Origin of the sequence: Arthrobacter sp. TMP15, assembly GCF_039529835.1 — a bacterium.
Taxonomy (GTDB): domain Bacteria; phylum Actinomycetota; class Actinomycetes; order Actinomycetales; family Micrococcaceae; genus Specibacter.
Genome location: NZ_CP154262.1, coordinates 402,339 through 460,009, shown reverse-complemented (window position 1 = coordinate 460,009; position 57,671 = coordinate 402,339). Strand labels below are relative to the sequence as shown.

Annotated in this window: 48 protein-coding genes and 3 tRNA genes (1 of these 51 only partly in view); 23 read left to right on the top strand and 28 right to left on the bottom strand. The window is 58.5% G+C overall.

Annotation, left to right across the window (positions count from 1 at the left end):
• Window positions 1–110: 110 nt before the first annotated feature.
• Together AAFM46_RS02055 and AAFM46_RS02050 are read right to left on the bottom strand one after the other, a co-directional pair.
• A complete protein-coding gene (locus tag AAFM46_RS02055) occupies window positions 111–791 on the bottom strand; it encodes a response regulator transcription factor (protein ID WP_283531421.1) in 681 nt (226 codons plus the stop codon).
• Between the two features lie 15 nt (window positions 792–806).
• Window positions 807–2,090 carry an ATP-binding protein gene (locus AAFM46_RS02050; RefSeq protein ID WP_343320325.1) on the bottom strand — a complete coding sequence of 428 codons (1,284 nt, stop codon included), beginning with the start codon at window positions 2,088–2,090 and terminating at the stop codon, window positions 807–809.
• 172 nt (window positions 2,091–2,262) lie between these two features.
• On the opposite strand from AAFM46_RS02050, the gene phoU reads away from it, so the two are divergent.
• The gene (phoU, locus tag AAFM46_RS02045) at window positions 2,263–2,925 is read left to right on the top strand and encodes a phosphate signaling complex protein PhoU (RefSeq protein ID WP_283531420.1); all 663 of its coding nucleotides are present in this window, start codon (window positions 2,263–2,265) and stop codon (window positions 2,923–2,925) included.
• Between the two features lie 217 nt (window positions 2,926–3,142).
• Here the strand turns inward: phoU and AAFM46_RS02040 are convergent, their stop codons facing one another.
• Window positions 3,143–3,889, bottom strand: coding sequence for a phosphoglyceromutase (locus tag AAFM46_RS02040; protein ID WP_283531419.1), 747 nt, complete (start codon window positions 3,887–3,889; stop codon window positions 3,143–3,145).
• 201 nt (window positions 3,890–4,090) lie between these two features.
• Here AAFM46_RS02040 and AAFM46_RS02035 point away from each other — a divergent pair, with 201 nt between their 5' ends.
• Window positions 4,091–4,936, top strand: coding sequence for a class I SAM-dependent methyltransferase (locus AAFM46_RS02035; RefSeq protein ID WP_283531418.1), 846 nt, complete (start codon window positions 4,091–4,093; stop codon window positions 4,934–4,936).
• A gap of 28 nt (window positions 4,937–4,964) precedes the next feature.
• On the opposite strand, the gene AAFM46_RS02030 is transcribed toward AAFM46_RS02035, so the two are convergent.
• The gene (locus tag AAFM46_RS02030; RefSeq protein ID WP_283531417.1) at window positions 4,965–5,324 is read right to left on the bottom strand and encodes a DUF2516 family protein; all 360 of its coding nucleotides are present in this window, start codon (window positions 5,322–5,324) and stop codon (window positions 4,965–4,967) included.
• Between the two features lie 9 nt (window positions 5,325–5,333).
• Complete coding sequence (locus AAFM46_RS02025; RefSeq protein WP_343319243.1) at window positions 5,334–6,533, bottom strand: PLP-dependent transferase; 1,200 nt, start codon at window positions 6,531–6,533, stop codon at window positions 5,334–5,336.
• A 125-nt stretch (window positions 6,534–6,658) separates the two neighbouring features.
• Here AAFM46_RS02025 and aztD point away from each other — a divergent pair, with 125 nt between their 5' ends.
• Window positions 6,659–7,984 carry a zinc metallochaperone AztD gene (aztD, locus tag AAFM46_RS02020; protein ID WP_343319242.1) on the top strand — a complete coding sequence of 442 codons (1,326 nt, stop codon included), beginning with the start codon at window positions 6,659–6,661 and terminating at the stop codon, window positions 7,982–7,984.
• Window positions 7,985–8,042: 58 nt separating this feature from the next.
• Here aztD and aztA read toward each other — a convergent pair whose 3' ends face one another.
• Window positions 8,043–8,756, bottom strand: a complete 714-nt coding sequence (aztA, locus tag AAFM46_RS02015) for a zinc ABC transporter ATP-binding protein AztA (RefSeq protein WP_343319240.1) — start codon at window positions 8,754–8,756, stop codon at window positions 8,043–8,045.
• Window positions 8,757–8,773: 17 nt separating this feature from the next.
• Between aztA and aztB the strand changes: the two genes are divergently transcribed.
• The 7 genes from aztB (at window position 8,774) to AAFM46_RS01980 (ending at window position 15,565) form a co-directional block, all read left to right on the top strand.
• Complete coding sequence (gene aztB / locus AAFM46_RS02010; RefSeq protein ID WP_343319238.1) at window positions 8,774–9,664, top strand: zinc ABC transporter permease AztB; 891 nt, start codon at window positions 8,774–8,776, stop codon at window positions 9,662–9,664.
• Window positions 9,661–10,911: a hypothetical protein gene (locus tag AAFM46_RS02005; RefSeq protein WP_343319237.1), complete on the top strand. Its 1,251-nt coding sequence runs from the start codon at window positions 9,661–9,663 to the stop codon at window positions 10,909–10,911. The genes aztB and AAFM46_RS02005 overlap by 4 nt, the downstream gene beginning before the upstream one ends.
• Window positions 10,908–11,864, top strand: coding sequence for a zinc ABC transporter substrate-binding protein AztC (gene aztC / locus AAFM46_RS02000; RefSeq protein ID WP_343319235.1), 957 nt, complete (start codon window positions 10,908–10,910; stop codon window positions 11,862–11,864). Before AAFM46_RS02005 ends, aztC begins: the two co-directional genes overlap by 4 nt.
• Before the next feature lie 61 nt (window positions 11,865–11,925).
• Window positions 11,926–12,645, top strand: a complete 720-nt coding sequence (tmk, locus tag AAFM46_RS01995; RefSeq protein ID WP_283531409.1) for a dTMP kinase — start codon at window positions 11,926–11,928, stop codon at window positions 12,643–12,645.
• Complete coding sequence (locus tag AAFM46_RS01990) at window positions 12,642–13,811, top strand: DNA polymerase III subunit delta' (RefSeq protein ID WP_283531408.1); 1,170 nt, start codon at window positions 12,642–12,644, stop codon at window positions 13,809–13,811. The genes tmk and AAFM46_RS01990 overlap by 4 nt, the downstream gene beginning before the upstream one ends.
• Before the next feature lie 18 nt (window positions 13,812–13,829).
• Window positions 13,830–15,374, top strand: a complete 1,545-nt coding sequence (locus AAFM46_RS01985) for an alpha/beta hydrolase (RefSeq protein ID WP_343319233.1) — start codon at window positions 13,830–13,832, stop codon at window positions 15,372–15,374.
• A gap of 115 nt (window positions 15,375–15,489) precedes the next feature.
• Window positions 15,490–15,565: transfer RNA gene (locus AAFM46_RS01980), tRNA-Thr, on the top strand.
• A 184-nt stretch (window positions 15,566–15,749) separates the two neighbouring features.
• Here AAFM46_RS01980 and AAFM46_RS01975 read toward each other — a convergent pair.
• From AAFM46_RS01975 to AAFM46_RS01925, 11 genes are all read right to left on the bottom strand, one after another.
• A complete protein-coding gene (locus AAFM46_RS01975) occupies window positions 15,750–16,904 on the bottom strand; it encodes an IS1249 family transposase (RefSeq protein WP_343320324.1) in 1,155 nt (384 codons plus the stop codon).
• Between the two features lie 107 nt (window positions 16,905–17,011).
• Window positions 17,012–18,109: an ABC transporter ATP-binding protein gene (locus AAFM46_RS01970; protein WP_283531448.1), complete on the bottom strand. Its 1,098-nt coding sequence runs from the start codon at window positions 18,107–18,109 to the stop codon at window positions 17,012–17,014.
• 89 nt (window positions 18,110–18,198) lie between these two features.
• Window positions 18,199–19,797, bottom strand: a complete 1,599-nt coding sequence (locus tag AAFM46_RS01965) for an iron ABC transporter permease (RefSeq protein ID WP_343319231.1) — start codon at window positions 19,795–19,797, stop codon at window positions 18,199–18,201.
• Between the two features lie 5 nt (window positions 19,798–19,802).
• Window positions 19,803–20,876: an iron ABC transporter substrate-binding protein gene (locus AAFM46_RS01960; RefSeq protein WP_343319230.1), complete on the bottom strand. Its 1,074-nt coding sequence runs from the start codon at window positions 20,874–20,876 to the stop codon at window positions 19,803–19,805.
• Between the two features lie 122 nt (window positions 20,877–20,998).
• Window positions 20,999–21,499, bottom strand: coding sequence for a hypothetical protein (locus tag AAFM46_RS01955; protein ID WP_343319228.1), 501 nt, complete (start codon window positions 21,497–21,499; stop codon window positions 20,999–21,001).
• Window positions 21,500–21,504: 5 nt separating this feature from the next.
• Window positions 21,505–22,158 carry a bacterial proteasome activator family protein gene (locus tag AAFM46_RS01950; protein ID WP_283531403.1) on the bottom strand — a complete coding sequence of 218 codons (654 nt, stop codon included), beginning with the start codon at window positions 22,156–22,158 and terminating at the stop codon, window positions 21,505–21,507.
• 55 nt (window positions 22,159–22,213) lie between these two features.
• Window positions 22,214–22,375, bottom strand: a complete 162-nt coding sequence (locus AAFM46_RS01945; protein ID WP_343319226.1) for a YbdD/YjiX family protein — start codon at window positions 22,373–22,375, stop codon at window positions 22,214–22,216.
• Window positions 22,376–22,416: 41 nt separating this feature from the next.
• Window positions 22,417–24,684 carry a carbon starvation CstA family protein gene (locus AAFM46_RS01940; RefSeq protein WP_343319225.1) on the bottom strand — a complete coding sequence of 756 codons (2,268 nt, stop codon included), beginning with the start codon at window positions 24,682–24,684 and terminating at the stop codon, window positions 22,417–22,419.
• Between the two features lie 489 nt (window positions 24,685–25,173).
• Window positions 25,174–25,509: a hypothetical protein gene (locus AAFM46_RS01935; RefSeq protein ID WP_343319224.1), complete on the bottom strand. Its 336-nt coding sequence runs from the start codon at window positions 25,507–25,509 to the stop codon at window positions 25,174–25,176.
• 410 nt (window positions 25,510–25,919) lie between these two features.
• The gene (locus AAFM46_RS01930; RefSeq protein ID WP_343319223.1) at window positions 25,920–27,104 is read right to left on the bottom strand and encodes a metallophosphoesterase family protein; all 1,185 of its coding nucleotides are present in this window, start codon (window positions 27,102–27,104) and stop codon (window positions 25,920–25,922) included.
• Between the two features lie 517 nt (window positions 27,105–27,621).
• Window positions 27,622–28,605, bottom strand: coding sequence for an NAD(P)H-quinone oxidoreductase (locus AAFM46_RS01925; protein ID WP_343319221.1), 984 nt, complete (start codon window positions 28,603–28,605; stop codon window positions 27,622–27,624).
• A gap of 95 nt (window positions 28,606–28,700) precedes the next feature.
• Between AAFM46_RS01925 and AAFM46_RS01920 the strand changes: the two genes are divergently transcribed.
• Together AAFM46_RS01920 and AAFM46_RS01915 are read left to right on the top strand one after the other, a co-directional pair.
• Window positions 28,701–28,788, top strand: a tRNA-Ser gene (locus AAFM46_RS01920).
• A 380-nt stretch (window positions 28,789–29,168) separates the two neighbouring features.
• Window positions 29,169–33,929: an ExeM/NucH family extracellular endonuclease gene (locus tag AAFM46_RS01915; protein WP_343319220.1), complete on the top strand. Its 4,761-nt coding sequence runs from the start codon at window positions 29,169–29,171 to the stop codon at window positions 33,927–33,929.
• Between the two features lie 97 nt (window positions 33,930–34,026).
• Here the strand turns inward: AAFM46_RS01915 and AAFM46_RS01910 are convergent, their stop codons facing one another.
• Window positions 34,027–35,970 (bottom strand): FAD/NAD(P)-binding protein, encoded by a 1,944-nt coding sequence (locus tag AAFM46_RS01910; protein ID WP_343319218.1) that lies wholly within the window; start codon window positions 35,968–35,970, stop codon window positions 34,027–34,029.
• Between the two features lie 98 nt (window positions 35,971–36,068).
• Here AAFM46_RS01910 and AAFM46_RS01905 point away from each other — a divergent pair, with 98 nt between their 5' ends.
• The 5 genes from AAFM46_RS01905 to AAFM46_RS01885 all read left to right on the top strand — a co-directional run bounded on the left by AAFM46_RS01905 (window position 36,069) and on the right by AAFM46_RS01885 (window position 40,435).
• Window positions 36,069–38,219: a prolyl oligopeptidase family serine peptidase gene (locus tag AAFM46_RS01905; RefSeq protein ID WP_343319217.1), complete on the top strand. Its 2,151-nt coding sequence runs from the start codon at window positions 36,069–36,071 to the stop codon at window positions 38,217–38,219.
• Between the two features lie 91 nt (window positions 38,220–38,310).
• A tRNA-Ser gene (locus AAFM46_RS01900) sits at window positions 38,311–38,399 on the top strand.
• Between the two features lie 193 nt (window positions 38,400–38,592).
• Window positions 38,593–39,264 carry a FadR/GntR family transcriptional regulator gene (locus AAFM46_RS01895; protein ID WP_283531394.1) on the top strand — a complete coding sequence of 224 codons (672 nt, stop codon included), beginning with the start codon at window positions 38,593–38,595 and terminating at the stop codon, window positions 39,262–39,264.
• A 71-nt stretch (window positions 39,265–39,335) separates the two neighbouring features.
• Window positions 39,336–39,698 (top strand): PadR family transcriptional regulator, encoded by a 363-nt coding sequence (locus AAFM46_RS01890; protein WP_343319215.1) that lies wholly within the window; start codon window positions 39,336–39,338, stop codon window positions 39,696–39,698.
• Between the two features lie 14 nt (window positions 39,699–39,712).
• Entirely contained in the window at window positions 39,713–40,435 is a 723-nt protein-coding gene (locus AAFM46_RS01885; protein WP_343319214.1) for a hypothetical protein, read from the top strand.
• Between the two features lie 71 nt (window positions 40,436–40,506).
• On the opposite strand, the gene AAFM46_RS01880 is transcribed toward AAFM46_RS01885, so the two are convergent.
• From AAFM46_RS01880 to AAFM46_RS01845, 8 genes are all read right to left on the bottom strand, one after another.
• Entirely contained in the window at window positions 40,507–41,490 is a 984-nt protein-coding gene (locus tag AAFM46_RS01880) for an ABC transporter substrate-binding protein (protein WP_283531391.1), read from the bottom strand.
• Between the two features lie 66 nt (window positions 41,491–41,556).
• Entirely contained in the window at window positions 41,557–42,579 is a 1,023-nt protein-coding gene (locus AAFM46_RS01875) for an ABC transporter permease (protein ID WP_283531390.1), read from the bottom strand.
• The gene (locus AAFM46_RS01870) at window positions 42,579–44,144 is read right to left on the bottom strand and encodes a sugar ABC transporter ATP-binding protein (protein ID WP_283531389.1); all 1,566 of its coding nucleotides are present in this window, start codon (window positions 44,142–44,144) and stop codon (window positions 42,579–42,581) included. The genes AAFM46_RS01875 and AAFM46_RS01870 overlap by 1 nt, the downstream gene beginning before the upstream one ends.
• A gap of 217 nt (window positions 44,145–44,361) precedes the next feature.
• Entirely contained in the window at window positions 44,362–45,276 is a 915-nt protein-coding gene (locus AAFM46_RS01865) for an amidohydrolase family protein (protein WP_343319212.1), read from the bottom strand.
• The gene (locus tag AAFM46_RS01860) at window positions 45,269–46,237 is read right to left on the bottom strand and encodes an aldo/keto reductase (protein ID WP_343319210.1); all 969 of its coding nucleotides are present in this window, start codon (window positions 46,235–46,237) and stop codon (window positions 45,269–45,271) included. Before AAFM46_RS01860 ends, AAFM46_RS01865 begins: the two co-directional genes overlap by 8 nt.
• Complete coding sequence (locus AAFM46_RS01855) at window positions 46,234–46,545, bottom strand: L-rhamnose mutarotase (protein ID WP_343319209.1); 312 nt, start codon at window positions 46,543–46,545, stop codon at window positions 46,234–46,236. Before AAFM46_RS01855 ends, AAFM46_RS01860 begins: the two co-directional genes overlap by 4 nt.
• Entirely contained in the window at window positions 46,545–47,891 is a 1,347-nt protein-coding gene (locus AAFM46_RS01850) for an alpha-L-fucosidase (RefSeq protein ID WP_343319208.1), read from the bottom strand. Before AAFM46_RS01850 ends, AAFM46_RS01855 begins: the two co-directional genes overlap by 1 nt.
• Window positions 47,892–47,894: 3 nt before the next feature.
• Complete coding sequence (locus AAFM46_RS01845) at window positions 47,895–49,250, bottom strand: enolase C-terminal domain-like protein (protein ID WP_343319206.1); 1,356 nt, start codon at window positions 49,248–49,250, stop codon at window positions 47,895–47,897.
• A 205-nt stretch (window positions 49,251–49,455) separates the two neighbouring features.
• On the opposite strand from AAFM46_RS01845, the gene AAFM46_RS01840 reads away from it, so the two are divergent.
• Together AAFM46_RS01840 and AAFM46_RS01835 are read left to right on the top strand one after the other, a co-directional pair.
• A complete protein-coding gene (locus AAFM46_RS01840) occupies window positions 49,456–50,340 on the top strand; it encodes a fumarylacetoacetate hydrolase family protein (protein ID WP_283531383.1) in 885 nt (294 codons plus the stop codon).
• Window positions 50,341–51,099 carry an SDR family oxidoreductase gene (locus tag AAFM46_RS01835; RefSeq protein WP_283531382.1) on the top strand — a complete coding sequence of 253 codons (759 nt, stop codon included), beginning with the start codon at window positions 50,341–50,343 and terminating at the stop codon, window positions 51,097–51,099.
• Between the two features lie 218 nt (window positions 51,100–51,317).
• Here the strand turns inward: AAFM46_RS01835 and AAFM46_RS01830 are convergent, their stop codons facing one another.
• Window positions 51,318–53,510, bottom strand: a complete 2,193-nt coding sequence (locus tag AAFM46_RS01830) for a RecQ family ATP-dependent DNA helicase (protein ID WP_343320323.1) — start codon at window positions 53,508–53,510, stop codon at window positions 51,318–51,320.
• Window positions 53,511–53,624: 114 nt separating this feature from the next.
• On the opposite strand from AAFM46_RS01830, the gene AAFM46_RS01825 reads away from it, so the two are divergent.
• From AAFM46_RS01825 to AAFM46_RS01810, 4 genes are all read left to right on the top strand, one after another.
• A complete protein-coding gene (locus AAFM46_RS01825; RefSeq protein ID WP_343319204.1) occupies window positions 53,625–55,055 on the top strand; it encodes a phosphomannomutase/phosphoglucomutase in 1,431 nt (476 codons plus the stop codon).
• A gap of 46 nt (window positions 55,056–55,101) precedes the next feature.
• A complete protein-coding gene (locus AAFM46_RS01820) occupies window positions 55,102–55,557 on the top strand; it encodes a hypothetical protein (protein ID WP_283531380.1) in 456 nt (151 codons plus the stop codon).
• 3 nt (window positions 55,558–55,560) lie between these two features.
• Complete coding sequence (locus tag AAFM46_RS01815; protein ID WP_283531379.1) at window positions 55,561–56,010, top strand: Rrf2 family transcriptional regulator; 450 nt, start codon at window positions 55,561–55,563, stop codon at window positions 56,008–56,010.
• Window positions 56,011–56,119: 109 nt separating this feature from the next.
• Entirely contained in the window at window positions 56,120–57,292 is a 1,173-nt protein-coding gene (locus tag AAFM46_RS01810; RefSeq protein WP_283531378.1) for a globin domain-containing protein, read from the top strand.
• A 103-nt stretch (window positions 57,293–57,395) separates the two neighbouring features.
• Here the strand turns inward: AAFM46_RS01810 and AAFM46_RS01805 are convergent, their stop codons facing one another.
• A protein-coding gene (locus AAFM46_RS01805; protein WP_343319203.1) for a phosphoenolpyruvate carboxykinase (GTP) crosses the window boundary here: on the bottom strand, window positions 57,396–57,671 show its final stretch. 1,554 nt of this gene lie beyond the right edge of the window; only the last 276 of its 1,830 coding nucleotides appear in the window; its start codon lies beyond the right edge, outside the window; it ends in the stop codon at window positions 57,396–57,398.

The following is a 57,671-nucleotide window of genomic DNA, read 5'->3' as shown; positions in this document are numbered from 1 at the left end:
CCATAATTCATGCACCAGACGCCACCGACGGAGTCGAGGAATGCGACGAGGCGTCATTAGCTCCAATCTCACGTTGGGTTCACCCCACGAAAAGTTGGCACCTCACGTGCTCAGGGCTCAAACTTATAGCCAAGTCCGCGCACAGTGACAAGGAACTTCGGGGCAGCGGGGTCCGGTTCAATCCTGCTGCGCAGACGTTTAATATGCACGTCAAGTGTTTTGGTGTCGCCCACATAGTCCGAGCCCCACACCCTGTCGATCAGCTGGCCGCGAGTGAGGACCTTGCCGGCATTGCGCAGCAACATTTCCAGCAGTTCAAATTCCTTCAAGGGAAATGAGACAGTATTCCCATGCACGCTAACTACGTGCCGTTCCACATCCATGCGCACGGGACCGGCATGGACAGTTGAATCCATCAGCTCCTCGGGTTCCCCGTTGCGGCGCAGCACGGCACGAATCCGAGCAATCAGTTCCCTGGAGGAATATGGTTTGGTCACGTAGTCGTCGGCCCCCAGTTCAAGGCCCACCACCTTATCAATCTCCGAGTCCTTGGCCGTGAGCATGATGATGGGGACGCCGGAGCGCTGGCGCAGGTGCTTGCACACTTCAGTGCCACTCATCCCCGGCAACTGGAGGTCTAGCAGCACCAGATCGGCACCGTTACGATCAAACTCAACCAAGGCGTCGAGACCGTTATCGGCCACCTGTACCTCGTAGCCTTCCTTCGACAACAGGAATGACAAAGGATCGCTAATTGAATCCTCGTCTTCGACAATCAAAATTCTGCTCACGCTTGTTGCGCTCCTTTAGATCAAGCCGGGGTGCCGGTCAGCGCGGTGGTGCTTAGCGCCGTCGGACGTTGGATTGGAAAGTTCGGGCAAGCGCACAGTGAAGGTGGAGCCCATTGTTGGCGCTGACCACAGTGTCACCTCGCCGCCGTGATTGCTGGTGATGTGCTTGACGATGCTCAGACCCAGGCCTGTCCCGCCGGTGTGCCGGGATCGGGCGGTGTCAACGCGGTAAAAGCGCTCAAAAATTCTGTCCTGCTCCTGCGGGGAGAGCCCGTCACCCTGGTCCGAAATACTGACGGAAACCACGCCGTCATGCACCGAGAGGGCGATCCCTACCTGCGTGTTATCGGAGGAGTACCGCACGGCGTTGTCGATCAGGTTCCGCAGGGCCGTGACAAGTTGGGGCTGGTCGCCATAAACAACTGCGGGCAGGGGGGCACCCACTACCAGCGCTATATTTTTGCTCTGTGCAGGCAGGCGGGTCCTGTCAACGGCTTCGGCAACCACGGCGTTCATGTCCACTTCGGTGCCAGCACTTGCCACGTCTTTTCCCTGGAGGCGGGAAAGTTCAATGATGTCCTGGACAAGCGCAGCTAGCCGCGCGGACTCTTTCATCATCCGTGAAGCAAACCTGCGGACAGTTGCCTGGTCTTCAGGTGCGGACTCAAGGGCTTCTGCCAGGAGCGAGATGGCGCCCACCGGAGTCTTAAGCTCATGTGAAACATTGGCGACAAAGTCGTTGCGGACTGCCTCGGTACGCGCAATTTCTGTGCGGTCGTCGGCCAGCAAGAGAATGTATTCCTCGCCCAGCGGCGCTACCCTGACCTGAATAACCAACGTGCCCTGTCCCGGTGCGCCGTGGGCGCTCAATGAATCTGGGATGCTTCTGACAGGGGCCACGTTAGCGGGCGTTCCTGGGGCTGCGTGCATGCCGGGAGCACCTCCAGTTTGTATCGCGGCCGGCAGCACCACACGAGGGAGGATCAAATCGCGTTCCTCGATCACGCCGTCGCGCCGTACCCTGCGGGCCAGATCAAGCAACTCCTGGTGGACCACCGTGTGACCGCGGACCAGCCCAAAAGCATAGGCGCCGGGACTGGCACGCACCACGCCGTCAACAGTGTCAATAACTATGTAGGCCTTGCCCACAACCGAAAGGACCTCCGCTGCACCGTCGGGCAGCATTGGCTCGCCAATGTCGATGGTGAGCCCGCGGGAACGTTCGCTAACACTGAAGGCGAACATGCCAAAGGTGCCCAAGGCTAGGCCTATGAGCCCGGCTATCAGTCCAACTACCATGGGATCCACCTGATCAGCCTATGCGGTGCCGAGCCCCTTTTTAGCAAAACAGCCTCTTGGCAGCGCCCGTTCAACAAACGTTCACCTTGACGTGTCAACATGTTCACGTTCAAGTGCCATGCTGAAGCGTACTGAAGGGCCCCTGTTGCCCTGCCCATGAAAGGACACACGCGTGCGTAAAGTTTTCCAGGCCGAGCTTCACCAGATTGGCGAGGGACTCATCGAGATTTCCGCACTGGTTGGCGAGGCCATCACCAAAGCCTCCACAGCGTTTGCGGCAGCCGACCTTCAAACGGCCCAGGAAGTCATTGCAGCCGATGCCCGGATCGACTTCCTGCAAAATGATTTAGATGAGCGCGCCATCGATGTGTTGGCGTTGCAGGGACCAGTTGCCAGTGATCTGCGCATGATTGTTGGTTCGCTGCGGATGAGTGCCTCACTTGAGCGCATGGGCGATCTTGCCCGCCACATTGGTCAGCTGACGCGCTTGCGCTTCCCCAATCACGTCATCCCGGCTTCCCTGACGGAAACGTTTGCCGAGTTGGCGCGCCTTGATATTGTCATTGCCGAGAAAGTCACTGAGCTGCTGGAAAGCCGTGATTTGGAGCTCGTAGGCGATATCACCACAGCCAAAATGCAGATCAATACCATCCACAAGAGCGTTTTCACCACCATGGCCGCACCCGAATGGAACGAAACCGCTGCAACAACAGTGGATGTCACCTTGGCTAGCCGGTACTTTGAGCGGTTCGGCGATCACGGCGTTTCCGTTGCGCGCAAGGTTTCCTACTTGGTGACAGGGGAATGGCAGCCAGAGGACTTCTTGGCCAGCTAGATCCCTAAGCAGGAGCAGCAGTTGGAGAACGACGGCGGGAGGTCACCTTTTTGAAAAAAGGTGACCTCCCGCCGTCGTTCTTCTGGTTCCAGTGCCGACTCAGCCGCTAAAGCCCGCGCCACGGAGCACACACCCGTTGAGGTTGGAGGTCATGACACCCCGTTCGTTCCTCCGGGGTGTCATGACCTCCAACCTCAACGGGAAGGGGTGTGAATTGCTACTTCTTACCCTGGTTCGCTACTGCCTGAATGGCGGCCGCAGCAGCCTCCGGATCCAAGTACTTGCCCCCGGGGGTGATGGGGGCGAAGTTCTCATCGAGTTCATACAGCAACGGGATGCCGGTGGGGATGTTCAGTGCGGCGATGGCATCATCGGAGATGCCGTCCAGGTGCTTGACCATGGCACGCAGCGAGTTGCCATGGGCCGTGACAAGAACCGTCTTGCCGGCCTTGAGATCTTCCTTAATATCTGATTCCCAGTAGGGCAGCAGACGGTTCAGGACATCCTTGAGGCACTCGGTGCGTGGCAGGTCATCACCCAAATCCGCGTAACGGGGATCGTGCGCCTGAGAAAATTCGCTGTCATCAGAGAGCGCGGGCGGGGCGGTGTCGTAGCTGCGACGCCACTCCATGAACTGTGCCTCGCCGAACTCGGCCAGCGTCTGGGCTTTGTCCTTGCCCTGCAATGCACCGTAGTGGCGCTCGTTCAGGCGCCAGTCGCGCTTAACGTCAATCCAGCCGCGGTCAGCTTTTTCCAAGGCCAGGTTGGCCGTGTTGATGGCACGCTTCAGGCGCGAGGTGTACAGGACATCCGGTAGAAGGTTGTTCTCCACCAGCAGCTCACCGCCGCGAACGGCCTCCGTGCGGCCCTGATCATTCAAATCAACGTCCACCCAGCCGGTGAACAGGTTCTTGGCGTTCCACTCACTGTGGCCATGTCGAAGCAAAATCAGCGTATAAGTCATAGCCTCATTCTACCGGCCGGGAGCGGCGGACCCGAATTGCTACGCTGTCCGACCACTTGCACTCCTGCGCACCATCCCGTGGGCAGGTGCCGCCACCGTGAGCCCAGCGGCACCAGCGCATGAGACGGTGCGCCAGAATCAAAGACGTGAGTGTCACCACAGTTTTATAGCCATGCGGAGTTTGGCATTTACGCTTTATTGGTGGTTCAACGTGCGCAGAGGGTCAAAGGCTCTTCCACTGACCCCTCACAAGGCACCCCGCGCCAACGTAGCAAGCCCTTCGGCAACGTCACCCGCGGCACAACTAATCCCAACCGATTGCGCCGCGTTGACCGCTGGCTGGCCGGCCCCCAAGCATGGCGTTTGGCCTGTGAAACCGCACCCCTGGTTGTGGACCTTGGCTATGGCGGCTCCCCTGCCACAGCCGTTGAGCTGTATTCCCGCATCCACGCGATTTGCCCCAGCGCTCATGTCACGGGCATCGAGATTGAGCCTGAGCGCGTCCGCAATGCCAAAGGACTCGAGCACGACGGCCTAGATTTCTGCGTTGGCGGATTCGAAATCCCCGTCCCCGGCAAGGCAACTATGGTGCGCGCCTTCAACGTGTTGCGCCAATACGACGAGGCCGACGTCAGGCTGATCTGGGACACGGTTTGTTCGCGGCTGACCCCGCAGGGCATCTTTGTTGACGGCACCTGCGATGAGATTGGGCGGCGCAGCACATGGGTGGCGCTGGATACCAATGGTCCCCAGTCGCTGAGCATTTCCCTGCGATTCGGCGGTTTCGAGTTGCCCTCCGATATTGCCGAGCGACTGCCAAAAGCGCTGATCCATCACAATGTGCCGGGGGAGAAAATCCACAGCTTTTTGCAAGCTCTGGACAAGCATTGGCTCGCCGCTGCTCCCCTGGCCGCCTTTGGCAACAGGCAGCGGTGGCTGAATATGTGCACCCAAATGTACGACGACGGCTGGCCGGTTGTGCGTTCACCCTCCCGTTGGCGCTTGGGTGAGCTGACGGTGGCTTGGTCAGCCGTGGATCCGGGCTAGCACCAATTCGTCCGGTTTCAGTGATTTCTTACCAGGATGAGCCGCGGTTTTGCTGTCCGCGACCACGCCCGCGCGCGTCAACCAAAGCGGGCCGAACATCGGCCAAGTAGACCCCTGCCGCTGTGACTCCGCCGAGGCTAAGGATCAAACTCATGCCCAGCTGCGGAACCGTCAGGCTCAGCAATGGCGGCACCACGTAGATGATGCCAAAGAATAACGCTCCGGCCGTAAGTGCCGTCCAGAACGTTTTGGTCCGCTTGTATACGCGCTCAAAATCGTTGGCAGATGTGCGCAGGCAGTCTATAAACGCCCAGCCTTGAATGCCCACGGCCGTCAAACCTAAAGCCACGAGGATGAGAAACTGCATAAAGTTCACGAAAATGACCACGGCTCAAGCTTACAGGGCGTCGCGCGGGATGGAAGTCGCGGGCACCACCTGAGCAAGTGCCTGCTCAAGGTCACTCCAAAGGTCTTCAACGTTTTCAATGCCAACACTCAGCCGCAAGAGGTTTGCCGGAACTGTCTCGGGCTCGTTCGCGTGACGACGCCGGCGTTCGATCAATGACTCCACGCCACCAAGCGAAGTGGCTGGGGTCCACACCTGCAGGGCCTCAACCAGCGCGTTGGCCGCATCGGCACCACCAGCAACTTCGACGCACAGGATGGAACCAAAACCGCTCATCTGTGCCGTGGCCCGCTGGTGACCCGGGTCCGAAGGCAATCCGGGAAAGAGTACTTTTGTGACGCCGTCGTGCGCATCAAGACGTTCGGCAAGTACCGCTGCACTGGCCTGCGAGCGCTCAACACGCAGGGCCAGGGTGCGCAAACCACGCAGGGCAAGCCAGGCCTCGAAGGGGCCGGCGATGGCGCCGTGAATTGAGCGGTGATGCAGCAGCGCATGGCGCAGTTCGGGATTGGATGTGGCCAGGGCGCCGAGGATGACATCGGAGTGACCGGCCAAATATTTGGTCACTGAGTGCAGCACAATGTCAGCACCCAGCTCCAGCGGTTTCTGCACCAGCGGGGTGGAGAAGGTGTTGTCGGTGACCACGATGGCGCCAACGGCTTGTGCGGAACGGCAGAGGAGGCCGATGTCCGCCACCTCCAGCATGGGGTTGGTTGGACTCTCCAGCCAGAGCATGTCAGCGGCCTTCTCCCCGCTGCCGGTGAGAGCCAAAATAACCTCATCATTATTGGCAATATCCACTGTGCGCAGCGTGAACAAACCCTTTGCCGCTTGCTCCTGCGCCATAACCAACGCCCCCTGATACGAGTGCGTTGGCATAACGAGCACCCCTCCCGTGGGCACCAGCGAGAGAGCTGCGGAGGCCGCTGCCAGGCCCGAACTAAAGATCAGCGCAGGAAGGGTGGCACCCTCCAGCTGACCCAATGCGTCTTCCAACGGGTCCCACGTGGGGTTGGAGTAACGCCCATAGGCCCTGTCGCCATCAACAACTTCGCCGGTGCCCACATATGTGGAGGAGAGAACTATGGGCGGATTCACCGGCGCGTCATGCTCCCGGGCGGGCCGGCCCGCAGCAACAACAACTGTGTCGGGGCTCAGGTTCTTAGGGTGTTCGGCAGCGTTGTACGTCATAACTTCCAGCGTAGACCGCCGGTTCACGGCAGCGACAATTTGAGTCGTTGAACCTGGGGCAACATTTCCTGGTTTCACCAGTCCTTGTTTTGATAATGATTCTCATTAAGGTTAGCATCGGTGTCATGATCACTAAAGAAGAACTAAATCCACCTCTCACTACAGTCCCTCGAGCGCGCAGTTTCGCCGCCCCTACCCTGAGCGCCTTCGCCATTATTGCTGCGCTAACCCTGTCCGCGTGCGGCAGCCCGTCTTCCGCCTCCACCGACTCTCCTGCTGCTTCCGAGCACCCGCACGGTTCCCATGCCGCCCCTGCCGCCGAAGGCACGGAGGTCGATGCCGCCGCACCCAGGCTTGTCCTGACGCACGACGGCGGCATGAGCGTTCTGGATGCAGCCACCGGCAAGGTCACAGCCGATTTGCCTCTTGCCGGATTCAACAGGGTCAGCCCGGCTGGGGACGGACGCCACGTACTTGTCTCCACCACCGCCGGATTCCAGGTCCTGGACATGGGCAGTTGGTCGGAACCACACGGGGATCACCATCACCACTTCACAGCACCTCCGGAACTTCAGGAGCGATTGTTCTCCGCCACCAAACCCGGACAGGTGGTGGGCCACGCAGGAAAAACAGCCCTCTTTGACGACGGTACCGGCGAAGTTCAGGTGTTCACATCAAAGGACCTGGAAGCTGCCGAGCTGCCCACAACACAAAATTTCAAGACCAGCGCCGCTCACCACGGCGTGGCTGTTCAACTTGCCAAAGGTCAGCTGGTGGTCACGAACGGGACCAGCGAAGCCCGCACTGGTGCCACGTTGCTGGATAAACCTGGCGCCGACGGCGCCCGGGCCGTCTTGGCACAAAGCGATGAGTGCCCCGGAGTCCACGGAGAGGCCTCAGCTAAGGACGAGGCGGTGGTACTTGGCTGCGAGGATGGCACCTTGCTCATCAAGGACGGAATCATCACCAAGATTTCCTCCCCTGACGGTCACGGCAGAATTGGCACCCAGGCCGGCAGCGCCACCTCCTCCATAGTGCTGGGAGATTACAAAACAGATAAAGATGCTGAGCACGAACGCCCTGCAGCGTTCTCCTTGACGGACACGGCCACCGGAAAGCTCACCACCGTTGCCATTGACTACTCATACTCCTTCCGCTCCCTGGCCCGCGGCGCCAAGGGTGAGGCCCTCATCCTTGGTACGGACGGCAAACTTCATATCCACGACGCTCACTCCGGCAAAGAAACCGCCGCCATTGCCGCCGTCGCCCCCTGGGAAGAACCCACCCAATGGCAGCAACCCCGGCCGGCGCTCTTCTCAAACGGGAAAACAGCCTATGTAAGTGATCCGGCCAAGAAGTTACTTCAGGTCATTGACCTGTCTTCAGGCACAGTGAGCGCAACCCACCCGTTGCCGCACGTCCCCAATGAAATAACTGGTATCTCCGGATAAAACAGCTGCGGCCGGGCGGCCCCACTCCTTGATCGGGTGGGACCGCCCGGCCTTCTGCTTAATTGCCGCCCATCCACTCGCTAGCTGCCGCCGCGCAAAGCACCTGCGAATCCGCCACAATCTCTCCTTGTGCCATCACTAGCACCCGATCAGCTTCGGATGCATCCGTATGGCTGTGGGTCACCTCCACAACGGTGACTCCCCGGTGAACTTCAGTGGCGATAATCTGACGTATCTTCGCCCGCGACTGCTCATCGACGCCCGCCACGGGCTCATCCAATAGAAGCAGCCTTGATTGTTGGGCAATCCCTTGCGCTAGCAGGACCCGCTGGCGCTGGCCGCCGGAGAGCTCACCCAACTGACGGTGAGCCAGTGCCAGCAACCCAACACGCTCCAGGGAGTCAACCACCACGGCATGCTCGCCTCTGCCCAAGGGTTTGAGCCAACTGCGGTTTCCCCAACAACCCATGGCTACCGTCTGCCGAACCGTCAACGGAAGCGCATCCGAGACTTTACTGCGCTGCAACACCACAGCCGGGCGCTGCTGGCTGGCAAGTGAGACCACCCCGCGTGATGGGCGAAGCGTGCCCGCAATCAGGGCAAGAAGGGTGGATTTTCCTGATCCATTTACCCCTTTCACGGCCGTCAAAGTCCCAGCCTCCAGCGTGAGGAACAGGCCATCAATGACCTGGCGTGACCCATACGAAAATCCAACGTCCACAATAGTGACAGCATCCACGGCACATCTCCTGTAATTGATAATGATTCTCATTATAGTATGCTGAGTGTATGGATTGGCTTTTTGAACCCTTCAACGTTTCCTTCGTTCAGCGCGCCCTGCTGGGCGGAACGGTTGTGGCCCTCTCATGCGCCATTGTTGGCACGTGGGTGGTGCTGCGCGGCATGGCTTTTTTAGGCGATGCAATGTCCCATGGCATGCTCCCCGGGATTGCTGTGGCTTTGTTGCTGGGCTTGAATCCGGTACTAGGCGCTGCTGTCAGTGCAACAGTGATGGCACTTGGGGTCTCACTCATGTCCCGTCACCAGCGACTCTCGCACGACACCTCAATCGGGCTCCTCTTTGTGGGCATGCTGGCGGCCGGAGTGATTATCATTTCCCGGTCACGATCATTTGCCGTGGATCTGACGGGCATTCTCTTTGGCGACATTCTGGCCGTCAAGTTCTCGGATATCTGGTTGTTGTGCGCCATCCTGGCCGGCACAGCAATGGTGGCAGCCATCTTCCACCGCCCGTTTATGGCCCTGGTGTTTGACGGGCGTAAAGCGGCAACCTTGGGGCTTCATCCGGAGCTGGCGGCCATTGTGCTTTTGCTATTGGTGACGGCAGCCATGGCTGGATCGTTCCAAGTGGTGGGCACGCTCTTAGTATTTGGGCTGCTGATTGCGCCACCTGCCGCAGCTCTGCCATGGGCTCGATCCATTCCCGCCATCATGGGCATCGCAGCGGTTCTGGGATGCACAGCTGTGGCTGCCGGTCTGCTCATCTCGTGGCACGCGCGGACCGCAGCCGGGGCCACAATTGCTGCTTCGGCTGTGGCGTTGTTCTTTATTTCCAGTGCTGCGAGCGCTCTCCGTCCATTGATCCTCCGGCCGCACTCCGCGGCCACCACCGAGAACACCACCGAGAACGTCACCGCCCAGAAAGGCTCCCCTGCATGAGTTCTTCCAAAACCACCTCCGGACTAATCTGCGCATTTATCCTCACAGCACTCGTTGCCTGCGGTTCCCCCGCTGCAGCACCGGTCCCCCATGGGTTCGTTGCCGGTGCCACGGAGGCTGAGGAACCTCAAATGAGGCTCTCCTACCTGTCCACGGAGGCCGGCAGCATTTCCATAATTGACCCTCTATCTGGGAATGAGACGGACACTTTCACCCTCCCTGGTGCGGAATCGATGCAGCATGACGGCCGCTTCCTATTTCTTAGAACCACTGCCGGTGCCGGGCTTAATGTCATTGATACAGGTGTCTGGGCGGTGGACCACGGAGATCACAAGCACTTCTACCACTCCACGGCTCAGCAACTGCAGGCGAAGGCGCCCGTCCCGGCTGGCGCTGTGGCCAGTGATGGGCACTGGGTAGGAATCTTTGATGAGCAAACAGGAGACACCTCCGTGCTGAACCGCAAAACACTGGAAACAGGTGTCCTCACAGTGGAAACCACTTTGTCAGGGACTCCACACACGGGACTGGCTATTCCCTATAAAGGGCGCATGCTTGTCACAGGCTCCCCCGGAAAGGACAAACTACCCACAACTGTTGCAGCCTTTGACTTGTCCGCGGGCCAGAGTACCGGTACTGACACGCACGGAGCCGCACTAGAGGGAAACGCCTCGGGCTCGCTCCTACCCACAGCGTGTCCAGCGCTGCGGGGACATGCAAGCACCCGGCACGGAGTGGTTTTGGGCTGCAGTGATGGCATCTTGGTCATCGGCGAGGAGGAAGGATCACTGACATCCACCAAAATCCCCTATCCGGAAAACGAACCCGACGAGCCGGCAACCTCCTTTAACCACCGGCCCGGATCCAGTGAGCTGACTGCTCTTGCGGGCACAACGGGGTTATGGCACGTAGACGTGGCGACGCTAAAGCTCACTTTCATGCCAAGCCCCGAACCCATAGTTGTTGCCTCCACAGCTGGCAACGGATCCCCTGCACTGGCGATGGGTCAAAGCGGCACCTTGTACGCTTTGGACCCTCTGACCGGACTGGTAGAAAATCAGTCCGCGCTTCTAACGCAAATGAAGCCCGGGCCACCTCCCGCCCTGGTACTTGACGCTGGCCGCGCCTACCTCAGCGACCCAGCGTCCACACTGATCCACGAGATCGATTACAAGGACAATCTTCGGGTTGCCCGCACCTTCACCACCACGGAACCGCTCGCCCAACTCGTGGAGACGGGACTATGAGGTACCGGGGGTCCAAGCGGGCGGTGACATCACGCCGTCGCACTGCCTTACCACTAATGGCCACGCTGCTGGCTACTGCCGGAGTACTCGCAGCGTGCGCGGCGGCGCCGGCAAATGAGAAGGCAACCATCATTGTCACCACAAATATTTTAGGTGATATTACCCGCAATATAGTGGGCGATTCTGCCACTGTAGTGGTTCTCATGGAGGCCAACGCCGATCCCCACTCCTTTGGCATATCAGCCCATCAGGCCGGTGAAATGGAACAAGCTGATGTGATCATCTTCAATGGGCTGGGATTGGAAGAGGCCGTCCTTGGCCATGTCGAATCGGCCAGGGAACAGGGTGTGCCGGTGCTGGAAGTGGGCGCCGTGATCAACCCGATTACACTGCCGGGAACTGGAGAGGCAGGAGCACAGGACCCACACTTTTGGACCGATCCCCAGCGGATCTTGACGGCCGTGGGTGCCATCGAGAACGCCGTCGTAGAGCATGTCCGGCTGAGCAACCCTGCCCACATACACAGCAATGCGGCCACCTACAAAGCAAATATTGGCGAACTTGATCAGTGGATGTCCGCCAAATTTGCGGCCGTTCCTGCGCAGAAGCGCAAACTCGTCACCAACCATCACGTGTTTGGCTATCTGGCGCAGCGTTTCGAGTTGGAGGTGATTGGCGCCGTTATCCCCAGTGGAACCACGCTTGCGGCACCCAGTGCCTCCGACCTCAGCGATCTGGCCAGCACAATCCGCGAGGCAGGGGTTCCGGCTATTTTTGCCGACACCTCACAGCCGGACAAACTCGCCACGGTTCTGGCAGAAGAGGCGAAGGTCCGGGTGCAGATCGTGCCGCTATTCTCGGAGTCACTCAGCGCTGCTGGCCAAGGCGCACAAACCTATATCGAGATGATGAGGACCAACACCAACCGCATGACCGCTGCCCTATTGGACTAGGTTCGCAGCCACGATACCCCACGGCAAGGTGGCTTTCAGCTGGGGCCGGTAGGCTAATGACGTGACTCATTCCTTAGCCCCGGCGCCGGGCCTATTCATTGCTTTTGAGGGCGGCGACGGCGCTGGAAAATCAACCCAAGCCGCTTTGCTGACCGATGTCCTCTCCGACGCCGGACGCGAAGTCCGCCGGACCCGCGAGCCAGGCGGGACTCCCGTAGGAGAAAAGCTGCGCTCCCTTGTCCTTGAACACGGCCAAGGTGAAATTGATGCAAAAACCGAGGCGCTGATCTTTGCTGCCGCCAGGGCCGCGCACGCCGCACAGGTGATCGTCCCCGCCGTCGCACGCGGTGAAATTGTGATCAGCGACAGGTACGCTGACTCTTCCATCGCCTATCAGGGTGCCGGCCGCGGGCTGGGCACCCAGGCCATCGTGACGCTCAACGAATGGGCTACGGATGGTCTTTGGCCGGACCTGACGGTGTTGCTGGATGTGACTCCTGCCGACGGCCGCAACCGGCGCACCGCAGGCGATGCTACTGAGGACAGGATGGAATCCGAGCCTGATCACTTCCACGCCACTATTCGCGCCGCATTTCTAGAACTCGCTTCGGCGCACCCGCAGCGGTACCTAGTGTTGCCAGCCAAGGCCGACATTGCCGAGCTGGCGGCGGCAATCAAGGACCGCGTTCTGGCTCTACTTGCCGCAGAACCGGCTCCCGGGCCTGAAAGATCCGGCCCTGAGAGATCCGGCGTTCAGGGGCAGACGGCCGGCACAGCATGAGTGTATGGGTAGATCTTCAAGGCCAGGAGTCGGTGGTGGCGCAGCTTCGCCGTGCCGCCCAGTCTGCTGCGCCCACACACGCCTGGCTCTTGACGGGCCCCCCTGGTTCGGGGCGTTCAAACGCGGCCCTCGCCTTTGCTGCTGCACTGGTGTGTGACCGTCCTGAACTGGCGGCTCGAGGCTGCGGCGTGTGCAAGGCCTGCCACACCACCATGAGCGGCACCAATGCCGATGTCACGTTCATTGCGACCGAAAAAACCACCATCACCATCGAAGAAGCCCGCAATCTTGTGCGCAAAGCTCACGACAGCCCTTCTTCGGCCCGCTGGCGCGTCATCATTGTCGGCGATGCCGACCGCATGGCCGAGCGCACCACCAATGTGCTGCTTAAAGCCATCGAGGAGCCCCCGCCGCGGACCATCTGGATTCTGTGCGCCCCCAGCCCGGCAGATGTGCTTGTCACCATCCGGTCCCGCTGCCGCACTTTAACCCTTCGGCTGCCTCCGGTTGCTGATGTTGCGGCATTGCTGGCGCGTCGCGATGGCATTGAACCCGACCTGGCGCTCTATGCCGCCCGTGCCGCGCAAAGTCACATCGGCATCGCCCGCCGGCTGGCTACCGATGCTGGCGCCCGGGAACGACGCAACACCACAGTGTCCCTGCCGCTGAACCTGCGTGACGTAACCACAGCTGTCCTTGCCGCCGGGTCCCTGCTTGAGCTTGCTCAGGCTGAAGCGGCTTCCTCCAATGAAGAGCGCGACGCCGTTGAAAAGGCCACCCTACTGCGTAACTTGGGTGCCCCAGAGACCGGGACGCTGCCGCCTCCCATGCGCAGCCAGGTCCGCGCCCTTGAAGAGGACCAAAAGCGCCGCGCCAAGCGATCGGTGACCGACCATCTGGACCGGGCGCTAACTGATCTGTTGTCCTTCTACAGGGACGTGCTGGTACTGCAGTTGGACTCCCGCGCAGGATCCGGCGTCGAACAGGAGATCCTGGAGCTTGTCAATGAACCACTGCGCGGGGCGCTGACGGAATTCGCTGCCGGTTCCCGCCCAGAAGCCACTCTCGAACGCATGGACGCTATCAACGCTGTGCGACGCCGTCTTACCACCACCAATGTTGCCCCACTGCTGGCTCTTGAAGCCATGGCAGTTAGCCTGCTCTAACCCATAAAGGACTTCTGTATGACAGCTGGAAACGTACTCCGAGAACGCCGCCCCCACTTTTTTCTCGCCCTTGGCGCCGTGGTTGCGATGTTGCTGAGCTCGTGCTCGGTGCTGGCTCCTGATCAGCCGGTGAAAACCTCGGCGTCCGCAGATGTGGTGGGAGAGGTGCCCGCTGAGCTTCAGGATTTTTACACTCAGGCCGTCACCTGGACTTCCTGCAATGGGGGTTTCCAATGCGCCGAAGTTGAGGTGCCAATGGACTACAAGAACCCAAAGAAAAAGTCCATCAAGCTCTCGGCGATTCGGCTTCCGGCATCTGGTAATCGGCAGGGTGCAATGCTGATCAACCCCGGCGGACCAGGCGGTTCCGGCGTGGATATGGTCAAAGACGGGGCGCAGTCATATTTTTCGGCGAAACTGCGCGGCGCTTATGACGTTGTTGGCTTTGATCCTCGCGGGGTCAAACGCTCCACACCGGTAAAGTGCCTTGATGATGCGCAGATGGACGCAGCCCGGCAAAAAGAATTTGATATGTCCACCGAGGAAGGATATGCCGCGGCGGAGGCTGAAACTAAAACCGAGTCGGAGCTGTGCCAAAAGAACTCCGGTCCAGAACTGGCCTTCCTTGACACCGTTAGCTCCGCCCGTGACATGGATATTCTGCGAGCCGTGGTGGGAGACAAAGCGCTGAACTATATGGGCTTCTCCTACGGCACCAAACTGGGTGCCACCTACGCTGGGTTGTTCCCTGAGCGGGTTGGAAAGTTTTCCCTTGACGGCGCTATGGACCCCTCCCTTGATATAGATGAAGTCTCGATGGGCCAAGCGGTGGGCTTTGAAAATGCGATGCGGGCGTGGGTTGCCAATTGTTTGAGCGGCACTGATTGCCCTGTCTCTGGCACTGTAGACGCAGCCATGAAGCAAATACGCGAGCTCAACGAGGTGTACACAGCAACCCCGCAGCAAACTCCTGAGGGGCGGGTGGTCACCGGAACCGAATTCACCGGTGCTCTAGCCTTCGGCATGTACTCAACAGATCTGTGGGCACCGCTAACAGGCGCTTTGACGCAGGCTTTCGCCGGGGACGCCTCTGGCATGTTGATGTTGGCTGACTTCTCAGCCGACCGTGATTCCGATGGCAAATACAACTCCAACACAGCTGCCGCTTTCACTGCAATCAACTGCCTTGATTACCCCATGAACTCGGATCTGGCACACATGCGTGAGCAGACCGAGCTCCTAAAAAAGGCTGCCCCCACTTTCGGTGAACTCCTTGCTTACTCGGGTTTGACATGCAAATTCTGGCCCTACCCGGCAACGGGTGAACCCGCCCCGATCTCCGCAGCGGGTGCCGGCCCCATCCTGGTTGTTGGCACCACAGGAGATCCGGCAACCCCCTACGCCTGGTCCGAGGCACTTGCCAAGCAGCTTGATTCCGGCGTTCTTGTAACGTGGAAAGGTGAGGGACACACGGCTTACGGACGCTCCAACGAGTGTTTGAGCGCAACAGTTGACGCATACTTTGTGGATGGAAAGGTCCCAGCAGCGGGCGTTACCTGCTGAGCCTTCTTCACTGGGACAGTATTTCGTGGTGCGGATTTTGTACATCCGCCCCACGCATATTAGAGTGGTTTCTTGTGTTCGGCTGCCTATTTCAATGGGAGTTCGGCTAGCACAGGCCTCCATAGCTCAGTTGGTAGAGCGTCTCACTCGTAATGAGAAGGTCAACAGTTCGATTCTGTTTGGAGGCCCCAACGAAACCCCCTAGATTCTTTACGAATCCAGGGGGTTTCTGCGTTCCACGTTGAGTCAGGTCCGGCTACCGGCCCCGAGTTGCCACTTATGGTGCCCAAATGCGCGCTATGGGCACCATAAGTGGCAACTCGCGGAGCGGAAAGAGGGGGTTAGCGGCCAAAATGTGTGTACAGCCCGGGCGTGTCAGTGGCTTCTTCCGCCCCATCCTTGTTGAATTCCATTGCCGTCTTCTGGGCTGAAGGCTGTGTCGTAGAGGGCAGGGCCGATGGGCTCGTGAACCATTTGTCGTTTCTTCTTTTTTGGTTGCCAGTGGTGGGCCTTCACTAGGTCCCAGGGATCTTTAGGGGCCTCGGTGTGGTGGTAGAGGTACCAGTCCACGGCTCGTTTGGCATGATCATCGCTAAGACCTCGATGGTCCCGAAGAAGGTGCTTCAAGCCAGCATTGATCCCACCCTCGAGCGGGCTCGTTGTCCTAGGGAGTTTCTGGTCTTCGGTGGCGTGGGTGAGCCAAGTAAACAGATGATCGTTCTGCAGGACTGTGGCTAGTGTTCCACGGGCTTGGCGCAGACGAAGATGCGTGAACCACCAGTTCTGGTTTGCCCGCACGTGTGAGGGCCTTTCACCGTTCTTCTTCGCGTAGGTGCGGTCCTTCAAGAACTTCTCCCAGCGTGCTTCCCAGGACGCGAACTCACCGACCCACACAGCGGCTTGATCCAGGGACTGGATCGGTGTTAAAGCCTTCGCTAGGGCCAGTAATTCCTTGCCAGCATCGAGTTTCGGACGCATCGTGAGGTGGGTACGGATGTTCTGTTGAATATGAAACAAACACCGCTGCACTCTTGTTTCTGGCCAGTGCTGACCCAACGCACTCTCGAGGCCTTTGTGCCCGTCGATGACGACCATGGCAGGGGCCGGGAGTTGCTTGAGTAACGCTGACCAGGAAGCATGTTTTTCCCGATCGCACCACTGCCAGCCAACAACGTGATCACCGGTGTAAGCAATGAGCACGCACCAGCCGTTGAAGTACGTTCCATCGAGGATGAGCACCGGGTGAATTTCCCCGGTCACAGGGGCTTGTGGGGCCACGTTCCAACACCAAGCACTCTGTCTCCGAAAGGTCCGTGATGAGCTGGCATGGGCGTCCTGACGGGTCTTGCCAGTGATCCATGACTGGAAAGCGGCGAACTCTGCTTTCTTGCTGATATCAACCCTGGATTGAGTACTGGAAGCACCACAGGATTTACACCGCCACCGGGTTTTACCTGCACTGGTCGAACCGTTCTTCACAAGCTTCTGAGCACATACACCACAACGGGGGTGGTTCTTGGGAACTGTCACCATACATGCTTTCAAAGCATGTACAAGGCCCTGCATCCCATATGATTACTGGTCAAAAGCCACTTTGCATACACACATTATGGCCGCTAACCCGAAAGAGGCTGGCGCTATCCTTCCCACGGGAAAACGACGCCTTCACCCACCACTTTCAGTGAAAGTTCGGTTCCAGGGCGTGCCAGCATTGCGTTCCAGTGGCGGATGTTGATCACTTCGCCACCGACGGGCTGGTGCGGATCCAGTGGATGCTCTGCGTCGACCAGGATGGGTTCAAGCTGGATGCGCACAGTGGTCTCCGGGCCAAAGTAGTCAGTATCAACCACGCGCCCCCGGATGGGGCCACCGCTGGAAATCCTGATCTGCTCGGGGCGCAGCATCAAATGCACCTTGCCCTGCACGGGAGGACGCCGCACAGGAATGCCGCCTAGCGAGCACAGCGCCAACGAACCCTCCATCCAGGCTTCAAGGATGACAGCGTCCCCTAGGAACTCTGCGGTGGCCCTGTCTGCGGGGCGAGTGTAAACAACAAAGGGGCTACCAATTTGGGCCAACCTGCCATCGCGCATGACAGCCACCTGATCGGCGAAGCTCAACGCCTCGGCCTGATCGTGCGTGACCAAGATGGTGGTTACACCGGCCTGCTCTAGCGTCTGGGAGACGGCCTTGCGCGTAGATACTCGCAAGCCTGCGTCAAGTGCACTAAACGGTTCATCCAACAGCATCAGCTCCGGCTGCCGGGCAAGCGCCCTCGCCAACGCCACACGCTGCTGCTGTCCACCGGAGAGCTGGTGCGGACGGCGCTTAGCGTAAGCGCGGTCCATGGACACCATCTCCAGCAACTCACCCACGCGTAGCGCAGCAGCTTTGCCCCGCAGATGAAGGCCAAAAGCAATGTTGGCACCAACACTAAGGTGCGGGAATAACGCGCCGTCTTGGGCCACGTATCCCACGCTGCGCTTGTGCGCCGGTACCCACTTCTCAGGCCCGGCAACTTCGGCACCACCTAAGGCTATGCGCCCGGAGTTGGGTGCCGAGAAGCCAGCGATTAGCCGCAACAATGTTGTCTTGCCAGATCCTGAGGGGCCAACGATTGCCGTGGTTCGTCCCTGCGCAACAGCCAGGTCCACACCCTTGAGCACGGGCGTGCCGCCAAAACTCTTACAAACATCGCTCAGTTCCAGGTGATCGGGGGTGTCACTTGAGTCCATGACAAACGTGCGTTGTTCTTTAGCTGCACGAGAGCTGGCTACACGAGAGCTGGCTACACGTGAGCTGAGGGGGGCGGTGGGTTGAGAGGTCATTGGCCTGCAGCTTTCTTGGATTGCACAAAGAGCAAGTACGTCATGGGCGCCGAGAGCAAAATCATCAACAGTGCGTAAGGTGCCGCACCCACATAGTCAATTTCGCTGCTTCGCGCCCAAAATTGTGTTGCCAGGGTACGGGTGCCGTTGGGGGCAAGCAGTAACGTAGCGGTGAGTTCATTGACGATGCCCAAAAATACTAGCGCAGCTCCACCGGCCGCGGCGGGGGCGGATAGCCGCAGGGTGACTTTGATGAATGCCAGCAGTGGCGGTTTGCCCAGTGCTTGGGCGGCCTCGTCAAGTTCACGTGGTGCCTGCGCTAAACCAGCCCGCAGATTCACCAGCGCCCGTGGCATGAACAACAAGGCGTAGGCAGCCACGAGGACCACTGAGGTTTGATAGATGGCTGGAATATTGTGGATGGTGATGGTCACCAAGGCTAGCGCCACGACAATTCCGGGCATGGAACTGGATATGTAGTTAACCGCTTCAAGGACCTTGCTAAAGGGTCCCGGATGGCGAATCACCAGGTAGGCAAGTGGAAAAGCCAGCACGGTGGTCAGGACTGCGCCAGCTAGGCCGTAGCCCAGTGTTTGCATGAGGGCCTCTAGGAGCGGACCCCCAACCCAAATCTCGCTTCCACCAGCGATCAGCCACCTGCCAACGTGCCACAGTGGTACCCCCAGAGCCAAGATACTCACCGCGACCAGCGCTATCTGGCTAGGGAGCTGAAATCCGCCCAATGTCCAGCGGTTGGGGCTGGACTGCACCCCGCCACCAACACGGGCGTAACGAGCGCTGCCGCGAGACCTAGATTCAGCCAGCAGCAACAGCAAACAAAAGACAACAAGGACACTGGCCAGCATATTTGCCGCCGCGCCATTAAAAGTGGAACGGAATTGATCGTAAATGGCCGTGGTGAAGGTGTCGAAAGTGATCATGGCGAAAGCGCCGTATTCGGCCAACAAGTGCAGCGAGACCAGCAATGCTCCACCAGCCGTTGCTAACCGCAATTGCGGCAACACAACCCGAAAAAATACCTGCCAAGGCCCTAGCCCCAGCGAGGCCGCGGACTGTTCCAAGGCAGGATCTAAACGACTCAGCACGGCGGCAACAGGAATGTACACCAGCGGGAAATAGGAAAGTACCGAGATCAGCACCCCACCAAAAATTCCCCCTAATGTGGGGATCGCACTAATCCAGGCATAGCTGTTCACGAACGCCGGGATGGCCAGCGGCGCCGCTAACAACACCGCCCAGATCTTGTGCCCGGCCAAACTGGTGCGTTCTACCAGCCACGCCCCACCCACACCGATCACTACACAGAGCGGCACAGTGATCACAACCAGCAAAACGGTATTAAAAAGTAGTTCCCCTACACGCGCCCGAAACACCAACGGCACAATGGTTTCCCACCCTGCATCAATGGTTGCGAACAGCACGAATCCCAGCGGCAGTAGAGAGAACGCAGCAATCAAAAGGCAAAAGACGACGACGGGCCAGGGGCCGAGGCGTGAGCCTCGGCCCCCAGCAGCGTTACGTGGGATTTTGGTGCCCAACTTGCGGGCCGCCGTCGTACTTTTTGGGGAAGTCATTGGAACTAGAGTAGACCAGCCTGCGTCATCAGATCGGTGACTTTGGCTGAGTTCAGCTTGGCGGGATCGATTTTCGGGGCCTGCAAATCAGCCAGCGGTGTCAGCTTGCTGTTAGCTGCAACGTCCGAACCAACGGGGTATTCAAAGCTCGTGCCAGTCTGCAACACGGTCTGACCGGCCTTGCCCGTGACAAATTCCAGGAATTTCTGGGCATTGTCTTGGTGCGCACTAGAAGCCAAGACGCCACCACCGGAAATGGATACGAAGGCGCCCGGGTCTTCATTCTTGAAGTAGTGCAGCGCAACATTTTTGGAGTTCTCGCCGGTCTTGTTCTGGTCACCAAACAAGTAGTAGTGGTAGATCACGGCCCCATCAACGGTGCCGGCATTGACAGCCTTCATGGCGGCACTGTTGCCCTTGATGGCCGTGGAGTTTTCCTTCATGGCCTTCAACCATGCAAGCGTGTCATCCTCGCCCTTGAGTTCCAGCATTGCCGAAACAATGGCTTGGAAGTCCGCACCGGAGGGTGACGCTGCCCAACGACCCTTCCATTCGGGATTGGCCAGGTCCATGATGGACTTGGGCAGCGTGGCCTCATCCAACTTGTTTTTGTCATACGCGAAAACCGTGCTGCGAGCAGCAATACCTGCCCACTTGTTCGTGGAGGGACGGTACTCTGCGGGCACCTGCTCCTGGACCTTGGCGCTGATGACAGCGAACAGGTTTGCATTCTCAAGTTGCGTCATGGCCGGTGAATTTTCGGTAAGGAAAACATCCGCCGGGGACTTGTCCCCCTCAGCAATAATCTGATTGCTCAATTCCAAGTCACTGCCCTGACGGAGGGTGACCTTGATGCCGGTTTCCTTAGTGAACGCGTCCACCCACGCCTGAGTCAAGGACTCGTGCTGAGCGTTGTACACGGTAATGGTGTCAGTTGACGCGCCCGCACTGCCGTTAGCACCATCGCTGGCTGCGGGGGTGGAGCCGCCACTGCATGCGGCCAATGCCACAACGGATACGCCGGCCAGCGCAGTCAATACGCTCTTGCTCAGTTGTTGCTTGGTGAACCAGGACTTCATGGGGAGCCTTCCATCGGGGGAATCAAAATTAGCGTACAACTATCAATCCTAATTCATAATAGGACAAGCTAACCTTACCCTTTACAAAGTGTGACGCTAATCTCTAGGCTCTTGAGCGGATGCTACGTCCCTGTGTGTGGTCCGGATTCAAGCAAGTCCTGCGCCCGTTGTACGTGCCTGTACACAATTGTTGCTTTAAGTTCGACGCCGGAACCCTCACCCACACCCAGTCTCACCAAAGCTACCGCCTCCGCTGCGGCCGCGAGGGCATTGCCAGCACGCGAAAGTTCACGGTGCACATCATTGAGGTAGCCGCCGGTGCCGAGGGGGATCTCCATTGCTTCGCTGGGGCCTGCAGCTTGGGCTTTTGCGGCAATGCTGCGCACCACGGGTAATAGTTCCGCGAGTCCATTAGCCACAATCACCAAGGCTTGATAGTTTCCAGCGGCCAGGTCGTTTGACTGGCCAGGTGCGGCTCCGGCTTCTTCTAGCCCCTCCAGCATTTGGTGGAAACGATCCAAGCCTCGCCGGAATCTGTCATGAGCACGGCGCCAAACACCCCTGCCAAGTTCCACGTCATCGCGCTTGGTTTGGCGGGCTGCCGAAAAAAGTCCCTTTAACATCCCCGTTAGAGGTACTGTCCAGGTCCGCCTGAATCCGGGCGGCCCGTCTCTGAATAGCCGCCAAGGGGCCCGTTCTGGGCTCCCGAGGCACGCTGTGGTTCGCCGTTTTCTCCCACAATCACACCGGGTGCGATCATGGTGCCGGGCGGAAGCTGATGCAGAGCAAGACGTGCTGCGGTTTGCTGGTTGGCCATCGCCTGGGCGGCCAGCGCTGTTTGAATACCGTGAAACAACCCCTCAAGCCAGCCAACCAACTGCGCCTGGGCAATGCGCAGTTCGGCATCCGACGGCGCACTTGTATCCGTGAACGGCAAGCTGAGGCGGTGCAGCTCATCAACCAGCTCCGGGGCCAGTCCGTCCTCAAGCTCCTTGATGGAGGTGTGATGAATTTGCGCCAGCCGGGCCCGGGCGGCGTCGTCCAAGGGTGCGCTCTTGACCTCTTCGAGGAGTTGCTTGACCATTGTGCCGATACGCAGCACTTTGGCTGGCTGATCCACCATGTCAGCAACACTTGCCGGCTTGTCTGCGGACCTGTTTGGGACGGGCGGTTTCGCAGCGTTTTCCACTGCCCCGCTGTCCTGTCCAACAACTAGTGAACTGTCAATGACTTTGCCCACAGCGCCGTCTTCACTGGCCGGTATCTGCCCCTTTTTGTTCATGCTGTTAGTCTCTCACGGGCCCGCAGAATCCGGTCCACGTCATGTATTAGCGACCTCAACAGCATCGTCCTTCAGGGTTGGCTTCCTGGCGATCGGTCTTATCTCGCCAGAATTCCTTAACGCTCATGGGTGCAGTTGCGCAGCCGCTGGCACGGTGATGGTCCAGGTATTTCTCATACAAATCCTCGCCAAGGACTCCCTTGAGATACTTAGCCACAAGCCCTAAACCTTGCCAGGAGCTGCGCAACATGTCCATGGTTAGTGACCGGAAGTGACAGATTGCTTACCCGAGTCGGCCCACTGATTGAGGATGGCTTTTTCAGCTGATGTGGGGGTCATGGATGCTGGCGCAAAGATGCGTGAAGCTACCGCAGGATCCTCCAGGCTGGGCCCAGCCCCGGCCCGGATTGAGCGGATGGTGACCATGATCGCCGTCGCAATTACCACGAGCGAGAGCACCACGAAGATGATCGAGAGGCTGCCCTGGACAACTGTGTTGCGCACAACGGCTTCCATGGCTTCAACGTTCTTGGCTGATCCGAAGCTGGTTTTGCCATCAGCTAGCGCCGCCTTAAAAGCGTTATGCTGCGCCCAATAGCCCACGGCTGGAACGGTGGAGAAGATTTTTTGGAAGGACGCCACCACTGTAACTACTGTGACAAACGCCAGTGGCAGGGCCACCATCCACAGATACTTCACGTGCGTGTTCTTGGAAACAATCACCAAGCACACCGCCAGGGCGATGGCGGCCAGTAGCTGGTTGGCAATACCAAATAGCGGGAACAAGGTGTTAATGCCACCCAATGGATCGGTGACTCCCATGATCAAGATGGCGCCCCATCCGGCCACCATAATGGCGGTGGTAATCCAGGAACCAAGCCGCCATGAGGTGTCCTTGAACTTGGGGACAAAGTTACCAATGGAATCCTGGAGCATGAAGCGGGCCACACGGGTTCCGGCGTCAACTGCCGTGAGGATGAACAACGCCTCAAACATGATGGCGAAGTGGTACCAAAAGCTCATCATTGCCTTGCCGCCGGCCACCTGCTGCATGATGTGAGCCAGCCCCACGGCGAGGGTTGGCGCACCGCCGGTGCGAGAAACAATTGACTGTTCGCCGACGTCGGACGCTGTTTGGGCAAGCGTGGCCGCATCAACCTGTACCCCGGTAAGCCCCAGCGAGTTCACGAATGCCGCGGCTCCCTCGATGGTGCCCCCGGTAGCCGCACCGGAGGAGTTCATCGCAAAGTAGATGCCACGGTCGATCGATAGCGCAGCAACCAACGCCATGATGGCCACAAAGGATTCCATGAGCATGCCGCCATAGCCAATGTAGCGAGCCTGGCGTTCCTTCTCGATTAGTTTTGGGGTGGTGCCCGAGGCGATCAAGGCGTGGAAGCCGGAGAGTGCCCCGCAAGCGATGGTGACGAAGAGGAACGGGAACAAAGAGCCGGAGAAGACCGGGCCGTCAGAGCGTGAAGCAAACTCGCTGAACGCCGGGACGTTGATGGTGGGACGGACCAGCACAATGGAGCCGGCCAGCATGACGATAGTGCCGATTTTCATGAACGTAGAGAGGTAGTCACGCGGGGCGAGCAACAGCCAGACCGGCAGGATTGCGGCAATGAAACCATAGATGATGATGGCCCAGGCCAGCGTGGTGCGGTCAAGGTGGAAGAACGCTGCACCCCATTCGGTATGGGCAACGACGCCGCCGCCAATGATTGCGGCCAGCAGCAGGACCACACCGATCAGGGAGACTTCCATGATCTTGCCCGGGCGCAGGTAGCGCAGGTAAACGCCCATGAACAAGGCGATCGGGATGGTCATCGACACGGAGAACACACCCCATGGGGATTCGCCCAGCGCATTGACAACCACAAGGGCCAAGATGGCCACAATGATGATCATGATCAACAAGGTGGCGATCAGGGCCGCGGTTCCGCCAATAACACCAAGTTCTTCACGGGCCATCTGGCCCAGTGAGCGTCCACCGCGACGCATGGAGAAGAAGAGGACCAGGTAATCCTGCACTGCGCCAGCAAGGACGACGCCGACGATGATCCAGATAGTGCCGGGCAGGTAACCCATCTGGGCTGCCAGAATGGGGCCAACGAGGGGCCCCGCCCCGGCGATTGCGGCAAAATGGTGACCAAAAAGTACGTTGCGGTCAGTCGGAACAAAGTCCTTCCCGTCTGCTTTGTATTCTGCCGGGGTGGCACGCTTGTCATTGGGTTTAAGGAGAAACTTCTCAATGACTTTGGAATAGAAGCGGTAAGCAATCAGGTACGTACACACTGCAGCGAACACAAACCAGATAGCGTTGACACTTTCGCCGCGCACCACGGCCAGCATCACCCATGCAACCCCACCGAGCAGTGCAATAGCCGCCCAAATGCCGATCTTCAGCGGGGTCCACTTGTGCGTTTCCGCCTCTGCTTCAAGATCCACTGCCACTGGTGGCAGATTCGGATCTTGGACCAGGACATCGTCTTCATTGGCGGTCCTGTTTGACGGAATTGTCATGATTTTCCCTACGTTAAGACATAACTACGGCGATTTGAGGGTAGCAGTGTGGTTCGCACCACATGGCGTATGTCACTCACGCTTAATGCACTGATCGCCCAGCGGCAGTTTTTTAGCGCCGAATGACGCATTGCAGGGTGGGCAGCCGCAACGAAGGGCGGAACCAAAGTCCTCCGGATCAGCACTTGCAATCAAGGCAGCATCGGGGAGCCGCGTTGTGCGGAAAACATGTCAGCCAGTAGCGCCCCCTTGGATTCAACACCATATGACGGGCAGTGGGCTACATACCCCGGGCAGTTTTTTGTTTTGGCACTGCTCCACCGCAACGGCATAGCTGAGATGACGAGGATAGGAACACGAGTGACGATTTTGGTGAGCTCAGCAGTTGAATATTGTGCAACTCTCCAGGGCTGGGTTTGGCTTGGCTGGGTTTGGCTTGGGGCACAGGTAAAGTCCGGATCCTGGTCCACCAAAGAAACGCCGGCACACTCAGGAAAGAATCTTTGACCAGCTACCAGGCGAGTATGACGGCGTCCCGAGGTGCGCCATGGTGCTCCGACCGGGAAGGATCCGGTACGTCAGTCTCAAGTCTGCCGGCGTCAGCGCGATCGTGTTCAGCCGCTCGCGCGTTGAAGCCGACAGGTGTACGACGGGGGAGGCTTCACGGGGCTGTGCGGTTGGTTCCGCCGCAACCACATGGTTCGCGTTCCCGAGGTTGATTCCTTCGCCGAGCTCAGTGTCATGGGCAACGCCCAGAATCATCCCAATAATGCAGAGCCTGCGCCGGCCAGCGTGGCCTTCTAAGAAAGCCGAGTGTTGCTCCACGCCAGCGAATTGGTCGTGTTGAACGGCAATGCCGATTTAGTCGCGGTACGGAATCGACAGTGCAAAAGGACACCACGACATCGCCGTCGTCGGCATAGAAAGAAAAATACTGTACGCGTGCGGAATTGGGGATGACCTCGCCAAGAGGGCCACCACGGCCGCCACCCGCATTCTGGGGCCACAGCCCCCTGACCCGCACCACCCGGAAATGCGTGATCGTTTCCCACTTTCACCACTAGGCTATGGCAGATCTTTTGACCAAATACCCGACGCCAGCGGCACTCAGGTGACAGGGCACACAAGCTCACTTCACAACCTCACACCAGATCGGGATGAAAGTTCAAGGCTCACTTGCACATCCGGGCCCGCGGCAGGAGCTCACCACGGGCCCTGTCTGAAGGCCAAAAAGGCTAGCGCTGGCCAGGACTTAACGGGAGCGGCTCTATCGGCTGGTCATTGGCGGTCAGGTCGATCCCGAAGTCCTTGGCAAAGACAACCCGCGTGTCCTTGTAAATGCCGGGGTGGTTCTCATCAAGCTCAAACACGCGCGCACCGCGCAGGCGGTTCCGCTCGGCTCCGGGGAGGCCGTAAGCCCCGAACCCGGTTCCCGGCGCGTAACCCAGCTGGACGCCATAGTAATTGCCCATGTAGGTGTTGACGTGGTCGTGGCCCACAAAGTAGCCCAGCACGTCCCCACGCTCCAGAAACGCACTGAACAATCCGGAGTTGATGGGACCCGGGCACTCGTCCTCGTTGCGCTCGCCTACGATGGTGTGCCGAGTGAGCGCCCGTGCGTGGTCTGATTCCTGGCGTGAGTCAAGGCTGGCAAACCACATGTTGCGGTGCTCGTGCAGGGCGATGTGGCCCCACATCAGGGACGGCACCTTCTTCCCGTATTTGCGCTCCGTTGCCATGGACATTTCCCGGTACCAGTTGACCTGGTCCATGCGCACCCAATCCCAGGTGGGGTAGCCCTCAAAGCTCTGCCCGTTGATTGCCTCCGGCGCATAGCGCCCCGTGTCGATGAGCCAGAGGCCAAAGGCGGGCACCTTGGATTTGGCTGACTTGATGAGCAGCTGTGTATTGGAGGTTCCAGTGAGACCCGGCGTGGAGTTTGCGTTTACGTTGAACTCGTAGCTTTGCAGGAAGGCAAGCATCTTGGCTTCCGTCATGCCAGTATGTTCAAGCGAGTCCTCATCATGGTTGCCGAAAGTCACAGCCCAGTTAATCTTGCGCCGTTCCATGGGCAGCACCACATGGTTAAGCGCCTGTTTCACCTCCAGTTCGTTGTCACAGCCCCCAGTGATCACGTCACCATTGATGACTACAAAATCGGGCTTCTCCGCGTCGAGGGTGCGCTCCATGAGTTCAATGGTTCGGCGGTCGGTGCGTTCGTCGTCCTGAGTGTCATTGAACTGGACAATCTTGAAGGTGCCATTGGAGCGGAACGCGAGGCTAGGCTTGGGAGGCTTGGGCCCGCGTGCCGCATGGCTCTCGGATCCGGCCGCTACAGTGATGCCCAGCGCACCCAATGTTCCAGCGGCACCCAGCGCCGCTCTCCGACTAAATGTTGGCTGGTTGGTGTTTGCCGTCATTGCTGCCCCTCTAAGGTTTGGCGGCGCCTGTTTGGGCCGCGGTTCTCCCACGACATTAGAGAGCTGGATGAGCCAAATCGGCAACACGAAGCGGACGCCGTGGTAACAGTGGGTGAACGTCCGGTATCACGGCGGGAGGTCATCTTCTTGAAAGATGAAGTATCTGGACCGGCTGGGTGAACGGCTGCTTATCCTCGAAAGCGATGGTTACTCGGGACCCGCGGTCTGGATCCTGAACCTTTTTGATATCGAGTGTGAAAGTGGTGGCGCAGATGCTGCCAGCATTTCTCTACGCTGTTCGGTGTGAGCTCAAGCGCCTTCGCTGAGTCTTTAACACGTATCAACTCTTCGCTTCCAGCGCCACCGGGAATTTGCACAACTAATCATTGGGAGCGGCAACCTGTGGTGTTCCCGTTTCATAGCCCCACCTTGGTGCCGGCACCAGGACGCCGGACATCACGCGCAAACGCTTCTGTTCACAAAAAGCTTACGAAGCCTGGTCACTAACGGAGAAGTCCTAGAGCGTTAGAAGTACCTTGCCCACGTGCTCCCCCGAATCAAAGTACTCGTGCGCGGCTGCCACTTGGGCCAGCGGAAATGTTTTATCCACCATGGGTTTGACTGCCCCACTGCTCATCAGCGGCCACACATTTTCGCGCACGCCTTCCATGATGGTTGTTTTCTCCTCAACGGAGCGGGCCCGCAGTGTGGTACCAATGATGGCCGCGCGTTTGGTGAGCAGCGCTCCCAAGTTCAGCTCCGCCGTCGCCCCTCCCTGCAGTCCAATGACCACCAAGCGACCATAGGTGGCCAGCGAGGCAACGTTCCGGGCCAAATATTTGGCTCCCACAACATCCAGGATGACGTTTGCACCCAGTCCAGCGGTGAATTCATTGACACGTTCCACGAAGTCTTCGCTGCGGTAGTTAATCGCCAGATCGGCCCCGAGATAGCCCGTGAGCATGGCAACTTTCTCATCGCTGCCGGCTGTAGCGATAACGTGGGCGCCTGCGGCTTTAGCCAACTGGATGGCCATGGCGCCGATGCCACCGGCGCCGCCGTGAATGAGCACGCACTCCCCGCGCTGAAGCTGCGCTGTCATGAACAGGTTCGAGTGCACCGTGGCGGCAACCTCCGGCAATGCTGCAGCAGAAATGACATCGATGCCTTCCGGCAATGACAAGACCTGCCCCGCCGGGACAGCTACTTGACCCGCATACCCGCCACCTGTGAGCAACGCCACAACCTTCTCACCCACGCTAAACGGCTTGGTGACATTCGGACCAAAACCGGCAATCCGGCCTGACACTTCAAGGCCCAAAATCTCTGAGGCGCCTGGCGGAGGAGGGTAAAAACCACGCCGTTGTTGCACGTCAGCGCGGTTGATTCCAGCGGCAATCACATCAATAAGCACCTCGCCGACCCCCGGGACCGGTCCTGGCGTCTCAGCCAGTGTCAGAACCTCAGGCCCACCTGCGCCCGTTGTAAAAATTGCCCTCATGACCTTCTCCGTTGCCCTTAAGTACCTGTGATGCTTAGCCCTGCCGGCGTTCATTTTGGTAGCTCGGCCCTGCTTATGAAACACTACTAGGGTAAGGAAGGTTGTCCGAGCGGCCGATGGAGCTGGTCTTGAAAACCAGTGTGCGGTAACCCCGTACCAAGAGTTCGAATCTCTTACCTTCCGCGCGTAAAAAGGGAAGCAATCTCTTCATGAGATTGCTTCCCTTTTTCTTTATCTGGTACGCGCCTGCCGCCTGGTCTGAGGACCCGGCCCGAGGACCCCCAATCACGTCCTAGCCCAAAGGTCAGGCAATCGAACACTGGCTCATTTAACCCCTAGGCAAACTCACGTTCGTTGACAATCACAACCAATTCCTAACAACCATGCAGGGTTTACTTGACCGCAAGGTTCCGTTCATGACTGACTCACCTCTATGTGTTTAGCTCAAACACGTTCCTGCAGGATTGGTCGGGGGATTAGTTCGCATTTTTTCCTTAATCGAGAACTGTGGTTCATCATCACTCATGGCACAAGGACGTGCCGCACTTTCGAGAGTTGGAGACATGACGAGCAATACCCTTATCAAGGCAGGATTGGGCGCCCTCCTGGCGTTTGGTCTAGCCGCGGCACCATTGGCAGTCTCACCCGCTATGGCTACTGGTGAACCTGCAAGCCCTGACAGCACGACGTCGGAGCTTAAGCCAAGCGAGCCCCTCCCCTCAGCCGTCCCTTCGGCAGAGCCACCGGCCGCAGCCGCCGCCCTATCCGCCACCGCACCTGCTGTGGTGATCAACGAGGCATATCTCAATGGCGGCAGTACCAACGCCGTCTATAAAAATAAGTTCGTTGAACTGTACAACCCCACCGAGGCGGATATCAGCCTTGACGGCTGGTCGTTGCAGTACCGTTCAGCAACGGGAACAGTGGCGCCTACCGGCCTCACTGCGCTTTCCGGGACCATCAAGGCCAATGATTACTACCTGATCAAAGGTAACTCCAACGCAGACGCCGGCAGGGAATTGCCCGCCGTCGATTCAGACTCCAGCAGCTTTGCCTTCTCCGGTAAGGGTGGCACGCTGATCCTCTCCGACAAGGCTGAGAAACTGCCGGCTGATCTTGCCACCGGCTCGCTGATTGACGTTGCCAACGTAGTGGATCTTTTGGGCTATGGACCCTCCAACACCTTTGAGACCGCGGCAGCCCCGGCAGCCAGCGTCACCACATCGTTAAACCGCACCACCTTCGCCGACACAGACAACAACACGGCTGACTTCAGCAAACAAGATCCCAGCCCCACAGGTACGCAGGGCGGCAGTGAACCACTCCCGGAACCCGATGACTCCGGGTCCAAGACCATCGCCGAGATCCAGGGCGAAGGCGCCAAGAGCCCATTGGAAGGCACCAATGTCACCACCAAGGGCATAGTCACCGCGGCTTACCCCACCGGCGGCTTCAGCGGCTACTTCATCCAGACCCCCGGCACCGGCGGTGACCTTGATCTGGCCACCCACAAGGCATCCGAGGCCGTGTTCGTTTACTCTCCTGCCACTGTTGGTTCAGTGAAAGTTGGTGACTACGTAAAAGTTACTGGCCTCGTCAAGGAATTTGGAGGTGCCAAAGACGCCAACACAACAACGGAGATCGATGTCCCCGACGGCGGTATGACACCGCTGACCGAAGCTGCGGTAGCCGTCAAGGCCGCAGTCATTGCGGTTCCGGCTACTGATACCGGACGTGAAACCCTCGAAGGCATGCTGGTGGCCCCGCAGGGCGAGTTCACCATTACCGACAACTACTCCCTCAACAACTACGGCGAACTGGGCCTGGCCACGGGAACCACAGCCTTGGTTCAGCCCACAGCCGTGGCTCCTTTTGGATCCTCTGCTTACGAGGCCACGGTTGCCGAGAATGCTGCCCGATCCATCAGGCTCGACGACGGAGCCAGTACGGGTTTCCTGAAATCTCCTGGCTCCTCATCGCCACTTCCGTGGCTCAGCCACGCCACCCCCATGCGGGTTGGCTCCACGTCTGAATTCATTGCTCCTGTCATTTTTGACAATCGCAACAACGCCTATAAATTCCAGCCGCTGGAGGCCCTTACCCCCGAAAATGCGGGTACCGTGCAGCCCATCGCGTTCGGCAACACCCGTGCAGCCGCACCAATCGCCGTTGGCGGTAACTTGAAAGTTGCCTCGTTCAATGTGCAGAACTACTTCCCCACCACGGGCGATCAAAACCCTAGCTGCCAGTTCTACTCAGATCGGGATGGAAACAACATCTCAGTCCGGACGGGCTGCCCGCAGCGCGGTGCCGCAGACGCGGCGAACCTCATACGGCAACAAGACAAGATCGTTGCCGGAATCACCGCTTCAGGAGCCGATGTTCTTTCCCTGGAAGAAGTGGAAAACTCCGCCAAGTTCTCCAAGGACCGCGACAACGCCATGTCCCTGTTGGTTGCAGCCCTGAATGAAAAGACTCCGGATACGTGGGCCTTCGCCAAGTCTCCGGCCACACGCCCCGCATTAGCTAACGAAGATGTCATCCGCACCGGGTTCATTTATAAGAAAAACGTTGCCGTACCCGTCGGTGACTCAGTGATCTTGGACGATGCGGCTTTCACGGGTGTGGCCCGCCAACCGCTGGCTCAGTCCTTCAAGCTGATCGGAGCCGCTGACTCCACCAAGCTCCTGTTGATTGTCAACCACTTCAAGTCCAAGGGTTCCGCCCTCCCAGGCGATAACGATGAGGGCCAAGGAAACTCCAACAAGGCACGTACCGCACAGGCCACGGCCTTGGTAAAGTTTTCCGCCGACTTGCAGCAGGTGCAGGAAACCAACAAGGTGCTGCTGATGGGTGACTTCAATGCCTACGGTTTTGAAGATCCCATCATGGTCATGAAAGATGCCGGCTATGTGGGCCAGAACTCTAAAACGGGCAAGCACTCCTACAGCTACGGTGGCATGGTTGGCTCGCTGGATCACATCTTGGCCTCTCCTGCCGCTAATTCACTTATCACAGGCGCCGATATCTGGAACATCAACTCTGCCGAATCTGTCGCCATGGGCTACAGCCGGTACAACACCAATATCACCAACTTCTACACACCGGATCAGTTCTCCGCCTCCGACCACGATCCCGTGCTGGTAGGCCTGAACATGTCCATGCAGCCGGTGGGCACCAAGGAAATCAACTTGTTGAACATCAACGATTTCCATGGCCGCATCGATAAAAACACTGTGAAGTTTGCCGGTACGGTGGAGCAACTGCGCGCGGCCTCAGGCGATGCCAACACAGCATTTCTAGCGGCCGGTGACAACATAGGTGCCAGCTTGTTCGCTTCTGCCTCACAGGAAGACAAGCCCACAATCGATGTGCTGAACGCGCTGGGACTTGACGCATCCGCCGTCGGAAATCATGAGTTCGACAAGGGCTATACCGATCTTGACGGGCGCGTAACCGAGGCCGCCAAGTGGAACTACCTGGGCGCGAATGTGTACGCCAAGGGCACCACTACCCCGGTGCTTGATGAGTACAAGATCATCACCGTGAACGGTGTGAAGGTGGCTGTCATTGGGGCCATTACGCAAGAAACGCCCACGTTGGTGACCCCAGCGGGGATCTCCCAGCTGGAGTTCGGCGATCCTGTTGAGGCTGTGAACCGTGTGGCCAAGAAGATCGCCGACGGCAAGCTCGCCGATGTCATCGTGGCCGAATTCCATGAAGGAGCCGGCGAAGGCACACCCAACGGCGCAACCTTTGAAGAGGAAGTTGCCGGCGGTGGCGCATTCGCCAACATCGTCAATAACACCAGTCCGCTGGTCAACGCCATCTTCACCGGCCACACGCACAAACAGTACGCGTGGGATGCACCCATCCCCGGCGTTTCAGCTGATGCAGCCCTGAAAACCCGCCCCATCCTCCAAACCGGGAGCTACGGGGAGAACATTGGCCAGGTTCAGCTGTTCGTCGATGCAGACACCAATGCGGTGACCGCCTACGCGCAGCAGATTATTCCCCGCACCACAGAGGACGATGCAGCTCTCGCGGCCGAGTTCCCGCGAGTGAAAGAAGTCCAGGCCATTGTTAACAAGGCTTTGGCTGACGCCAAGGTTGCAGGCAGCGTTCCTGTAGGCGAGATCACCGCCGACATCACCACGGCGCAGACCTTCGATCCTGTCACCGGCAAGTACTCCCGTGACGACCGTGCCAGCGAATCCGCACTGGGCAACCTGGTGGGCAACGCCCTCTTGGAGGCACTCAAGGCGGAGCAAACCGGCGGAGCTGAGATCGGCGTCGTCAATCCAGGCGGGCTCCGCGCGGATCTGCTGTACAAGAACGAGGGCGTTGCCGACGGCGTTATCAGTTACGGCAATGCCAACGCCGTGCTTCCGTTCGTGAACAATCTGTACACAACCTCCCTCACCGGAGCCCAGGTGAAGACCATGCTGGAGCAGCAGTGGCAGACCAACGCTGACGGCACCATCCCCAGCCGCCCGTTCCTGAACCTCGGCCTGTCCGACAATATGGACTACACCTACGATTCCACCCGTGAGCTCGGCGATCACATCACCTCCGTGGTCATCAACGGTGCACCGCTGGAACTTGAGCGTTCCTACCGTGTGGGCACGTTCGGCTTCCTGGTAACGGGCGGGGATAACTTCCGTGTGTTTAGCGACGGAGCCAACACCAAGGATTCCGGCCTCATTGACAGGGACGCTTGGATTGCCTACCTCAGCGAGAAGTCCATCACCGCACCCATTGCGCCGGACTTTTCCCGCCGCGGCGTGGACGTCATCGATGCTCCTGCCACAGTTAGCGCAGGTCAGAAGCTGAGCATTGGCCTGGCGAAGTTGGATCTAACCTCCCTGGGAGTGACCAAATCCACCAAGGTAACGGTGCGCTATGAGCCAGCTGGTAGTGGTGGCGGGACTGGTTTTGCAGTTCTGGCCGCAGCGGTGCTGCCGGCGGAGCTTGGCAGCTTCCCCGTGAGCGACGGCGCAGCGACGCTGAACTTTACGGTTCCGCAGGAGCTGAACGCCGGGCGCTTCACCATCACCACCGATGCCGGCACTTACGCACGGTTGCCGATCACCATCCCGGTGACCTCCGCCGCAGAAGTACCGACTACAGCACCTGCAAATCCGGGCGCTACGGCCGGTGCAAGCCCAGGCGCTGGTGCTGGCTCTGACGCCGGCCCCAACGGCTCAGGTAATCTCGCCTCCACTGGAGCCACCGCGCTTCCGCTGGGTCTAGGCGCGCTTGTCTTGGTCGGTGCCGGTGTTGGGATTGCCGCTGCCTCCCGTCGCAAGGGGGCTCGCCGCTAGCTGTTCCGCGACCCGAGGGCGTGCCAAACTGGCGACGGCGTATGAAGTTTCATACGCCGTCGCCAGTTTGGCACGCCGCCACCTCCAGACACTTCTTTTAGCCGAGGATGTCCATGGCGATCGTCTCAGCATCGAGCACTGTGCGGTAGCCGCTGCGGTAAATCGCCGAGGCTTCGGCGGCGATCGCGGTGCCCCACTGTACGGAAGAGAGTTGCAGGCCCAGTACATACAACCCGGCCACGGGAACGCCCGTACCATCCAGGGGCCTGTAGGGCGGAGCCGAGACGTCCAACCCGCTGGTGGCAACAGCTTCACCGTCGGAAGCCAGCATGAGACGAGGGCGTGCCAAACCATCAGCCAACAGGTTTCGGAGCAGAATTGAACCGCTGTCCTGTACCTGATTGGCCGGTGCCAACGCCTCTACCAAGTACCGGGCTTCCCACGGGGGTGCAGCAACCCACGGTGAACCAACCGTAAACACTCCGTGCTGGATACGAAAGAGCGGATCGGGTCCGGCAAAGTGGACCACTCCGGCACGTACAAGCGCAGCCAACTGCTCCATGCGAACAGGCGGAGGACCACTGGCCAGCCCCTCAACGAAACCTTCAAACCAGCCACGCAACTCCCCCAGCCACGAAGTTTCGGTAATGCCACGGTCCGCCACCAGCGACTTGATGATGGCACGCCCGGCGTTCAAAGCCCCGATGGCCATTTTTACCGGATCGTCTTCACCGCGGGCGGAGCCAGCCGCATCGGCTGAAAGATACTCCAAAACCGCTGCATCCATCTGCTCATGAGAAGTGAAACGGTGACCAGCTCCAGGGCGACGCCTGTGCCGCGACAAAGGCCGAGCCAATGCCAACAAATCAAGGATATGTTCATCCTGCACGTGCGTTGCCAAAAGCTCCTTGAGCCGTTGCGGCCACCCGGGATCCCCGTCGTCCAACCCGGAATGCAGCAGCCCATCCAGCTCAGGTAACAGTTGCGCCGTGATGGCATCGGAGCTGGTCCGGGCCAGCGTTGTGTAGTAAGCCCAGAGGGCGTCGCGGTAAAGCAGTGGCCAAATGTCATGGTCAAAACCGGCAGTTGCCCCCAGAGCCCGGATCGCAGCCACGGCATCTTCGCCCAAGAACCGCAGGGTAATACTGGCAGGATAGTGGCTCTCCAGCTCCGTTTTTGCCCGGTACGGAGTGCCCCGGCGAGAGGCCCCCACAATGACCGGCTCCTTGCCCGAAGCAACATAGCGCAGCGCGTCCCCGGCAGGCCTGCCTGTGGGCTCGAATGTTCCCCCGCGACCCTCCGTCAACTGACCCAGCACGTCAAAAAAGTTAAGTCCCATCCCGCGCACCAGCACAGTTTCACCGGCAGGAAGCTGAGCCCAGTCCACGTCATTGGGCACCGCCGGTGGCAGGTACGTCAGTCCGTGAACGCGGGCGTCGTCACGCAATTCGCGTTGGGCTGGGTTAAGTTTGGACTCCACATGTCCCAGCGCCAGCACCACCTGATCGGCACGCAGGCTGGTCCCGTTAAGAAGTACGACGGCGAACCCACCGTTTTCGTGGTCCCTGGCCACCCGCTTGGCTTCAGCACAATGGACGGTGAGTGTGACGCCGTCGGGCATAGCTTGAACTAGCTGCTCAAAACACCAGCTCAAGTAGCGCCCGTACAGTGCGCGGCTAGGGAAGTTCTTTACCCCAAGTGTGGCAAGTTCGGTTTCATCGCCCTCACTGAGCTTCTGCCACGGTGTACTCTGCTGGGCTAGCCGCCATTCGTTGAAGCTGCAGCCGGCCAACGGCGGGGCGCTCACTCCTTGATCCGTGATGAGTGTGGGGAAAAAGCTTGGCGTGTTCATCAGGTACAGGCGGGATTGTGCGGTGCGCCAAACATGCCCCGCACCGGGGGGAAACGGGTCTACAAGGTGGATATGCAGCGGCTGGGAGTCGGTATTTTTCCCATGGTGGGCCAGTAATCTTTCCATGACGGAAGTCCCGCGGGGTCCCGCCCCCACAATAACCACCGTCTGCGTGCCCAAAGATTCCACCCTTTGAGCTTAACTGATGCTCGCCCATTGGCCGGGCCACGCACGGTTGGCCACAGAGCGCGGCGGGCCTCCCTGTGACGGTGCCTAGGATGGAGCCTATGACTGAAGCTGCCACACCCTTGAAAATTGCAGACCAACCCACGGATGAATTCCTGTGGCTTGAAGACATCCACGGTGACGATGCCATGGCTTGGGTCCGTAAGCGCAACGCTCGCACGGATGCCGCATTGGTAAACCCGGCCTATTCAGCGCTGGAGGCCTCGGTTCTTGAGGTGCTGGATTCGGTAGACAGGATTCCGGTGGTTTCTAAGCGGGGGAACTGGTATTACAACTTTTGGCGCGATAAAACAAACCCACGCGGGCTCTGGCGCCGCACTACGTGGGAGAGCTATCTCAGTGCCACACCGCAGTGGCAGGTGCTGCTGGATATTGACGCGCTATGCGTAGCCGAAGACGCCCAGTGGCTCTGGGCCGGTGCTTCACTGCTGCGCCCGGCCACAGGCGAGGAGTACCGCCACGCCATGATCGCCCTGTCCCCCGACGGGGGCGATGCGGTTGCCTACCGTGAGTTTGACCTTGCCACGAACACTTTCGTTCCCGACGGTTTCGTTTTGCCGCCCGCTAAGACAAGGCTGAGTTGGTTCGATATAGACACCCTGTATGTGGGTACCGATACAGGGAAGGGCTCCATGACCGCTTCCTCCTACCCTGCCGCCACACGGGTACTTCGCAGGGGCGAGTCGCTAACGGAGATGGCGGCACAACAGCCCATATTCGATGTTCCGTTGACCCACCTCAGCGGTGGAGTCTCGCACAGCAGAACCCCCGGATATGAACGAGATGTTGCCCACGACGCCTTGGATTTCTACAATAGCCGCAGCTATCTGCGGGTTGGCGAGGATTGGGTGCACATCGATGTGCCCAATGACATGGCGCTCTCACTGCACCACCAGTGGCTGCTGCTGCGTCCGCGAACCACGTTCTGCGTCACCGGCGAAGAGTACGCACCCGGTACCCTGCTGGTCATTGAACTAGAAGCGTTTATGGCTGGCAACCGAGAATTTCACACCATCTTTGACCCGACTCCGGCGCAGTCGTTGCAGTCCTGGAGCTGGACCAAGGACTTTCTTCTGTTGAACTTATTATCTGATGTGTCCTCAAAAATTTTAGTGGTTGACCCCGCCTCAGATTGGGCTGCAACCGAGTTGGACGCCTGCCCTGCCCTGCACTCTGTGGACGCTTACGCCGTCGACGACGAAGCCGCCACCGGAGGCAACGATTACTGGCTTCTCGCTTCCGGTTTCCTTACCACATCCACCCTGTACCGCGGCACTGTTGATGCGCCCACCGGCGCTCAACCCATCGGCGCTCAACCCACCGGCACTCGACCCACCGGCACTGCGGGTGAGCCGGCAATGCTGGTGCGGGCGGCGCCGTCGTTCTTCCATGCCGAAAAGTACACCGTAGAGCAGCACTTCGCCACCTCCGCTGACGGAACAGAAGTGCCCTACTTCCAAGTGGGCCCAAAGGAGCTCATGCTCGACGGCGGCAATCCAACCCTGCTCAGCGGCTACGGCGGGTTCGAGGTTTCACGCACACCCGCCTACAACGGCGCCGTGGGACGCAGCTGGCTGGAGCGCGGCGGAGTGTTCGTGGTGGCCAACATCCGTGGCGGTGGCGAGTACGGACCCACCTGGCATACGGCAGCCCTGCAGGAAAACCGGCACCGGGCCTACGAGGATTTCGCCGCGGTTGCCCGCGATTTATCTGCACGCCAGGTCACTTCGCCATCGAGACTGGGATGCGCTGGCGGCAGCAATGGTGGGTTGCTTGTGGGAAATATGCTCACCGTGTATCCGGAACTATTTGGGGCAGTTTCCTGCGGTGTTCCGCTGTTGGACATGCGCCGTTACACGAAGCTGTCCGCGGGGGCTTCGTGGATCGCCGAATACGGCGACCCGGATGTGCCCCAGCAGTGGGAGTTCATCAAAACGTTCTCGCCGTATCACCTGTTGCGTGCCGATGTAACGTACCCGGCCACTTTCATTTGGACAGCCACATCGGATGACCGGGTGGGACCAGCGCAGGCGAGGAAGATGGCCGCCCGGATGGAATCGATGGGCATTCCCGTGTGGTTCCATGAAGCGTTAGAGGGCGGCCATGCCGGGGCTGGAAACAATAAGCAGGCCGCCAGGTTGCACACGGCCTCGCATGAATTTCTGTGGCGGGCGCTCAATGGCGGCCTCTAACCGAGGTGTCCCACCCTTCGTTTTGCTTTGCAGGGCCTTTACTGGGTAAAGTTTGGGATGCTGGTTAGGGGCTTCTACCCTAACCAGTGCTGGAGACGTGCCAGAGCGGCCGAATGGGCTTCACTGCTAATGAAGTGTGGGGGTTATACTCCACCGGGAGTTCAAATCTCCCCGTCTCCGCAGAGAAAATGCACCCCTCGATGTTTCATCGGAGGGTGCATTTCTGCGTTCCGGGTGTTTTACCCTGCATTGCCGCCCCGCCCTCCTGCGTTGACGTTGGAGATAATGACATCTCTCAACGGCCGAACCTTTCCTCTTCTCGAACCCGGCGGGGCACCCTTTTTCGCAAACATCAGACCATTAGACTGTTGACATGGCCGTAACTGACGAAGCAATCACAAAAATCAAGGAAATGATCATTTCCGGCGAGCTCTGTGCCGGTGACAGGCTCCCTCCCGAGAAGGAACTAAGCGAAAAACTCGGGCTTTCCCGCAGCTCCTTGCGTGAAGCGGTTAAGGCATTAGAGATTATCCGGGTTTTGGATGTGCGTCGTGGCGATGGCACCTACGTGACAAGCCTGGAACCCCAGCTCCTCACCGAGGCCATGTCATTCATTGTTGACCTCCACCAGGATGAATCGATCTTGGACATCTTTGCAGTGCGGCGGATCTTGGAACCAGCCGCAGCAGCCATCGCCGCCGGGCGCATCACAGCCGCGCAAATCAGCGCGCTGCGAGCCACCATGGATAATATAGACGAGGAAACCAGCGTAGAGCAGCTCGTTGAGCATGACCTGATATTTCATCAGCTAATCACAGCGGCGGCCAACAACTCATACCTTGCCAGCGTCCTTGATGCGCTCTCCAGCAGCACTGTCCGCGCCCGCATTTGGCGGGGCCTGACCCAAGAGAAAGCCGTTGATCGCACGCTCTCTGAGCATGCCGCCATCATCGAGGCCCTTGAACGCGGCGATGCAGAATTGGCCAAGTCCTTGCTGACGGTACACATTAGCGGCGTTGAGCATTGGCTCCGCCAAGCCCTCTGACCATTCCAATAACGGGTATTTTACTACCAACAGAAGTTGCCAGCCTAACTAGTTAGGCATACAATCTAGTTATGACGTTGATTTCGGCAGAACCCTGGCCCAGCGATTGGAACCGCGCATCCTTAGGACTGTGCGCCTTGCAAGCACTGCAGGGCGGTCCCACCTACGGTTACGCCATCATCACTGCGCTAGAGGATGCGGGCCTGGGCACTTTCAAGGGTGGCACTCTGTATCCACTTTTAACCCGCTTTGAAACAGCCGGATGGGTAGATGTTCAATGGCGCCCCGGCCAAAGCGGCCCCGGGCGAAAGTACTTTTCGCTCACCGCTGCCGGCTTCACCGAGTTGAACCGTCAGCGCAGCCAGTGGCGCGCCTTCACCACAAGCACGACGGCGTTTCTCACCGTTGCGCCCGATCCAGGAGACTCGCAATGACCAAGGAGCAGTCGATGAAGACCGGAACTCACAAAAAATGGCTCGAGAACTTCACACTTGAGCTCCGCCTGAATAATTTCTCCGGAGTAGCAACCGGCGATGCATTAGCCAGCGTCGAGGAATTCTTGGCTGATTCGCATCAGGACCCCGAGCAAGCCTTTGGCACACCGCGCGTCTATGCCGCCCAGCTTGCTAGCGAGAAACCAGCCCTCAGAAGGCAAGGAATGAAGTCCGGCCTTGCCTTGTCAGCGGCTGGACTAGTGATCTTCCTAATTTTCTCTGCTGCATTGACACCGTGGATCGAGGGTGCCCAGCTGCTTCTGGGTGGACTGCAGATGGTCTGCTTCGCCGCTATGGGTACGTTAATACTCTTCCTGCCGTTGTATCTACCATTTCTGGTTCGTAACCTTTGGGCCCTGATCGCGATTCCGCTCGTAGGGGGTGCCTCGGGAGTTCTTTCTGCCGTACTCACTCCACGCCAGACTCACGAAGCCCTACTAAGCCTCAACCCAGGTCTGGTGCTACTTGTTAGCGCCATACTTCTCATTGCGCTTGCGGGGCTTGGCACAGCCCATAGTCTTAAAGCGGCACCGGACACAGTGAGAAAGCCTCTGGAAGCCGTCACTGACAAAGTGCCGTTGAAAGCCCGCTGGTTTGAAATTCTCACCCAGTGGCTATTTCCAATTCTGGCACTTTTGCTGACCGGCCTGACGGTGCTGACCTCATCCTTGGCCTAGCCACCTAAACAAAAACTGCCTTGTTGTGCACCGCTGGTCAGCGGTGTACAACAAGGCAGTTTTAGTGGTTTTTACTCGTACAGGTTCGCTGCAATGTCGGGATCAGCAATGTTGTTCTTGTCATACCAGTAGAAGCCAGTGTCAATGACTTTCTCAACCTTTTCGCCCTTGATGGCAGCAACGGCGGCCTTGACCGTCTCGTAGCCGATGCCCACGGGGTTCTGGGTGACGGCCCCGGCCATGAGGCCGTCCTTGATGGCATCCATCTGCGCCTTACCGGAGTCAAAACCAACGATCACTAGTTTGCCGGTCTTGTTCATCTCCTTGACAGCATTGACAACACCGATCGCTGCGCCTTCGTTGGTGCCGTACATGCCAGCCATGTTCGGGTTGGCGGTCATCATGGCCTTGGCAGCATCAGTGGACTTGGCCTGATCGCCGTCTGCGTACTGGATGTCAACGATCTTGATATCTGGGGCATTGGCCTTTAGGTAATCGACGAAGCCGTCGCGACGGTCAGTTCCTGACGTTGCCGTCTGGGAGTGGCCGATAATGCCAACCTCGCCCTTTTTGCCCAGTAGCTCGGCCATGTGTTTTGCCGCCTCGGCAGCAGCGGCCTTGTTGTCGGTAGAGGCCGTGGCCAACGGAATATCTGAATCGACGCCGGAGTCAAAAGCAATGACCGGGATGTTCTTGGCCTTAGCATCTTGCAGCACGCCTTCAGCAGCCTTGGAGTCCAAAGCGGCAAGTGCCAGAGCCTTGGGGTTTTTTGCCATGGCGTTGTTCAGCTGGTCCATCTGCTGCTGAACGTTGGTTTCCTTGTCGGGTCCTTCGAAGGAGATCTCGACGTCGAACTCTTTCGCTGCTTTCTCCGCACCCTGCTTCACTGACTGCCAGAACTGGTGCTGGAAGCCCTTGGAAACAATGGCGATGTACGGTTTGCCACCGTCGCTGGAGCCTCCACCGGCGGGAGCATTGGCTTCTGTGTCACAGGCGGCAAGGCCCAAGGACAGTGCCGCTACCGAGGCCAGGGCGAGAAATTTTCTTCTTTGCATGGGTCTAACTCCTTTGTAAAAACGCGTTGACTTGTTTGTTGCGGGGGGCACAGTATTTGAAGGAAGCTATTTCGCTGTTTTCTTACGCCGGACCATGTCCAGGTAGACGGCGAGGATAATGACCACCCCAACAGCGACCTGTTGCCATTCCTGTGGGATGGACATGATGGAGAGGCCATTGGTCAGCACTGACATGATCAGCGCACCAATGACGGTGCCGATGATTGAGCCTTTGCCGCCAGCCAGGGACGTGCCACCAATGACGACGGCTGCAATGGCCTGGAGTTCTAGACCCATGCCGCCTGCGGGCTGGGCGGAGTTGAGACGGGCAGCAGCGATAACGCCGGCCAGCCCGGTGAAGGCACCAGCAAAGGTGTAGATCAAGACGGTCCACTTGGTGACGTTCACCCCTGAAAGAGCGGTGGCTTGTTCGTTGCTGCCTATTGAGTAGGTATAACGACCAAGCACCGTCTTGGAGAGCATCACCCCTGCCACGATGGCTGCGGCAAACAGGATGAAGACAGCATTCGGGATGACAAGCCCTGGGATCGATTTACCGAGGGCAAAGATTGATTGGAAACCTGCAACCTCGTTGGTGTAGATCGGTTTCGTGCCTGATATGACAAGAGCCAACCCTGCCGCAACCATCATCATGGCCAGCGTGGCGATGAATGACGGGATCTTCAGCACTGCCACGAAAAAGCCGTTTGTACAACCAATCAGCGCACCAAATAACACTCCGCCGATCACACCCACAATCATGGGCAGACCGAGTTCTGTCATGAAATATGCCGTCATGACCGAACACAAGGTCATGCCTGTTCCGATGGAGAGATCAATGCCACCGGTGATGATGACAAACGTGGTGCCCAACGCCAACAGGCCAGTAACAACTGTGGAGAGCAGGATGTTGGAAAGGTTTGCGGCCTGGAGGAAGTTCGAACTCGCCACGGAGAAGAACAATACCAACGCCAGCAGACTCGCAAATGCCAGCAGCTGCTGAAAGCTGGCCCGGATTCGGGTGTTGAGTTCCGATTTTTTATTGCTGGCAATCCGCAGAGACTGCGCATCTTCCTTAGTCAGGGTCATCAGTTTGCCGTGCTTTCTTGCTTCGAGGAGCGCTGCGCGCTGGAGGGTGGGAGAGGCGACAAGACGGAGCTCTCAATATTTGCAGTGGCCAACTCCATGATGTTTTCCTGGTTGGCTTCCACATTGGAGAGGAATCCGGTGAGCCGGCCCTCACTCATGACAGCAATTCGGTGTGAGAGTCGCAGCACCTCTGGCAGTTCCGAAGAGATCATGATGATCGATTTACCTTGAGCCACCAAGTCATTGAGAAGGACATAAATTTCTTCTTTAGCACCCACATCGATGCCACGTGTTGGTTCATCAAAAATTAGGATGTCGCAATCTTTGACTAACCATTTCGCGATGACGATCTTTTGTTGGTTACCACCGGAGAGATTTTTGGCCAGCTGCGCACTGGACGGGGTTTTGATACGTAGTTTCTCGATGTAAGTGGCAGAAGTTGACTTCATTGCCTTGTCATTGATTACACCCATGCGGGAGAACATCTTCAGGGAGCTCAGCCCAATGTTGTCTTTGACATCGCGCTCTAGCAAAAGGCCTAGGTGTTTGCGATCCTCGGAGAGATAGCCAAGGCCCATGCTGGCAGCTACTGCGGGATTGCCGATGGTCACCGCTTTGCCATTGAGTTCAATTGAGCCGGCGGTGATGCGGTCCGCTCCAACAATAGCCCGGGCCACTTCGGTTCGCCCTGCTCCCATCAATCCAGCAAAACCGAGAATCTCACCCTTGTGCAGATCAAAATTAATGTCCCGCAGGAAGTGTTTGGTTTCCAACCCTGTCACCTTCAGGACAACCTCGTCTGTGGGCACATGAGTTTCCGGTCTCTGGTTGCCGGAAATTTCACGGCCAACCATTAAGTTGATGACCTCACGCATCGTGGTCTTTGCTGTGTCCACGGTGTCGATGTACTCACCGTCCCGGATCACCGTTATGCGGTTGGAGATAGCCTTGAGTTCATCCATCCGGTGGGAGATGTAGATGACTCCGGTGTCTTCATTGGTGAAGTTGCGGATCAGGTCATGCAGGGTTGCCACTTCGGCATCATTCAATGCCGCAGTTGGCTCATCCATGATCAGGATGCGCGATTTGTAGGAGAGCGCCTTAGCGATCTCCACCATCTGCTGCTTGGCAACTGTGAGGTCACCAACACGTGCTTTAGGGTCAAGATCAATATTGATTTGGTTGAATAACAGGCGGGCCTTGCGATTCAGCGCACGCTCACTTAAGAACATTCCGCCCATGCGGGGTTCACGACCGATGTAAATGTTCTGGGCCACAGTGAGGTCTTGCATCAAATTGAATTCCTGATGAATGATGCTGATGCCCAGTTCCTGAGCGTGCTTGGTGCCACTGATAACAACTGGTTCACCATCAATTTCAAAGCTGCCCGAATCCGGGACATAGATGCCGGAAAGCAGTTTCATGAGAGTGGACTTGCCCGCACCATTCTCACCGACAAGTGCAAGCACCTCGTTGTGGTGAAGATCCAACGCCATCTCGGAGAGGGCCTTGACCCCGGGAAAGCTCTTGTTCACCCCGGATATCCGAAGAAGTTTTTTACTCATAACACCCTCTCACCCTCATATATCAGTCATGACATCAGACCTCTCCTGGAGATCTAGATCGTCGAGCAGAACCACTGCAGTGGAGCTCAAGCCATGATCTACAGCCCTATTCCACAACTTTGCAGAAGTGGCAGAGAATTCAACTTCCATCATGTTATGTTATCTGCGCCACGATTACACACTTTTTACCCAAATACATCGGATGTTTGCAAAACTGTTATCTCCGGTACGTACGCCGGGCCGTTCCTGCCCAGATTAACGCCGCTTCTTCTGCGCTAAGAGAATTGATTAGCGTTCCTGCAACGTTCACGTTGTGGTGATAGCTTTCACCTAGCAAGCTCACCGGCCAATCCCCGCCAAACATGAGTCGCTGCGGACCAAAGGAATCCAAGGCGATCTCCCAGATCTGCTGGAGTGCTTGTGCCGAATATTCTGTGCCTGCGGCGTGCAAACCTGAGAATTTAGCCACGGCGTTGGGCAGTGTCGCCACGGCCCTTAGCTGCTTTTCCCACTGCCTCATCTGCTCCCTGGTGCCAGCCCGCGGAGGCTTTCCGAGGTGATCAACAACAACGGTGAGCTCCGGCAGCGTGTGGGCCAAGTCCGCTACTTGGGAAAGGTGCCGGGGGAAAGCATCCGGCACGTCGAAGGGAATCCCTGCCTGTGCCACCAGCGCAAGGGATGCCCGCACGGATTCCAGGACCAAAATATCAGCCCGTGGATTATCGTGAATCAAGGTGCGCACACCACAAAAAGCGGGATTGCTCCCCCACTGCTCCAACATGGCCGCCGTCGCTGATGGATCTTCTAAGGGTAGCCAGCCAACCACGCCAATAATCCAGTCATGTACCGCGGCAGCGGCTAGCATCGCCTCAGTATCCGCTGCGGTGTCATCGGCTTGTACAAGTATTGCCTGGCCGACCCCGGCTGAGACAAGTGCCTGCCCGGCCTGTTCTGGCGTAAAACTGTCATAAAGAACCCCATGGGCTGGTGTCAGCCAAGAATACTTCCCGGGCGCTAGTTCCCACACGTGCAGGTGGGAGTCGATGCGGTCCGCAGGCCTCGCCAAACTCCCGCTTAGAGCAGCGTGCTGCGCTCCGGCGTCGGCCATGGAATCGGGTAGTGCCTCAGGCATGAGCTAGGCGTTCATCTAATAGCCCTCGCTCAACAAGCGCGCTCCACAACTCCACCGGAATCTTCGCGGCCATACGCTCGGCCGTCTGGGTGATCTGCTCCGCATTTGAGGCGCCAACAACCACCGTGCACACGGTTGGGTGAGCGCCGGCAAACTGCAGGGCAGCGGCAGGTAACTCCACACCGAATTCATCACAACAAGCAGCGAGCGCCTGGGCCCTGGCCAGTATTTCCGCCGGCGCTGGTTCATAGTTGTAGTGCGCGTTGGCCGGCACCACGGCTCGCGCCAACAACCCAGAGTTGTACACCCCGCAGTTGGCCACCTGAACCTCGCGCTCCAAACACAACGGCAGCAGCTGCGCAGCCGCTGGCTGCTCCAGCAACGAGTAGCGCCCAGCCAACATGATCACATCAATGTCAGCGTTCAGGACGCATTCACGCAACGCATCCGCGGAGTTTGAACCTACGCCAATGGCCTTGATCAACCCTTCGTCGCGGAGTTTCTGAAGGGCGGGCAAAGCTTGCCTAATCCCTGCGTCAAGGTCGTACACGTCAGGATCATGGAGGTACGCGATATCGATCCGATCGAGGCCTGTGCGTTGCAGGGAGTCCTCGATGCTGCCTCGGATGCCAGCTTCGGAAGGATCCCATCGGCGAACGGAGTCAGCGCGGACATCGAACCCTTGCGTATCTTTGGCCCCGGAAAGGTTCGCCGCAGGGTCAAGAATTCTGCCCACCTTCGTAGAAATGACAAATTCTGCACGGGGCTTGGTGATCAGGAATGCGCCCAACCGGCGCTCCGATAAGCCCAGCCCGTAGTGCGGTGCCGTGTCAAAGTACCTGATGCCAGCGTCCCAGCCAGCTGACATGGTGGCGGCAGCAACGTCGTCGGACATTGCTCGGTAAAGGTTGCCGATGCCCGCGGCGCCGAAACCCAGCCGACCAAGTTCCGGAAGGCTCATGGCAGTTCCCACACTTTCGCCAGTCCCAGATCGTCCCCGGAGTAGTCGTCTTCGACCTCCAGCAGTTCCGCCATGACGGCCTGCCACTGGATGTTCACTGGGTTGGTGGCCAGCTCCTTGCGCATCGCCTGATAATCGGCAACTTCTACAACATGGAAAAGTTCGCGCCCACTGCGCCAGATATTCCACCCTGTGACACCGGCCGCACGCAGCGCCGAATCCAGCTCGTCACTGATGCGGGCATGAACAGTGTCATATTCAGACTCCTTGCCAGGCTTAAGCCGGGTGTGGAGGGCTATCTTCTGCATCAGAGCTCTCTTTCGTCAATATTCTCAGCGGTGAGATTCATATCGTTTAGATTCGCATCCTTGAGGAACAGCTCAATAACAGGGACGGTAACATTGGGTCGCTGCACGGGCAGTTTCAGCGTCAGTGTGCTGGCCGGTTGGCCACCTGGGCGGGTGTTAGAAGCAAGTTGTTCAGGATCAATTGTCTCCATCGTTATCTCAGACGCGTCATTGAGCAACTGGGCGTAGCTAACTTTTCCGGCCAGTCCCGGTAGGTGAACAGCTCCTAGCGGCCAGGCAAACAAGTGCAAGTACAGCCTGTTGCCGCGGCGGGTGTACCGGCAATCCGTTGGAGGCACAAAAGTGCTGCTCCGCGCGCCGCGAATGGAACGCTCATGCGTTCGCATCCATTCCCCAATGCCAGCCAGCGAGGCCGATCCGCGGGGATCGATCTCACCCCGTCCGGTGGGGCCCACGTTCAGCAGCAGATTCCCATCTTTTGAGACACCGTCAATGAGCATACGAACCAACATCTCAACGGATTTGTAGTGCATGTTGTCGCGGTCGTAACCCCAACTACCGTTAAGGGTCTGGCACGCTTCCCAAGGCACATCCTTGCCGCCACTGTTCATAGTTCCCGTGGGTTGGTACTGCTCAGGAGTAACAAAGTCACCCGGTATATCCAGACGGTCATTGACAATTACCCCTGGTTGCAGCTCACGGATCATGCTTAGAAGTTTCGCTGAATCCCAATCGTCGCGACCCTTGCCCGGGTAGCGTTTGGCCAGGGGCCCCACAGGGTAGGAAAAATCAAAGAACAGGTAATCGATGGTGCCGTAGTTAGTCAGCAGTTCGCGTACTTGCCCGTGGAGATAGTCACGGTAAGTAGACATGTCACGGCTTGCGTTGAGTTCATCCACATTAGGGGCATCCCGCAATGGGTGAATGTCATCAATGGTGAAGTCCGGGTGGTGCCAGTCTATGAGGGAATGATAGAAGCCAACTTTGAGCCCGGCTTCTCGAAGTGCCTCCACATACGGCACAAGCAGGTCCCTACCCGCTGGTGTATTGGTCGCTTTATAGTCCGTCAGCGCCGAATCCCAAAGACAGAATCCTTCGTGGTGCTTTGTTGTCAGCACCACGTATTCCATCCCAGCAGCTTTGGCTTGCCGAGCCCATTCACGCGGATCGTAGAGGTCCGGATCAAAGCGCTCAAAATACTTTACATAGTCTGCCACGCTCGTCTGCTCGAAACTCATGACCCATTCGTGTCTAGCAGGCAGCGCATAGAGCCCCCAGTGCACGAACATTCCAAGCCGGGCCTCGGTAAACCATGGAGCATGGTCAATACGAATTTCGGCAGACATTCTCTAGACCATTTCCGTTGCGAGGTTCGCACTCTTCGCTGAATGGCCGTTCGCCGCCGCATCAGCGGCCCAGAAGGCGCCGTCCGGAAAGCTGAACTCAGCCACTGAGTCGGCATGCATTTCACTTCCACCACCGGGGGCCAGTGGCGGCCAGTAGCAGCCATCATGGACATCAATCGGAGTGACAAAGTGCTCATGGAGGTGATCGACGAACTCGATCATCCTGTCCGCCTTCTTCGCAGAGACTGCCACAAAATCAAACATGGACAGGTGCTGAACGGCCTCGCACAGACCCACACCGCCAGCGTGCGGGCAGACCCTGACCCCGAATTTGGCGGCAAGGAGCAAAATGGCCACGTTTTCATTGACGCCAGCCACACGCGCGGCATCAATCTGCAGGACTTGGAGTGCGTTGGCTTGAAGCATTTGTTTGAAGACCACACGGTTTTGCACGTGCTCTCCGGTTGCTACGGGAATGGGTGCAACCGCTCGGGCAATGGCGGCATGGCCAAGAATGTCATCCGGACTGGTGGGCTCCTCGATCCAGGCGATGTCGAATGGTGCCAAGTGCTTCATCCACTCAATGGCCTCGGCCACGTCCCAGCGTTGGTTGGCATCAACAGCCACCAAAATATCAGGTCCGACGGCGGCACGTGCGGCGCGTAGTCGGCGCACGTCATCCTCGAGGTCGGCACCAACTTTGAGCTTAATCTGCTTGAATCCGGCGGCCACGGCTTCGTGTGCCAAGCGGGTCAGCTTCTCATCCGAGTAACCCAACCAGCCAGGAGTGGTGGTATATCCCGGGTAGCCCTCAGCCAGCAGCGTGGCGGTGCGCTCTTCCCTGCCAGGCTCAGCGGCCCGCAGTATCTCGAGTGCGTCCTCACGGGTCATAGCATCCGTGAGGTACCGAAAGTCGACCAGGTCAACTAGTTCTTCCGGGCTCATCTGCGCCAATAACTGCCACAAGGGCAAGCCAGCACGTTTTGATTTCAGGTCCCACAGCGCATTGATCACTGCACCGATCGCCATGTGCATAACACCCTTTTCCGGGCCCAACCAGCGCAACTGTGAATCATGGGTGAGCTCCTTCCAGGTGCCGCCCATGTCATTGAGAAGATCCTCAGTGTTGCGCCCCAAAAGATACGGGGTCAATGCCTTAATGGCCGCCGTTTCCACATCGTTGCCACGACCAATGGTGAAGACAAAGCCGTGTCCCTCATGTCCGTCGTCGCCGTCGGTGACAATCCGCAAGTAGGCAGCCGAATAATCCGGATCCGGGTTCATAGCATCCGAACCATCCAGATCGCGCGATGTTGGAAATCGAACGTCGCTGGTCTCCACGGCAATAATTGTGCTCACGGGCTGCTCCCTGCAGAAGAAGTAAAAGTGCGGAAAAGTTACACCAAGCTAAACATCCGATGTTTTACATGTCAATATGGTACTTAATGCTGAAATCCTCCTAAAGAGCGGGTAAAGTAGCCCCAAAGCTCAGATGTTAGGCTTCCGCAGGGGAGCGCCAACAACAGATGCCGCGTATTTTGCGGTAGTAGAGGACATAAATTTCATGAAGATTGCACGCCTTGGCGAGCAGGGGCGGGAAATTCCCGTTGTTATTGCTGCCGACTCCACCGGGACCGAGCAAAGCTACGATGCGCGCCCCGTGACTTCCACTATTAACGGCGCCTTTTTGGCAGGCGGAGGCATCGGCGCCTTGCGCGCAGCACTTGATAACGGCACACTGCCTGTGCTGGAAAACGCCGCCACACTCCGCGTCGGTTCTCCCATCTCACGCCCCAACAACGTCATCTGCATTGGCATGAACTACGCGGCCCACGCGGCTGAATCAGGTGCCCTGCCACCCACTATTCCTGTGGTATTTCTAAAGCCTAACAACACGATTGCGGGCCCCTTTGATCCTGCGCCTATGCCTCCACTGGCCACCAAATACGATTGGGAAGTAGAGCTGGCCGTGGTTATCGGTCGCGAAGTCAGCTACCTTTCCACCCCTGAAGAAGCCGCCCATGCCGTAGCTGGTTATGTCATTGCCAATGACCTTTCCGAACGTGACTACCAAATTCCCGGTGCCGCAGGCCAATGGACCAAGGGTAAGTCACTGCCAAAATCCACACCGCTTGGGCCATGGTTAGTTCCCGCTTCCGAGGTTGATGTGAACAACCTTCAGCTCAAAAGTTGGGTCAATGGCGAGCCGCGTCAAAACTCCAATACCGCTGATTTGATCTTTGACGTCCCCACGATCATCCACCACCTCAGTCAGTACATGGTGCTGGAGCCGGGGGATGTGGTGCTCACAGGAACCCCCGAAGGCGTCGGCCTTTCCGGTCGTTTCCCTTACATCCAAGACGGCGACGTTGTTGAAGTTGAAATTGACGGACTAGGTCGCCAACGCCAGGAATTCTTTCGCGCTGGCACCACCAACCAGGAGGCATAAATGAGCCAGGAACTTTCCACCCTCACAGCCGTAGTCACAGGCGGGGCATCGGGCATCGGCGCGGCAATCGCGGCCAAGTTGCAATCCATGGGCGCACACGTTGCCGTTCTTGATGTGAACCCCAACAACCTTCCGGAAGGCCAGCTGGGTTTTGCTTGCGATGTTTCCGATGACGCTTCCGTTGCTGCCGCGATCGATGGCACTGTTACAGCCTTCGGCGGTGTGGACATTGTCATCAACAACGCGGGCATCGGCGCCATAGGCTCCGTTGAAGACAACGACGACGCCGAATGGGCTCGCGTATGGAACATCAATGTGGTGGGCATGGTGCGTGTTTCCCGTGCTGCACTGCCCCACCTGCGCAAGTCATCCGCTGCCGCGATAGTCAACATCTCCTCCATTGCAGCCACCGCCGGCCTACCCCAGCGTGCGCTTTACTCCGCAACCAAAGGCGCGGTGCTCTCACTGACCCAGGCAATGGCGGCGGATCACTTGCGTGAAGGTATCCGTGTCAATGCCGTCAACCCCGGCACAGCCGACACCCCTTGGGTGGGTCGTCTCCTCTCTGCCGCGGATGACCCCGCCGCAGAACGGGCGGCGCTAAACTCACGCCAGCCTCACGGCCGTCTTGTTACAGCCGACGAGGTTGCAGGAGCCGTTGCTTACCTGGCCAGTCCACTCTCTGGTTCCACCACCGGAACTTCAATCGCTGTTGACGGCGGCATGCAAGCACTGCGTCTGCGCCCCGCGGGACAGTAGGCGCACGCCCACTTAACCGTTTCATTCGCATGCCCACCTAAAACACGACGCGGAGTGCGCGAGCGTCCAGAAAAACACGACGCGGAGTGCGCGAGCGTCTCCGGGTGCCGACCGCGGGAGGCTACCTTTCCAGCAAAGGTGACCTCCCGCCGTCGTGCTTAATCTGCTGTTCTCCCGCGCCATACCTGCACCGCCAAAAACCCAGCGCGGATTACCCGTTAGCCGGCCTGGGCCAACACCAGTGGCAGCACCTGATCCACTCCTGCTTGACGCAGCGCCCGTCCGGCAACCGTCAGGGACCAGCGGCTGTCCACCAAATCATCTAGCAACAGCACGGGTCCGTCCGGGTGGGCTGCGAGCGCCGCCTGAAGTTCGTCCCCCACGGCAAACCGTTCCCAAACACCTGCCAGACGGTACGCGCTATTTCCGCCACGGGCCCCTGTGGGCCCACCGAACTCCAATGACAATTCGCCTAAGTAAGGCAGTTTGCCTATCTCACAGATGGCTTGGGCAAAGGACTGCAACAGCTGGGGTTTGCTCCGCGAAGGCATTGACACCACGGCTACGGGACGTCCTGAACCTTCCCAACCTCCCTGGCCCCATTCCCGCAGTACGGCCACAACAGCGTTGGCGAGGGCTGGATCAAGGGGTGAATCGGGGGCTCCGGCGGCAAACATTGCCCGCAGGGCGTTGCCCCAGCCCAGATCCGTGAGCCGGGCAAGAATGCGTCCGCGACCGGACAATTCATCTGCTTTCAGCTTGCCCTTTACGGGCACGCCCAATTTGTCCATACCTGTGGGCCACATGGCACGGGGATCAAGCGGCAATCCGGCATGGCGCAGCGCATCACCTGCCGCCTCGGAGGCACTTGAAACGACTTCTGCACTAAACCATCGTCCTGCGCAGTTATCACAACGCCCGCACGGTGCTGCGGTTTCATCATCCAGTGCGGCTGCCAGGTACTCCATACGGCAGCCGGACATGCGCTCGTACTCGACCATGGACGCTTGCTCATCCACTCGGGCTTGGGCGATGCGTTGGTACCGCTGCTCGTCGTAGATCCACGGCTGCCCAGTGGACTCCCACCCCCCGGAAACGCGACGAACCGCACCATCCACTGCCAGTACCTTCAGTAAGAGTTCAAGCGGGGTGCGGCGCAGGTCCACCCGAGCCTCCAGCGCCGGAGTGGACAGGGGTTTGTGCGACTCTCCCAAAGCAGTCAGCACCGACATGGCCTTGTCCTGAGCGGGCATTGAGGCTGTGGCGAAGTAGCGCCAGATCTCCGCGTCTTCACTGCCCGGCAACAACAGGACGTCGGCGTTGGCGCTGCCACGCCCGGCACGGCCCACCTGTTGGTAGTACGCCACGGGAGATGATGGCGCACCCAAGTGCACAACAAAGCCCAGATCCGGTTTGTCGAATCCCATCCCCAAGGCGCTTGTGGCCACGAGCGCCTTCACCTGGTTGTTCTTAAGCGCTTCTTCAAGCGCTTCCCGTTCCATGGTGTCAGTGCGCCCGGTGTAGGCCTTGACCACATGCCCCGACTCCGCCAAGAGCCTGGCGGTGTCTTCGGCAGCGGATACAGTCAACGTGTAGATGATGCCGCTTCCGGGAAGCTCGGCCAAGTGGGTTAAAAGCCAGCCGAGTCTGTCGCGGGAGTCAGCCAAGCGGAGCACCCCTAGCCGCAGGGATTTGCGGGCCAACGGCCCACGAATGGTAAACACGCCCGTACCCAACTGCTCTTCAATATCCCCAACAACACGGGAGTTGGCAGTGGCCGTGGTGGCCAAGACTGGAACACTGGCAGGCAACTGCGCAATCAAGTCCGCTATGCGGCGGTAGTCGGGGCGGAAATCGTGCCCCCAGTCGGAGATGCAGTGCGCTTCATCGATCACCAGAAGCCCTGTCCGCTGGATCAAGGTGGGGAGCTGGTTCTCTCGGAACGAGGGGTTTGTCAGCCGCTCGGGCGAGACCAGCAGCACATCAACCTCGTCAGCCGCCAACGCGGCAGTGACCTCTCCCCAGTCCGTAGCATTGGCGGAGTTAATGGCCATGGCCCGCACCCCGGCACGCTCGGCAGCCGCCACCTGGTCTCGCATCAGCGCCAGTAAGGGGGAAACAATTAATGTGGGGCCAGCCCCACGTGCCCGCAATAACAATGAGGCAACAAAGTAAACGGCCGACTTCCCCCAACCCGTACGTTGGACCACCAAGGCCCTGCGGTTGGAGTCAACTAGCGCCTGAATCGCCTCAAACTGTCCGTCATGAAAAACCGCATCCGCTCGGCCCACAAGAGCACGCAGCACTTCAAGTGCCTGATCCCGTGTACTTGGGCTTGTTCCGGAGGATGAGGACGGGTCAGCAGAATAGTGTGCGTGAGCGGCTTCGGAGGTCTCGGGTGCTGGTTGCATACTCATCCTCCCAGTATTCCAGTGGGCACCGACAATCAGCCCACCCTCAGGGACAGGCCGGGGACAATCTGTGGATAACTCCTCCAGTTTGCCCTCCACCGTTAGGATGGAAGGGTGACTACTGAAGATAATCCGCTGGTTGACCTGTCCAGTTCGTTCAAGGCCTACGACGTTCGCGGCATTGTGGGCAAAACCATCACCGCCGCGTCGGTGCGGGCTGTGGGTGCTGCTTTTGTTGACGTGCTTGAGCTGGAGGGCCAAACAGTGCTGGTGGGCGGAGATATGCGCCCCTCCTCCCCCGAGCTCTCCCAGGCTTTTGCGCAGGGCGCCGCCGGGCGTGGCGCAAACGTGAAAATGCTGGGCCTGATCTCTACCGATGAGCTTTACTTTGCCTCCGGTGCGCTCAACGCTGCTGGTGTGGTTTTCACCGCCAGCCACAACCCTGCTGCGTACAACGGCATGAAGATGACCCGCCCCGGCGCTGTTCCGCTGTCTTCGGAGACCGGGTTGACGCAGATCCGTGACGTGGCGCAGTCCTACCTTTCCGACGGCATTCCCGCCGGCACTATCAGCTCCAATGGGCGCTGCGGAGAGATTGGTGAAACCGACGTTCTCAAGGACTACGCAATGTACTTGCGTAAGTTGGTTGACCTCTCCGGATCCCGGCCGCTGAAGATTGTTGTTGACGCCGGGAACGGCATGGCCGGCATGACAACTCCGGCAGTTCTTGGCGATGCACTGCTGCCGGGGTTGCCCTTTGAGATTGTGCCGCTTTATTTTGAACTTGACGGCACCTTCCCTAATCACCCGGCCAACCCGCTGGAGCCGGAAAACCTTGTGGACCTGCAGGCTGCCGTTGTAAAGCACCGGGCGGACATTGGTCTGGCGTTCGACGGCGATGCTGACCGTTGCTTTGTCATTGACGAACTCGGTCTGCCGCTTTCCCCTTCGGCGGTGACAGCGTTGGTGGCTCGCAGGGAGATCGCCCGTGCGCAAAGGGCAGGTGAGGAGCACCCCACCGTGATCCACAACCTCATCACTTCCCGGGCCGTGCCTGAACTGATCAGCCGCGAGGGCGGCCGGGCGGTGCGTACCCGCGTGGGCCACTCCTTCATCAAGGCCACCATGGCAGCCGAAGGCGCCGTTTTCGGTGGGGAGCACTCAGCCCACTACTACTTCCGCGACTTCTTCAACGCTGACACCGGCATGCTCGCAGCCATGCACGTGTTGGCTGCTCTTGGCGAGGCCACCGTTGCGCTTTCTGAGCTGGGCCGCGAATACGAACCCTATGTCTCCAGCGGTGAAATCAACTCCCAGCTCGCAGATGTCCCGGCAGCCGTGGCCAGAGTGCGGGCAACATACACCACCGATGACGTCAGTGTGGATGAACTAGATGGCGTGACGTTTACAGCTAAGGATGGCGCTTGGTGGTTCAACCTGCGCGCCTCCAACACCGAGCCTTTCCTGCGTCTGAATGCCGAAGCCGTAGACGCAGTCACCATGGCCGACATCCGCGACGCAGTCCTTACCCTTGTGCGCCAGTAATACCGGCACAGGCCCAGCTAACCCAGAATATTTATGAGGAGCACCCATGGAAGAGAACACAGCTGAACAAACAGCAGCCGATGCACTGGTTCAAGATGACCTGAATAAGCTGATCGGCACCGCTTTAGGCGTGGCCGGGGACCAGCTTGAGGCCGACGGCGCGTTCCTGCCTGTAGGACTTGTCCTCACGCACGACGGCGAGCTCAGCTTGGTCGCTGTGGCACCTAACACTGTGGAAGGGGATGAGGAATCAGAGCTCGACGCAGACCAAATGATTGCAGATCTCTTCGAGGCTCTGGCGCAACAGCGCGATCAAAACCGGGCCGCCGCAGTGGTCTGTGACATTCATATGCCTGACGACGTCACCGATGCCATCCACGTCATGGCAGAGCACAGCACGGGCGTGTGCGTTTCAGCCGTGCGCCCCTACCGGCAGGAACCCACCGGATGGGCATTCGGCAACCCTTTCCTGGAAGCCGGCGAGATGGCGATTTGGGTATGACCCATGCGCATTAACGCCTTTTCGGACGTTAGCCTGCGACTCTTGATGGTGCTTAGCGCCATGCCCGATGATGAACTTTCCACCACCCGCGAGCTCGCAGACTCGGTGGGCACGCCCTACAACCATGTCAGCAAAGCTGTGCTCAAATTACGTCAGATGGGGCTCGTGGAGGCGATTCGTGGCCGCAGCGGGGGCGTGCGGATCTCCCCCGCTGGCAAAGTTGCCACGGTGGGCAAGGTCCTCCGCGTTCTTGATGACCACATCGACGTCGCTGAATGCCAAACCGATATGGGTGACTGCCCCTTGGTGCATAACTGTGGGTTGCGGGGTGCGTTAAACCATGCACGCGAGGCATTCTACGTCTCGCTGGACAATGTTGCGATTTACGCCCTAGCCAGAAAGACAGTCGGCGGACCCATCCCTGTGACGTTAAGCACAGCCCGTCCGGGCTAATCCCCGGCAACTCGGACATTTTCTACATTACGTAGAAATCATTGATTTAAACACGCATTTCAAATGCTACTTTGGGACTGTCACTATGACTTATACCCAAGGAGTAAAGATGCTTTCGGAAAAATCGCTGCCACTGATCATTGCCACCCTGCCTTTGGTTGGCTCCCGTCTGGGCGCCATCACACCGAACTTCTACAGCCGCATGTTTGCCGCACACCCCGAACTCCTGGATGGCTTATTTAGCCGCGCAAATCAAAACAACGGCGAACAGCAGAAGGCCCTCGCCGCTTCAATTGCCGGCTTTGCCACGGCCCTGGTGGCCAACCCAAATCTGATCCCCGAACAGCTACTCACTCGCATCGCGCACAAGCACACGGCCCTGGGCATCACCGAAGACCAGTATCAGATCGTGTACAAGTACCTCTTTGAGGCCATTGCCGAGGAGCTTGCCGATGTCATCACAGCAGAGATCGCTGATGCTTGGACGGAGGTTTATTGGCTGATGGCCAATGCGCTGGTCAAGATTGAAAAGGGTCTCTACGCTCAGCAGGCAAATGAGAAGATGTGGATGCCCTGGACAGTTGTTGAAAAGAACCCGGCGGGTTCTGATTCCATGACGTTCGTACTGGAACCAGCCGATGACACGGCCGTTACGGTAGCCCGCCCCGGACAGTTTGTCACCGTCAAAGTGCCCCTTCTGGACGGGCTTCTCCAGTGCCGGCAGTATTCACTCTCGGCAGATGTTGAGTCCACCACCCGCCGTGTGTTCACCACCAAGCGGGACGACGGCGGAGATGTCTCACCAGTGCTGCATAACAATGTGCAGGTAGGGGACGTTGTTGAACTCTCCAACCCGTATGGCGATTTGACGCTCGACGGCGAAGGTCCCATCGTGCTTGCTACGGCAGGGATCGGCTGTACCCCCTCAGCGTCGGCATTGCGCTTGCTTGCCACGTCCGGGGCAGATCGGGAGATTCTGGTGCTGCACGCCGAGAAAAGTCTGCAGACGTGGGCCCTGCGCGAGCAAATGACAACAGACGTTGCAGCCATTGACAGCGCCAACATGCAACTGTGGCTAGAAGAGCCCACTGATGGTTTCCATAAAGGCTTCATGTCCCTGGATGGTTTGGAGCTTCCAGCTGACGCGTCAATGTATGTGTGCGGGCCACTGCCGTTTATGAAGGCCATCCGCAGTCAGGCGATAGAGGCTGGCATTCCGTCCACCAAAATCCACTACGAGGTCTTCGGCCCCGACGTGTGGCTTGCCGGGACCGCCGCATAAACTTTGACCCCTGCGCACGGTTAATACAACGTGGTGCCGCCACTGCAATGCTGGCGGCACTACCGCAGGCCATGGTGCGCAGGGGTCAAAGTGGTCCCTACACTTAAGCGCCGAAACGTTCTTTCAGACCAGTAAGTTCCGCTGACAGCTCCGGTGGCAGGGAGTCGCCAAAGCGGGCGTACCACTGGTCAATTCCGGCAAGTTCGGCTTCCCACTCTTCCGGGAGAACTTTCACGGCTTCCGCCACGTCCGCAGCAGATACATCCAAACCATTCAGATCCAGTGAACCAGGTGCCGGGACAAACCCGATGGGCGTCTCCAGCGCATCGGCGGTGCCTTCAATGCGCTCAATAACCCACTTGAGCACGCGGCTATTTTC

Coding starts and splice junctions, on each gene's coding strand:
- AAFM46_RS02050 (WP_343320325.1), bottom strand. CDS start 2,090: ATGGTAGTTGGACTGATAGCCGGGCTCATAGGCCTAGCCTTGGGCACC.
- AAFM46_RS02040 (WP_283531419.1), bottom strand. CDS start 3,889: ATGACTTATACGCTGATTTTGCTTCGACATGGCCACAGTGAGTGGAAC.
- AAFM46_RS02025 (WP_343319243.1), bottom strand. CDS start 6,533: ATGACGTACAACGCTGCCGAACACCCTAAGAACCTGAGCCCCGACACA.
- aztD (WP_343319242.1), top strand. CDS start 6,659: ATGATCACTAAAGAAGAACTAAATCCACCTCTCACTACAGTCCCTCGA.
- aztA (WP_343319240.1), bottom strand. CDS start 8,756: ATGAGAATCATTATCAATTACAGGAGATGTGCCGTGGATGCTGTCACT.
- aztB (WP_343319238.1), top strand. CDS start 8,774: ATGGATTGGCTTTTTGAACCCTTCAACGTTTCCTTCGTTCAGCGCGCC.
- AAFM46_RS02005 (WP_343319237.1), top strand. CDS start 9,661: ATGAGTTCTTCCAAAACCACCTCCGGACTAATCTGCGCATTTATCCTC.
- aztC (WP_343319235.1), top strand. CDS start 10,908: ATGAGGTACCGGGGGTCCAAGCGGGCGGTGACATCACGCCGTCGCACT.
- AAFM46_RS01990 (WP_283531408.1), top strand. CDS start 12,642: ATGAGTGTATGGGTAGATCTTCAAGGCCAGGAGTCGGTGGTGGCGCAG.
- AAFM46_RS01985 (WP_343319233.1), top strand. CDS start 13,830: ATGACAGCTGGAAACGTACTCCGAGAACGCCGCCCCCACTTTTTTCTC.
- AAFM46_RS01970 (WP_283531448.1), bottom strand. CDS start 18,109: ATGGACTCAAGTGACACCCCCGATCACCTGGAACTGAGCGATGTTTGT.
- AAFM46_RS01965 (WP_343319231.1), bottom strand. CDS start 19,797: ATGACTTCCCCAAAAAGTACGACGGCGGCCCGCAAGTTGGGCACCAAA.
- AAFM46_RS01960 (WP_343319230.1), bottom strand. CDS start 20,876: ATGAAGTCCTGGTTCACCAAGCAACAACTGAGCAAGAGCGTATTGACT.
- AAFM46_RS01955 (WP_343319228.1), bottom strand. CDS start 21,499: ATGTTAAAGGGACTTTTTTCGGCAGCCCGCCAAACCAAGCGCGATGAC.
- AAFM46_RS01950 (WP_283531403.1), bottom strand. CDS start 22,158: ATGAACAAAAAGGGGCAGATACCGGCCAGTGAAGACGGCGCTGTGGGC.
- AAFM46_RS01940 (WP_343319225.1), bottom strand. CDS start 24,684: ATGACAATTCCGTCAAACAGGACCGCCAATGAAGACGATGTCCTGGTC.
- AAFM46_RS01930 (WP_343319223.1), bottom strand. CDS start 27,104: ATGACGGCAAACACCAACCAGCCAACATTTAGTCGGAGAGCGGCGCTG.
- AAFM46_RS01925 (WP_343319221.1), bottom strand. CDS start 28,605: ATGAGGGCAATTTTTACAACGGGCGCAGGTGGGCCTGAGGTTCTGACA.
- AAFM46_RS01915 (WP_343319220.1), top strand. CDS start 29,169: ATGACGAGCAATACCCTTATCAAGGCAGGATTGGGCGCCCTCCTGGCG.
- AAFM46_RS01905 (WP_343319217.1), top strand. CDS start 36,069: ATGACTGAAGCTGCCACACCCTTGAAAATTGCAGACCAACCCACGGAT.
- AAFM46_RS01895 (WP_283531394.1), top strand. CDS start 38,593: ATGGCCGTAACTGACGAAGCAATCACAAAAATCAAGGAAATGATCATT.
- AAFM46_RS01890 (WP_343319215.1), top strand. CDS start 39,336: ATGACGTTGATTTCGGCAGAACCCTGGCCCAGCGATTGGAACCGCGCA.
- AAFM46_RS01885 (WP_343319214.1), top strand. CDS start 39,713: ATGAAGACCGGAACTCACAAAAAATGGCTCGAGAACTTCACACTTGAG.
- AAFM46_RS01880 (WP_283531391.1), bottom strand. CDS start 41,490: ATGCAAAGAAGAAAATTTCTCGCCCTGGCCTCGGTAGCGGCACTGTCC.
- AAFM46_RS01875 (WP_283531390.1), bottom strand. CDS start 42,579: ATGACCCTGACTAAGGAAGATGCGCAGTCTCTGCGGATTGCCAGCAAT.
- AAFM46_RS01870 (WP_283531389.1), bottom strand. CDS start 44,144: ATGAGTAAAAAACTTCTTCGGATATCCGGGGTGAACAAGAGCTTTCCC.
- AAFM46_RS01865 (WP_343319212.1), bottom strand. CDS start 45,276: ATGCCTGAGGCACTACCCGATTCCATGGCCGACGCCGGAGCGCAGCAC.
- AAFM46_RS01860 (WP_343319210.1), bottom strand. CDS start 46,237: ATGAGCCTTCCGGAACTTGGTCGGCTGGGTTTCGGCGCCGCGGGCATC.
- AAFM46_RS01855 (WP_343319209.1), bottom strand. CDS start 46,545: ATGCAGAAGATAGCCCTCCACACCCGGCTTAAGCCTGGCAAGGAGTCT.
- AAFM46_RS01850 (WP_343319208.1), bottom strand. CDS start 47,891: ATGTCTGCCGAAATTCGTATTGACCATGCTCCATGGTTTACCGAGGCC.
- AAFM46_RS01840 (WP_283531383.1), top strand. CDS start 49,456: ATGAAGATTGCACGCCTTGGCGAGCAGGGGCGGGAAATTCCCGTTGTT.
- AAFM46_RS01835 (WP_283531382.1), top strand. CDS start 50,341: ATGAGCCAGGAACTTTCCACCCTCACAGCCGTAGTCACAGGCGGGGCA.
- AAFM46_RS01830 (WP_343320323.1), bottom strand. CDS start 53,510: ATGCAACCAGCACCCGAGACCTCCGAAGCCGCTCACGCACACTATTCT.
- AAFM46_RS01820 (WP_283531380.1), top strand. CDS start 55,102: ATGGAAGAGAACACAGCTGAACAAACAGCAGCCGATGCACTGGTTCAA.
- AAFM46_RS01815 (WP_283531379.1), top strand. CDS start 55,561: ATGCGCATTAACGCCTTTTCGGACGTTAGCCTGCGACTCTTGATGGTG.
- AAFM46_RS01810 (WP_283531378.1), top strand. CDS start 56,120: ATGCTTTCGGAAAAATCGCTGCCACTGATCATTGCCACCCTGCCTTTG.